Origin of the sequence: Kluyvera sichuanensis, from assembly GCF_040930405.1 — a bacterium.
Classification (GTDB): domain Bacteria; phylum Pseudomonadota; class Gammaproteobacteria; order Enterobacterales; family Enterobacteriaceae; genus Kluyvera; species Kluyvera sichuanensis.
On sequence record NZ_CP162271.1, the window covers coordinates 4,805,932 to 4,863,602 of the forward strand.

Below are 57,671 nucleotides of genomic sequence, written 5' to 3' on the forward strand. Positions count from 1 at the left end.
GCGCTGAAATGGTCGGCGCATTACAGCAGATTGTGGCCCGCAATATCGACCCTGGCACCGCGCCGGTGCTGACCATCGCCACCTTCCAGGCGGGCGATAGCTATAACGTTATCCCCGACAGCGCGCGCCTGGCGGGAACGCTGCGTACCCACAATCAGCAGGTGCGGGAAGCGGTGCCGGGGCTGATGTCGCGCATTGTGAACGGTATTGCGGCGGCGCACGGCGCAGGTTGCGATATCCAGTGGCAGAAGGGCTATGCGGTGGGCAATAACCATGCGGTGACCAACACGATTGCCCGCGAAGCGATTGGCCGCCACTTCCCGGCGGGCACGCTGAAGCTGGAAGAAAAGGCGTTGTTCGGCAGTGAAGATTTCTCCTCATATCAGGAGAAAATTCCGGGGACGTTCCTGTTTATCGGCTGCGGTAATAAAGAGAAAGGGGCGACGTGGAACGTGCATAACCCGCATTTCCGCATTGATGAAGATGCGCTGGCGGTGGGGATTAAGACCCATATTGTGCTGGTGAGTCAGTTGTTGAATCTTGAGTAAATCGGCTTGCCACCCCGGGGTCGGCTAGCGCCTCGCCCGGGCTACCGTTCATGTAGCCCGGCCAAGCGTAGCGCCGCCGGGGGGTTAGGTCAGATGGCTGGATTCACTTCCAGCTCAGGCGCTGGCGAACGCAGCAGCGCCCACAGAATAATCGCACCAATCACGTCAAACGCCGCCAGCACGGCGAACAGCGGGCTGAAGCCTAAGGTGTCGGCCAGTGCGCCAACCACTAAGGCGAACAGCGTGCTCGCCGTCCATGCTGCCATGCCGGTAAAACCGTTGGCGGTGGCCACTTCGCCCGGATCGAACATATCGGAAGAGAGCGTAATCAGCGCGCCGGACAGCGACTGGTGAGCAAAGCCGCCGACGCACAGCAGGGCGATAGCCACAAACGGGCTGCTGAACAGGCCGACCATGCCAGGCAGGATCATCAGCGCTGCGCCCATGGTCACCACCAGTTTGCGGGACACCACGATATTCACGCCAAAGACGCGCTGGAAAATCCCCGGCAGATAGCCGCCGATGATGCAGCCCATATCGGCAAACAGCATCGGGATCCACGCGAACATGGCGATATCTTTCAGGTTAAAGCCGTAGGTGTGCACCATAAACAGCGGGATCCACGCGTTGAACGTCCCCCATGCCGGTTCGGCAAGGAAGCGCGGCAGGGCGATACCCCAGAATTTACGCTGGCGCAGCAGCTGACCGATATGCACCTTATCCACCACCTTGCGCTCCGGCTGGCCATCGGTGATGTAGTCGAACTCCTCTTTGCTCAGGCTTTTGCACTGCCCTGGGCGGTTATAAACCAGATACCAGCCCAGCGCCCAGACCATGCTGGCAATCCCGACGATGATAAATGCCAGACGCCAGCTGTGAATGAAGATGGCCCATGCGACCAGCGGCGGCGCAATAATCGCCCCCATGGAGGAGCCGACGTTGAAATAGCCGACGGCGACGGAACGCTCGTTATCCGGGAACCATTCGGTAACGGACTTCAGACCGGCGGGGATCATCGCACTCTCGGCGAAGCCGCCCAGGCCGCGGCACAGCGCCAGACCCTGCCAGCTGTTGGTGAAGGCCGCGCCAATGCAGAAGATGGCCCACATGCCGCCGAACAGGGTGTAGCCAACTTTGGTACCAAGGGTATCCAGCACATAACCTGCGATAGGCTGTGCGATGGTGTAACAAGCGGAGAAGGTGGCCACAATCCAGGAATATTGCTGGGTCGTGATGTGCAGATCGCTTTGCAGCGTTGGTGCTGCGGCCGAAATAGTATTGCGGGTTAAATAACACAGAATCGTGCCAAGCGTGACAAGAGCCACCATAAACCAGCGCGTATGACCAGTGGTGCGCATAAAACTTTCCTTTACTTCTTAGAATGTGAAACGGCCTGTGTTGGGTGGACAGGCACAACTACGGTCATACAGAGAGAAGATAATTTGCCGGGCCAAAAAGAGGCTGGAGCAACGCACTGCGGTCCATTTATGAGATTTAGTGAATCCGTGTCACATTTTTTCCGAATACTAAACCCATGTTTCAGAAATTTTTGTGATCTAATTCAAAATTATTAAGATGACGTACCACCTAAGTGTATCAAGGTAAGTAACGGCGTAATGAGGCGTGAAGAGAGCGGGATGCTGCCTGATTTACATCAATAAACAGGCAGATTTTGGAAACTATTTTTGCAGGGAGATGAACTCGTGCAGCAGGGCGGTGAGCTGCTTCATTTTTTCAGGCGTGAACTGTTTTTCAATCTGCTGATAGGCCTCTTCCACTTTCGCCTGTGCGCGTTCGTAAAGCGCGTACCCCTCTTTGGTTAGCGACACATAAAGCTTGCGCTGATCGTTCACCGGCTTTAAGCGCAGCACCAGGCCATCGCGCTCCATACGCGTGAGGATCCCGGTCAGACTGGGGCGCAAAATACAGGTAGCGGCGGCCAGGTCGTGGAAATCCATCGATGGGTTATCGACCAGCACGCGGACAATGCGCCACTGCTGCTCCGTCAGATTGTGCTGCTTTACGATCGGCCGAAAATAGGTCATCGCCACTTCCCGCGCCTGCATCAGGGCGATGGTTAAAGAATCGTGCATTCTGCCACTCCAGCCTTCTCATCATTAATATATGAACAATATAGCAATGTTGCTTTTATCGACAGCTGATTTTTACCGAAACCTGGCGTTAACGCAATGTTGTTTTTATAACTTATTGATAAATATCTATATGATTTATTTTATGTGAAATTATTGTTAATCAAGTCACAAAAAATTGACTTGTGTTTGCTAAATGAGCGGCGGAAGCATAAAACACATCATTAACATATTAATGAATTGTTCGTCGTCTCTGAGGAGCTGTAAATGAAAGGTACCGTTTTCGCCGTGGCGCTCAACCACCGCAGCCAGCTTGATGCCTGGCGCGACGCGTTCGAGCAGGCGCCCTACAAGGCACCGCCTAAAACCGCCGTCTGGTTTATCAAACCGCACAATACCGTTACCGAAGGCGGTCAGCCGATCCCGTTCCCACAGGGTGAAACGGTATTAAGCGGCGCGACGGTGGCGCTGGTGGTGGGCAAAACGGCCCGTAAAGTCCGCGTAGAGGAAGCCGCAGACTATATCGCCGGTTACGCGCTGGCGAACGAAGTCAGCCTGCCTGAAGAGAGCTTCTACCGCCCGGCGATTAAAGCCAAATGCCGCGACGGCTTCTGCCCGTTGGGTGACGTGGTGAGCGTTGATAACGTTGACAACCTGACCATCATTACCGAAATCAACGGTCGTCATGCTGACCAGTGGAGCACCGCTGACCTTAAGCGCAGCGCCGCCGAGCTGCTGAGCGCCCTGAGCGATTTCGCCACCCTGAACCCAGGCGATGCCATTCTGATAGGTACCCCGCACAGCCGCGTTGCGCTGCGTCCCGGTGACCAGGTACGCGTGTTGGCGGAAGGCTTCCCGCCGCTGGAAAACCCGGTGGTTGCCGAAGCGGACGCTCGCCCGGTGCCGCGCCCGCACGACCATGGCACGCTGTTCGCGTTGGGGCTGAACTACGCTGACCACGCCAGCGAGCTGGACTTTAAGCCGCCGGAAGAGCCGCTGGTGTTTATCAAAGCGCCTAACACTTTCAATGGTGACAACCAGACTTCGGTACGCCCGGACAACGTCGAGTACATGCACTACGAGTCTGAGCTGGTGGTGGTGATGGGCAAAACCGCGCACAAGGTGAGCGAAGCCGACGCCATGGACTACGTCGCGGGCTACACGGTCTGCAATGACTACGCCATCCGCGACTACCTGGAAAACTACTACCGCCCGAACCTGCGGGTAAAAAGCCGCGATGGGCTGACGCCGATCTCCCCCAACGTGGTGCCTAAAGCGGCGATTCCCGACCCGCATAACCTCACCCTGCGCACCTATGTTAACGGCGAGCTGCGTCAGGAAGGCACCACCGCGGATCTGATCTTCAGCGTGCCGTTCCTGGTCTCGTACCTCAGCGAATTTATGACGTTGCAACCGGGCGACATGATCGCCACCGGCACGCCGAAAGGGCTGTCCGACGTGGTGCCGGGCGATGAAGTGGTGGTGGAAGTTGAGGGCGTGGGTCGCCTGGTGAACCGGATTGTCAGCGAGGAGTCTGCAAAATGAAAAAGATTAACCATTGGATCAACGGCAAAAACGTCGCCGGTCAGGACTATTTCCACACCACCAACCCGGCAACCGGCGAGGTGCTGGCAGAAGTTGCCTCCGGCGGTGACGCGGAAGTGAACCAGGCGGTCGCGGCGGCGAAAGAGGCTTTCCCGAAGTGGGCTAACCTGCCGATGAAAGAGCGCGCGCGTCTGATGCGCCGTCTGGGTGACCTGATTGACCAGAACGTGCCGGAAATTGCGGCGATGGAAACTGCCGACACCGGCCTGCCGATCCACCAGACCAAAAACGTGCTGATCCCACGCGCGTCGCACAACTTCGAGTTCTTCGCCGAAGTGTGCCAGCAGATGAACGGCAAAACCTACCCGGTTGACGACAAGATGCTCAACTACACCCTCGTGCAGCCGGTGGGGGTGTGTGCGCTGGTATCGCCGTGGAACGTGCCGTTTATGACCGCCACCTGGAAGGTCGCGCCGTGCCTGGCGCTGGGCAACACCGCGGTGCTGAAAATGTCCGAACTGTCGCCGCTGACCGCCGACCGTCTGGGCGAGCTGGCGCTGGAAGCCGGTATTCCGGCGGGCGTGCTGAACGTGGTTCAGGGCTACGGCGCCAGCGCCGGTGATGCGCTGGTACGCCATCATGACGTACGCGCCGTCTCCTTTACCGGCGGCACCGCCACCGGGCGCAACATCATGAAAAACGCCGGGCTGAAGAAGTATTCCATGGAGCTCGGCGGCAAATCGCCGGTGCTGATTTTTGAAGACGCCGATATTGAACGGGCGCTGGACGCCGCGCTGTTCACCATCTTCTCCATCAACGGTGAACGCTGCACCGCCGGTTCGCGCATTTTTATCCAGCAGAGCATCTACCCGGAGTTCGTCAAACGCTTTGCCGAACGTGCCAACCGTCTGCGCGTCGGTGACCCGAACGACCCGAATACTCAGGTCGGCGCGCTGATTAGCCAGCAGCATTGGGAAAAAGTCTCCGGCTATATCCGCCTCGGCATCGAAGAGGGGGCAACCCTGCTGGCCGGTGGCCCGGAAAAACCGACCGACCTGCCTGCGCATCTTAAGAACGGCAACTTCCTGCGCCCAACGGTGCTGGCGGACGTCGACAACCGTATGCGTGTGGCCCAGGAAGAGATTTTTGGCCCAGTAGCCTGCCTGCTGCCGTTCAAAGACGAGGCGGAAGGTCTGCGCCTGGCGAACGATATTGAGTACGGCCTGGCTTCTTATATCTGGACCCAGGACATCAGCAAAGTGCTGCGTCTGGCGCGCGGTATCGAAGCCGGGATGGTGTTCGTCAACACCCAGAACGTGCGCGACCTGCGCCAGCCGTTCGGCGGCGTGAAGGCCTCCGGAACCGGTCGCGAGGGCGGCGAGTACAGCTTCGAAGTGTTCGCGGAGATGAAAAACGTCTGCATCTCTATGGGCGACCATCCCATCCCGAAATGGGGAGTTTGACATGGGTAAGTTAGCGTTAGCAGCAAAAATCACGCACGTGCCGTCGATGTATCTTTCTGAAATTCCGGGGAAAAACTTCGGCTGCCGTCAGGCAGCGATTGACGGGCATAAAGAGATTGGCAAGCGCTGCCGCGAGATGGGCGTCGACACCATTATCGTGTTCGATACCCACTGGCTGGTGAACAGCGCCTACCACATCAACTGCGCGGAGAGCTTTAAGGGCATCTATACCAGCAACGAGCTGCCGCACTTTATCCGCGACATGACCTACGACTATGAAGGCAACCCGGCGCTGGGTCAACTGATTGCCGATGAAGCGGTGGCGTTGGGTGTGCGCGCCAAGGCGCACAACATTCCGAGCCTGAAGCTGGAGTACGGCACGCTGGTGCCGATGCGCTATATGAACGCCGATAAGCACTTCAAAGTGGTCTCTATTTCGGCGTTCTGTACCGTGCACGACTTTGCCGATAGCCGCAGGCTGGGCGAAGCAATCCTGAAAGCCATCGAGAAATACGACGGCACGGTGGCGGTGTTTGCCAGCGGCTCGCTGTCGCACCGCTTTATCGACGACCAGCGCGCGGAAGAGGGAATGAACAGCTACACCCGCGAGTTCGATCATCAGATGGACGAGCGCGTGGTCAAGCTGTGGCGCGAAGGCAAGTTCAAAGAGTTTTGCACCATGCTGCCGGAGTACGCCGATTACTGCTACGGCGAAGGCAATATGCACGACACCGTGATGCTGCTGGGGATGCTGGGCTGGGATAAGTACGACGGCAAGGTGGAGTTTATCACCGACCTGTTCGCCAGCTCCGGTACCGGGCAGGTGAACGCCGTATTCCCGCTGCCCGCGTGAGGAACAACCATGCCGCACTTTATTGCTGAATGCACCACCAACATCCGTGAACAGGCTGATTTACCAGGCCTGTTTGGCAAGGTGAACGAGGCGCTGGCCGCCACCGGGATTTTCCCGATCGGTGGTATCCGCAGCCGCGCCCACTGGCTGGATACGTGGCAGATGGCCGACGGTAAGCACGATTACGCGTTTGTGCACATGACGCTGAAAATCGGCACCGGGCGCAGCCTGGAGAGCCGTCAGGAGGTGGGGGAGATGCTGTTTGGGTTGATTAAAGCCCACTTCGCCACGCTGATGGACAGCCGCTATCTGGCGCTGTCGTTTGAGATGGACGAGCTGCACCCGACGCTGAATTACAAACAGAACAACGTGCACGCGTTATTTAAATAAGACATGTGCTCGGTCGGTCCCCTCGCCCCTTTGGGGAGAGGGTTAGGGTGAGGGGGCACCTCAGCGGCCTGATGCCCTCACCCCGGCCCTCTCCCACAGGGAGAGGGAGAAAACACAGCCACAGGAATCACTATGCTCGATAAACAAACCCGTACCCTGATTGCCCAGCGGCTGAATCAGGCTGAAAAACAGCGTGAGCAGATCCGTGCCGTCTCGCTGGATTACCCGGACATTACCATCGAAGACGCCTATGCCGTGCAGCGCGAATGGGTTGAGATGAAGATTGCTGAAGGGCGCACGCTCAAAGGCCACAAAATCGGCCTGACCTCAAAAGCGATGCAGGCCAGCTCGCAGATTAGCGAACCGGACTACGGCGCGCTGCTCGACGACATGTTCTTCCACGACGGCAGCGATATTCCGACCGACCGCTTTATCGTGCCGCGTATTGAAGTTGAACTGGCGTTCGTGCTGGCAAAACCGCTGCGCGGACCGAACTGCACGCTGTTCGATGTTTATAACGCCACCGACTACGTGATCCCGGCGCTGGAGCTGATTGACGCCCGCAGCCACAACGTGGACCCGGTAACCCAGCGACCGCGTAAGGTGTTCGACACCATCTCCGACAACGCCGCCAATGCGGGGGTGATCCTCGGCGGCCGTCCGATTAAGCCCGACGAACTGGATCTGCGCTGGATCTCCGCGCTGCTCTATCGCAACGGCGTGATTGAAGAGACCGGCGTCGCCGCTGGCGTGCTCAATCATCCGGCCAACGGCGTGGCGTGGCTGGCAAACAAGCTGGCGCCGTACGACGTTCAGCTGGAAGCGGGGCAGATTATCCTCGGCGGCTCGTTCACCCGCCCGGTACCGGCGCGTAAGGGCGACACTTTCCACGTCGACTACGGCAATATGGGCGCGATCACCTGCCGGTTCGTATAAAAGGAAATGACGATGATGAAGAACAGTTTTAAAGACGCGCTGAAAGCCGGCCAGCCGCAGATTGGCCTGTGGCTGGGGCTCTCCAGTAGCTACAGCGCTGAACTGCTGGCGGGGGCGGGCTTCGACTGGCTGCTGATTGACGGCGAACATGCGCCGAACAACGTCCAGACCGTGCTGACCCAACTGCAGGCGATTGCGCCATACCCAAGCCAGCCGGTGGTGCGCCCGTCGTGGAACGACGCGGTGCAGATTAAACAGCTGCTCGACGTAGGTGCCCAGACCCTGCTGGTGCCGATGGTGCAGAACGCCGATGAAGCGCGGGCGGCGGTTGCCGCGACCCGCTACCCGCCGCAGGGCATTCGTGGTGTGGGCAGTGCGCTGGCGCGTGCATCGCGCTGGAACCGCATGCCGGATTATATCCACCAGGCTAACGACGCAATGTGCGTGCTGGTGCAGATTGAAACCCGCGAAGCGGTCAGCAACCTGGCGCAGATCCTCGACGTCGACGGCGTAGACGGCGTGTTTATCGGCCCGGCGGATCTCAGCGCTGATATGGGCTATGCCGGTAATCCGCAGCACCCGGAAGTGCAGGCGACGATTGAAAAGGCCATTGTGCAGATTCGTGCGGCGGGGAAAGCGCCGGGCATTCTGATGGCCAACGAACCGCTGGCGAAGCGCTATCTGGAGCTGGGGGCGCTGTTTGTCGCCGTCGGCGTCGATACCACGCTGCTGGCCCGCGGCGCAGAAGCGCTGGCGGCGCGCTTTGGCGCGGAGAAAACCTCGCTGGGTTCGTCCGGCGTGTATTAACCCCTGCCGAACGGCGCTGCGCTTATCCGGCCTATCCGTAGGCCCGACAAGCGCAGCGCCCCTGGCAAAACCTGCTTCACCCTACGCAAATTCCCATCAGAGGAAAGGATAATGAGCGACACATCACCTGCAATCCCGGAGCAACTCAACCCGGCTGACCAGCACAAGCAGCTGACGGCGGGCCAACAATCGGTTATCAACAAACTGTTTCGTCGTCTGGTTCTGTTTTTGTTTGTGCTGTTTATCTTCTCATTCTTAGACCGTATTAATATCGGCTTTGCCGGGCTGACGATGGGGGCGGATCTCGGCCTCAACGCCACCATGTTCGGCCTTGCCACCACGCTGTTCTACGCCACCTACGTGATATTCGGTATTCCCAGCAACATTATGCTGAGCATCGTCGGCGCGCGGCGCTGGATTGCCACCATTATGGTGCTGTGGGGCATCGCCTCCACCGCCACCATGTTCGCCGTCGGGCCGAAAAGTCTCTACGTGCTGCGCATGCTGGTGGGTATCACCGAAGCCGGGTTCCTGCCCGGCATTCTGCTGTACTTAACCTACTGGTTCCCGGCGTTTTTCCGCGCCCGTGCCAACGCCCTGTTTATGATAGCCATGCCGGTGACCACCGCGCTGGGTTCGATTGTCTCGGGCTATATTCTGTCGATGGATGGTCTGCTGAACATGCACGGCTGGCAGTGGCTGTTCCTGCTGGAAGGCTTCCCGGCAGTGCTGCTTGGCGTGATGGTCTGGTACTGGCTTGATGACTCCCCGGCGAAGGCTAAATGGCTGACCGACGAGGATAAAAAGTGCCTGCAGGAGATGATGGATAAAGACCATCTGACCCTGGTGCAGCCTGAGGGCGCGATTAGCCACAGCGCCATGCAGCAGCGCAGCCTGTGGCGCGAGGTATTTACGCCGATCGTCCTGATGTACACGCTGGCCTATTTCTGCCTGACCAACACCCTGAGCGCCATCAGCATCTGGACGCCGCAGATCCTCAAGAGCTTTAACGAGGGCAGCAGCAACATCACCATCGGCCTGATGGCGGCGATCCCGCAGGTGTGCACTATTCTCGGCATGATTTACTGGAGCCGCCATTCGGATAAGTACCAGGAGCGTAAGCACCACACGGCGCTGCCGTTCCTGTTTGCCGCCGCCGGCTGGCTGCTGGCCTCGGCCACCAACCATAGCCTGATCCAGCTGTTGGGGATCGTGATGGCTTCGACCGGCTCCTTTAGCGCGATGGCGATCTTCTGGACCACGCCGGATCAGTCCATCAGCCTGCGGGCGAGGGCGATCGGCATTGCGGTGATCAACGCCACCGGCAACATCGGATCGGCATTGAGTCCGTTTATGATCGGCTGGTTGAAAGATGTGACCGGCAGCTTTAACAGCGGATTGTGGTTTGTCGCCGCGCTGCTGGTGCTGGGGTCGGTGATTATCTGGGCGATCCCGATGAAATCCTCGCGCCCACGCGCCACGCCGTAAGGAGCCGCCGCTATGTGCCAGCGTGCGATTACCAATATCGACATCAGCACCGAGTATGAGGAGAGTCTCGGCAGCAAGGATGTGCACTATCAGTCGTTCGCCCGCATGGCGGCGTTTTTTGGCCGTGATATGCAGGCGCATCGACACGATCAGTTTTTCCAGATGCACTTTCTTGATACCGGGCAGATTGAGCTGCAGCTCGACGATCATCGCTATTCGGTGCAGGCACCGCTGTTCGTGCTGACGCCGCCGTCGGTACCGCACGCGTTTATCACCGAGTCGGATAGCGACGGCCACGTGCTGACGGTTCGCGAAGATTTGGTCTGGCCGCTGCTGGAGGTGCTGTATCCCGGCACCCGGGAGGCGTTCGGCCTGCCGGGGATGTGCCTGTCGCTGGCGGACAAGCCTGAAGAGCTGGCGGCGCTGGCGCACTACTGGCGGCTGATTCAGCGCGAGTCGACGTCCGACTTGCCAGGACGCGAGCACACGCTGGTGCTGCTGGCGCAGGCGGTGTTCACGCTGCTGCTGCGCAACGCACCGCTGGACGACCACGCGGCCAGCGGCGTACGCGGCGAGCTGAAGCTGTTCCAGCGCTTTAACCAGATGATTGATACCCACTACCACCGTCACTGGACGGTACCGGACTACGCCAACGAGCTGCATCTGACCGAATCCCGGCTGACGGATATCTGCCGCCGCTTCGCCAACCGCCCGCCGAAGAGATTGATATTCGACAGGCAACTGCGTGAGGCCAAGCGGCTGCTGCTGTTTTCCGACAGCGCGGTGAGCGAGATTGCCTGGCAGCTTGGGTTTAAGGACCCGGCCTATTTTGCCCGCTTTTTTAACCGCTTAGTGGGGTGTTCACCGAGCGCGTTTCGCGCACAGAAAGTACCGGTGTCGTGATTTTTCCCCGGCGGCGCTTCGCTTGGCCGGGCTACATATGCGTGTAGCCCGGCCAAGCGAAGCGCCGCCGGGAACCGCACCAAACCCTACCCAGATCACAGAACCACCCCTCGCCCGAAAAGTACCAGCCGTTGACCCAAAAGTCTCTTCACCGTCTGCCCTTTAAACGCTTCAATTACGAAACAAGAACAAAACATAAATTTAACAAATCCGATGAATACTGGAGTGTACCCGAATGAAACCTGAAGATTTCCGCGCAGACACCAAACGCCCGTTAACCGGTGAAGAGTACCTGAAAAGCCTGCAGGATGGCCGTGAGATCTACATCTACGGCGAACGCGTCAAGGATGTCACCACCCACCCTGCGTTCCGCAACGCGGCGGCCTCGGTGGGCCAGCTGTACGATGCGCTGCACAAACCGGAAATGCAGGACAAGCTGTGCTGGAACACCGATACCGGCAGCGGCGGCTACACTCACAAATTCTTCCGCGTGGCGAAAAGTGCCGACGACCTGCGGCAGCAGCGCGACGCCATCGCCGAGTGGTCACGTCTCTCCTACGGCTGGATGGGGCGCACCCCGGACTACAAAGCGGCCTTCGGCAGCGCGCTGGGCGCGAACCCGGCGTTCTACGGCCAGTTCGAGCAGAATGCCCGCCACTGGTACTCGCGCATTCAGGAAACCGGCCTGTACTTCAACCACGCGATCGTCAACCCGCCAATCGACCGTCACAAGCCAGCGGATGAAGTGAAAGACGTTTACATCAAGCTGGAAAAAGAGACCGATGCCGGGATTATCGTCAGCGGCGCGAAGGTGGTGGCGACCAACTCGGCGCTAACCCACTACAACATGATTGGCTTCGGCTCCGCGCAGGTGATGGGCGAAAACCCAGACTTCGCGCTGATGTTCGTCGCGCCGATGGATGCCGAAGGCGTGAAGCTGATTTCCCGCGCTTCCTACGAGCTGGTGGCGGGCGCAACTGGTTCACCGTACGACTATCCGCTCTCCAGCCGCTTTGACGAGAACGACGCGATCCTGGTGATGGATAAAGTACTGATCCCGTGGGAAAACGTGCTGATCTACCGCGATTTCGATCGCTGCCGTCGCTGGACGATGGAAGGCGGTTTTGCCCGTATGTATCCGTTGCAGGCGTGCGTACGTCTGGCGGTGAAGCTCGACTTCATTACCGGCCTGCTGAAGAAATCGCTGGAGTGTACCGGCACTTCTGAGTTCCGCGGCGTGCAGGCGGATCTTGGTGAAGTGGTGGCATGGCGCAACATGTTCTGGGCGCTGAGCGACTCCATGTGCTCTGAAGCGACCCCGTGGGTTAACGGCGCGTACCTGCCGGACCACGCGGCGCTGCAAACCTACCGCGTGATGGCCCCGATGGCCTACGCCAAGATCAAAAACATCATTGAACGTAACGTCACCAGTGGGCTTATCTACCTGCCGTCGAGCGCCCGTGACCTGAACAACCCGCAGATCGACCAGTACCTGGCGAAGTACGTGCGCGGCTCCAACGGGATGGATCACGTCGAGCGTATCAAGATCTTAAAACTGATGTGGGATGCGATCGGCAGCGAGTTCGGCGGCCGCCACGAGCTGTATGAAATTAACTACTCCGGTAGCCAGGATGAGATCCGCCTGCAGTGTCTGCGTCAGGCGCAAACCTCCGGCAACATGGACAAAATGATGGCGATGGTCGATCGCTGCCTGTCTGAATACGATCAGAACGGCTGGACGGTGCCACACCTGCACAACAACGCTGATATTAATCTGCTGGATAAGCTGCTGAAGTAATTCGCAGCGGGAGGTCACAATGCAATTAGATGAACAACGTCTGCGTTTTCGCGATGCCATGGCCAGCCTGTCGGCCGCCGTTAACGTCGTTACCACCGAAGGGGAAGCGGGCCGCTGCGGCATCACCGCCACCGCTGTCTGCTCGGTAACGGATTCACCGCCGTCGGTGATGGTCTGTATCAACGCTAACAGCGCGATGAACCCGGTATTCCAGGGTAACGGCAAGCTATGCATCAACGTGCTCAACCACGAGCAGGAGATCATGGCCCGTCACTTCGCCGGGATGACCGGTATGGCGATGGACGAGCGCTTCGGGCTCTCCGGCTGGCAGCGCGGCGTGCTGGAACAACCGGTGCTGAAAGGGTCGCTGGCAAGCCTGGAAGGTGAAATTCGTCAGGTGCAGACCATCGGTAGCCATCTGGTCTATCTGGTGGAGATTCAGAACATTGCATTGGGGGAAGCGGAGAGCCACGGGCTTATCTATTTCAAACGCCGTTTTCATCCGGTGATGATGGAAGCGGAAGCCCTGGCTTAAGGGGGCCGTCGATTCTCCGGCGTCGGCGCTCATGCGCCTTGGCCGGGCTACGATTTGAAAGTAGCCCGGCCGAACGCCGTTACGGTTTAAAGCCGAGGCTTTCGGAAAGCGCAGCCGCCTGCTGGCGAAGCAGGGCAAGGGTAGGGCTGTCGGCATCGAGGTTCAGTATCTGCGTCTCATCAAACAGCGTCAGCGCAAAATAGATAGCGCCGCTCAGTTCAAATACCGGTGCGCTGACCGAGCTAATGCCCGGCACCGGTACGTCATGCTGCATATCCAGGCCGGACGCGCGGATCTGCGGAAACTCTTCACGTTTCGCCTTACTCAGCGCCTGACCGGTCGCGCTTTTATAGGCATTAGCGATGATATCGTCAGGCATCCAGGCGCAGAAGGTGCGCCCGATGGACGACGACGCTAGCGACATCACTGACCCAAGACGAATTTCGCTATACAGCGTATGGCGCGGCTCGGTAAAGCTAATCACCGTCGGGCCGTGGTTGCCCCACACGCTTAAGGCCACGCCGTGCCCGGTGCTTTCAGCAAGCAGTCGGGTAACGCGTTCCCCTTCGCGCTGCGGATTCAGATAGTGCAGCCCTAAAATCCCTAGCTCCTGCGACAGCGAACCTGCGCTGTACAGGCCGCTCTGCTCGTCTTTGCTCACCAGACCCGCGCGCACCAGGCTAATCAGGTAGGGGAAGACTTTGGCCGAGCTCATCTGTGCGGTGCTGGCAATCTCTTTGAGGCTTTTGTGAGTACCGCTGGCGATAAGCGATTCCAGAATATCGGCGGCAACTTCCACTGACTGTACCCGACGCTGTGATTTTTCGCTCATTGGGCGTCTCCGCTTAGGGCAAGGGCTTCCGCTTTTAACAGGTTGCCGATGGTCACGAGTTTCTGTTCATCCAGCTGATGCGAGGCCGAGAAGGCGCTGATTGCCAGCTGTAGGTTGCCGTTACCGTCCAGCACCGGGACTGAGAGCGCCGAGACGGAGGGGGTGGGGACGCTGCGGGAAATCGACAGGCCCTGCTCGCGGATATGGGCCAGCGCCTGCTGGAAGTCGTCGCGGCTAAACAACTGGCGGTCATCGCGGGTGAAGGTTTGTGCCCGGATAATCTCGTCACATGCAGCTTCAGGCATCAGGGCGGCAAACAGCTTGCCGGTGGCGGTGCGGGTTAGCGACAGGGCCGAGCCCTGCTTAAAGCCGAGGTTCATCACCATGCCGTATTCGCGGTAGAAAATGACCACCGGGCCAAAGCGCGTCCAGACGGCGACAAACACATTCAGCTGGTGCTGCTGGCCCAGACGTTCGACGGCGGCAATTGCTGCTTTCACTTTTGGCGCGGCGTACAGCGCGTTGATCCCCAGACGCAGCGACAGCGAACCGGGCTCGTACTTTTGCGTCACCGGGTCGCGCTTGAGCATGCCGGTGCGTTCCAGACTCACCAGATAGCTGAAAATCTGGGCGGGGGCGGAGTCGACCCGTTCGGCGATTTCGGTCAGGCTCATCGGCGCGGACTGTTCGACCATCATCCGCAGAATGTGCCCGGCGACCTCAACGCTCTGAATCCCTCGTTGTTCCGACTTCATGATGACGCTGCGCTCCAGATTGGCTTCTGAAAGAAGAGGATAGGTACTCTAGCATAGTCATCGGAGAGGAGGGAGTTTCCCGGCGTCGCGTCGCTCGGCCGAGCAACGCGACGCCGGGAGGGCACGTTAGCTGACCAGATAGCCTCCATCCACCGGCAGCACCACGCCGGTCACATAGCTTGCGGCGTTGGAAGCAAGGAAAGTCACCGGCCCCACCAGTTCCTGCGGCGACGCCACGCGCCGCAGCGGGATGTGGGTTAAATAGCTTTCAAGCGTGCTTTTATTTTCCCGCGTGGTGGTGGTCATATCGGTATTCACTACCCCCGGCGCGATGGCGTTTACACGAATGCCGTGCCCGGCCAACTCCGCCGCCAGCGTACGGGTCAACTGCGCCAGGCCGCCTTTGGAAACGGCGTAAGAAAATGCGGTAGGGGCCGCCACGAAGGATTGGATCGAGGCGACGTTGATAATATTGCCTTTACTGGCAATCAGCGACGATAAGAACGCCTTGCACATATTAAACGGCCCCAGCACGTTCACCGACAGCGTCAGGTGTAGTGCTTCGTGGGCATCGTCAGAATCAAATGGAATGCGCTTTAAAATTCCGGCGTTATTCACCAGCACGTCGAGGTGACCAATATTGGCCGTCACCTCTTCAGCCAGCGCTTCGCAGCTCTCAATATCGCTGACGTCCACACCAAAGCTCCAGACCTTCGCGCCCTGATGACGCAGTGCCGCCGCCGTCTCTTCGACCGCCGCGCTGTCCACGTCGACCAGCACCACGCGCGCGCCGGCCTTCGCCATTCCTTCCGCCATCGCCGCACCGTTGCCGCGCGCCGCGCCGGTAATTAACACCAATTTATCGTTCAGGCTAAACTCGTTATTCATCGCTTCTGCTCCTGGGCTATGACGCTTTTTTGATGACAGGCTCTGCACCGGCAACCGTCTGCCCGGCAATGTACTGCGCGACGGCATAGCCAAAGGTTAAGGCCGGGCCGAGGGTTATCCCTGCGCCGGGATAGTTGCCGCCCATAATGCTGGTGGCGTCGTTGCCGATGGCATACAGCCCGGCAATAGGCGTACCGTCTTCGGCCAGCGCCCGGCAGTGTTCGTCAACCGGAATCCCGTTGTAGGTGCCGATATCCCCCGGATGAATTTTCACCGCATAGAACGGCCCCCGTTCGATTGCCTTCAGGCACGGGTTCGGCTGGTGCAGGGCATCGCCCTGATAGCGGTTGTAGGCTTTCGAGCCTTTACCGAACGCTGGGTCATGACCGCCGATCGCGCCCTGATTAAAGGCGGCGACCGTTTTGGCTAGCCCCTGCGCGTCAATACCGGCCTGGCTTGCCAGCGCTTCCAGCGTCGCTCCTTTCAGCAAATAACCTGATTTCAGATGGCGGCCTATCGGCAGCGGGAAGGGGGCGACGCTGCCTAAACCGTAGCGGCGCAGGGTAGGGTGATCGCAGATAAGCCACGAGCAGGTTTCGCTTTCCCCTTCACAGGCTTTGATCATCGCCTGTACGTAGTCGTGGTAGGAGTTGGCCTCATTGGTAAAACGCTGACCCTTGGCGGTGACCGCAATCACGCCGGGCTTGGCGCGGTCAATAAAATGCGGCATCACGCCCTGGCTGCCGTCGGCGCGTGTTGTCAGCGAGACCGGAGACCACGCGGCGGCATTCGCCAGATGGCTATCAATTTTGCCGCCGAGCGCCTCAAACAGCCTGAAGGTGTCGCCGGTGTTGGACTCCACCGTTGGGCTCCAGTGCTCTTTACCGGTAGGCGCGTGGCGATAGTTGGCTTTACGGCGCTCGACGTCATGCGAGAACCCACCGGCGGCCAGCACCACCCCTTTATTCGCGTAGACAGTAATGATTTCATTATCTTTTTTAACCTTCGCCCCGACTACGCGTCCGTTTTCATAGAGCAGCGCCTGAATCGGTGAGTTGCGCCAGATAGGAATGTTTTTATCCAATGCGGATTTTGCCAGACGGCCCATCAGCGCATTGCCGTTGGTCAGCAGCATCCCGCGTCCTAACGTCAGGGTTTCCCAGAAATGCTTCGATAGGCGCTTCGCGGCGTAGGCCGCTGACTGCAGCGAGCGAGTCGCGTTCATCAGATGGCGAATATCTTTGCCAGAGCCAATCATCATGCCGAATACCGTCAGCTCAGGCAGCGCGGGCTCCAGGTGTTTGAGGTTGTCGCCCAGTTCACGGGCATCGAACGGTTTTGCCACCATCGAGCGCCCGCCCTGCATCGCCCCCGGTGCTTCTGCGTGATAGTCGGGGAAGGTCAGCGGCATTTCAAAATCGACCGCCGTGTTTTGCAAGAAGAAGTCCACCGCCTGCGGGCCGTGCTGCAAGAAGGCCGAGACGCGCGCTTCGTTGTAGCTCGATCCGCCTTCATGGCGCAGATAGGTTTTCACCGCCTCCGGTGAATCATCGTGGCCGTAGGCTTGTGCCAGCTTCGTGCAGGGGATCCATAACCATCCGCCTGACCGCGCTGCGGTGCCGCCGAAGCGGTCACGTTTTTCAATCATCAGTACATCGAGCCCCTGATGTGCTGCGGTTACGGCGGCAGACATCCCCGCCGCGCCCGTACCGACTACCAATAGATCACAGTGAAATTCTTTAGCATTTGACATGACGTTCTCCGTTTACCACCGACGGCCATTTTCTGGTCAGTTGCTATGCAAGCTAGCAATGAGTTTGATAATGATCAATTATTTTGCATTTGTATAATTTAGAAATGCGATCGCGGATCGGATTTTGTGGGATCGGAGGGGGAGACGACCTTCGATGTTGACCGTGGTTGGGCTGATAATGTGGGGTGATGGAATGAACGGCGGGCAGGGGGACGTTTTTTAAATATTGAATGGATTAATAATCAGAAGTTATTCGAATTTATTTTGTATTAGTCTGACGTTATTTATTGCAATGGATAATTAATTGGTACCATTAATCAGTCTAAGCTCGTATGGCAATGTTATTGCGAGGTATGCTTTTTTAATCGTGATATGGCTACATTTAGGGCATGATTATTTAATAGCCACTCATTATATATTGGTTGATGGAGAGGTTGTTTTTTGACCGTGTAATAAAGCAAGCGGGGCGCTAACGGAAAAGGACGGGAAAGCAATGGATAAGCAATTCGCGCAGGGGAGTATGAGCGAAGCCGATAAGCTCGCGGATCTTCTCAACCACAACACGGATTGGATCTGGGAAGTTGACGCGCAGGGGCGCTACGTGTGGGTGTCCAACGTGGTGAATAACCTGCTGGGGTACGCACCTGAAGAGGTGCTTGGTCGTGCGCCGTTTGATTTTATGGAACCGGCAGAATCGGAGCGGGTGCAGAAATTCTTTGGCGATGTTCTGGCTTCCCGGCAGCCCTTCAACGGCATGATTAACCGCAACCGTCGGGCAGATGGCAGCGCGGTAATCATCGAAACCAGCGGTATTCCGCTGTTCGATGCCGAGGGTCAGTTGACCGGCTATCGCGGCACCGACCGCGATATCTCCCAGCTGGGTGAACGGGTATTGCAACTGGAGTCTATCTACCAGAACACACCGCTGGCGCTGTGTGTGATTAACCGTTTTGGACAGCTCACCAAAGCGAATAAAGCGATGGGCGAGCTGCTCGGGCAGCCGGAAGATGCGCTGATCGGCCAGTGCCTGCGGGATATCATGCCGGAATGGAATCTGTTGTTTCAGCAGGATTTTATTCGACTTGATGCCGGAGAGAAAATCACCAGCAAAGAAGTATTCCTCTACGGACGCTACTTCTATATTAAGCCAATGCCGGTGTATGACGCGGGCGGAAACGTGGCGGGGATCTCCTCCGCGTGGATGGACATTACCGACCGCAAATTGGCGGAGCAGCAGCTCGCCAGCGCTAACCAGGTACTGCTGCAGTACGCCGAGCGGGACCATCTGACCGGATTATTTAACCGCCGCTACATGGACGAACGGCTGAACTATGAAATCACCCGCGCCCAGCGTGAGGGGGCATCACTCTCACTGTGCATGGCCGACCTCGACTTTTTCAAACGCTATAACGATACCTACGGCCATCAGGCGGGCGACCGCGTGCTGAAGGCGGTGGCAGACGCGCTGAGGGGAGGGCTGAGGCCTGACGATAGCGTCAGCCGCTACGGCGGCGAAGAGTTTTTAATCATGCTGCCGGATACCGGTGCAGAAGGGGCGCGAGCGGTGGCCGAGCGTCTGCGCGAACGGGTGATGGATCTGAATATCGAACATGAAACCAGCCCGCTTGGCGGCGTGTTGACCATCAGCCTTGGCGTGATGACCTGGGATGCGCCGCTGTACGTTTGCAGCATCCAGAGCCCGGCGGATATTGGTGCCGAGCTTATCCACAGCAGCGATGCGGCGCTTTATCGCGCCAAACAGCAGGGGCGTAACCGCGTCGTCGCGGTGTAAGCAGAAGGCTCGGCAATTGATTCACCACATTGATTCACCACAAAGAGGCCCGCAGCGGGCCTCTTTATAATCGGGCCTACTCCTCTACTGTGATGGTAAAGAAACATGGCTTATCAACTGAACCTCAACTGGCCGGAATTTTTAGAAAAATACTGGCAGAAGCAACCGGTCGTCCTGAAGAACGCGTTCCCGAACTTCGTTGACCCGATTACCCCGGATGAACTGGCCGGTCTGGCAATGGAGATGGAAGTCGATAGCCGTCTGGTCAGCCACGCTGACGGCAAATGGCAGGCCAGTAACGGCCCGTTTGAAGATTTTGACCATCTGGGTGAGGAAAACTGGTCGCTGCTGGCGCAGGCGGTGAACCACTGGCATGAACCTTCCGCCGAACTGGTGCGTCCGTTCCGCGTGCTGCCGGACTGGCGACTGGACGATCTGATGATCTCCTTCTCGGTGCCGGGCGGCGGCGTGGGGCCGCACATTGACCCGTACGACGTATTTATTATCCAGGGCATGGGTCGCCGTCGCTGGCGCGTGGGCGATGCACTGCCGTTAAAACAGCACTGCCCGCACCCGGCGTTGCTGCATGTCGAACCCTTTACGCCAATTATCGAAGTGGAAATGGAACCGGGCGATATTCTCTATATTCCGCCTGGATTCCCGCACGATGGTTATACCTTTGAAGCGACGCTGAACTACTCCGTTGGCTTCCGTGGGCCGAACGGTCGCGATCTGATCAGCAGCTTTGCGGACTACGCGTTGGAAAACGATCTGGGCGAGAAGTACTACACCGATCCAGATCTGACCTGCCGCGAACACGCGGGGAAAGTGGAAGATCATGAGCTGGAGCGTCTGCGCACCATGATGATCGATATGATCCGCCAGCCGGATGACTTTAAGCAGTGGTTCGGCAGCTTTATCAGCACGCCGCGTCATGAGCTGGATCTGGCACCAGCCGAGCCGCCGTACGAACCGGAAGAGGTTGCTGCTGCGCTGGAAGACGGTGAAACCCTGCGTCGTCTGAACGGCCTGCGGGTGCTGAATATCGGCGGCTGCTTCTTTATTAACAGTGAGCGGGTGGAAACCTGCGCGCCACAGGCGATGGACGCGCTGAGCCGCTATACCGAAGTGAATGGCACGTTGCTCGGCGAGGCGCTGCATAATCCTGCGTTTGTGGTGGAGCTGACGGCGTTGATTAATCAGGGGTACTGGTTCTTCGACGAGTAGGCGGTGAGGGTGCGCGTTGTACCCTCACCCCGGCCCTCTCCCTGGAAGGGAGAGGGCGAAAAGCGGTCCCCTCGCCCCTACGGGGAGAGGGTTAGGGTGAGGGGAAAACCCCGCACCCTCCCTCATTTCTGGTGATCCCCCCGTTTTGCAATTGCTTACCAATCGTTGTATAACCTCTTTCTGATTTGGATGTTTAGATGTCCATACGTTTAGAAGGTAATAATGCAAAACACAACACAACAACAAGGTGGGCAGTTAAAGCGCACCATGAAAACCCGCCACCTGATTATGCTGTCGCTGGGTGGCGTTATTGGCACAGGGCTGTTTTTCAATACCGGCTATATCATCTCCACCACCGGCGCGGCGGGTACGCTGCTGGCCTATCTGATTGGCGCGCTGGTCGTCTGGCTGGTGATGCAGTGTCTTGGCGAACTGTCGGTGGCGATGCCGGAAACCGGCGCGTTTCACCTTTACGCCTCACGCTACCTCGGCCCGGCCACCGGTTACACCGTGGCGTGGCTCTACTGGCTCACCTGGACGGTGGCGCTCGGTTCGAGCTTTACTGCCGCCGGGTTCTGTATGCAGTACTGGTTCCCGCAGGTGCCGGTGTGGATCTGGTGTCTGCTATTTTGCGTGCTCATTTTCGGCCTTAACGTCATTTCGACTCGCTTCTTTGCCGAAGGCGAGTTCTGGTTCTCGCTGGTAAAGGTCATCACCATCGTGGCATTTATCATCCTTGGCGGCGCGGCTATCTTTGGCTTTATTCCCATGCAGGACGGCTCACCCGCACCGGGGCTGTCGAACATTACCGCTGAGGGCTGGTTCCCACACGGCGGGCTGCCTATCCTGATGACTATGGTGGCGGTGAACTTTGCTTTCTCGGGCACCGAGCTGATTGGTATTGCCGCAGGGGAAACCGAGAACCCGCACAAGGTGATTCCGGTTGCCATCCGTACCACCATCGCGCGGCTGATTATCTTCTTTATCGGTACCGTGTTTGTGCTAGCGGCGCTGATCCCGATGCAGCAGGCGGGCGTGGAAAAGAGTCCGTTTGTGCTGGTCTTTGAGAAGGTCGGGATTCCGTACGCGGCGGACATTTTTAACTTCGTGATTCTGACGGCGATTCTGTCGGCGGCGAACTCCGGGCTGTATGCCTCAGGCCGCATGCTGTGGTCGCTCTCCAATGAACGCACGCTACCGCGCTGCTTCTCGCAACTGACCAAAAACGGCGTGCCGCTGGTGGCGCTGTCGGTCAGTATGCTCGGCGGGCTGCTGGCGCTGTTCTCAAGCATCGTTGCGCCGGATACCGTGTTTGTCGCGCTGTCGGCGATTTCTGGCTTTGCGGTGGTGGCGGTGTGGATTAGCATCTGCGCCTCGCACTTTATGTTCCGCCGTCGCCATCTGCAGCAGGGGAAAGCGCTGAGCGAACTGCACTACCGCGCGCCGTGGTATCCAGTGGTGCCGGTGCTGGGCTTTGTACTCTGCGTGGTGGCCTGTCTTGGCCTGGCTTTTGACCCCTCGCAGCGGATTGCGCTGTGGTGCGGGATCCCGTTTGTGGCGCTGTGTTATGGTGCCTACTATCTCACACGTTCACGCCCGACCGAGGAGGCGCCGCAGCATGCCGCAGAATAATCCCTTAACCTCAATTCTGACCGACCATCCCTTTGTACTGCTCGACGGCGCGATGGCGACCGAGCTGGAGGCGCGCGGCTGCGACCTGGCCGACAGCCTGTGGTCGGCGAAAGTGCTGATGGAAAACCCGCAGCTGATTTATGACGTCCATCTCGACTACTTCCGTGCGGGGGCGCAGGTAGCGATTACTGCCAGCTATCAGGCGACGCCGGACGGCTTTGCCGCGCGTGGGCTCAATGAAGCGCAGGCCCGCTCGCTGATCGCCAAAAGCGTGGAGCTGGCGAAGCAGGCTCGCGACTCGTACCGTGCGGAAAACCCGGCGGCGAAGGGGCTGCTGATTGCCGGTTCCGTGGGGCCGTATGGGGCTTACCTGGCGGACGGTTCGGAGTATCGCGGCGACTACCAGCGCAGTGCGCAGGTGTTCCAGGATTTCCATCGCCCGCGCGTTGAAGCCTTGCTGGAGGCGGGCGTTGACCTGCTGGCCTGTGAAACCCTGCCGTCGTTTGATGAAATTCGCGCGCTGGCGCAACTGCTGGAAGCGTACCCGGTAGCGCAGGCATGGTTCTCGTTTACCTTGCGCGATGCTCAGCACCTGAGTGACGGCACGCCGCTGCGCGACGTGCTGGCGCTACTGGCGGACTATCCGCAGATTCTGGCGGTGGGCATTAACTGTATCGCGCTGGAAAATACCGTTGAGGCGCTGGAATATCTGCACAGCCTGACGCCGCTGCCGCTGGTGGTCTATCCCAACTCCGGCGAGCACTACGATGCGGTAAGTAAAACCTGGCATCACCACGGCGAAGCCTGCGCCACGCTGGAAGGCTATCTGCCGCAGTGGCTGGCGGCCGGGGCGAAGCTGATTGGCGGCTGCTGCCGGACCACGCCGAAGGATATTGCGGCGCTGAAGGCGCACTGCTGAACCTGAGTTTTCCCGGCGTCACTGCGTTCGGCCGGGCTACGAAATATAGGTAGCCCGGGCAAGCGCCAGCGACCCTGGGGAAATCCCACCCTCCAACTATCTTTTGCCACTTTTCTTCTAAAAACGAATTGGAATTAACAAGCATTTTTAATTCCTTTATCAATTACCCCGCGCCGGAAATACTGCCTCCATAACAAGACATGGGAGCAGGACATTATGGCAATCGCATCGCGTTTCACCCTTATCGCCGCTACGCTGGCACTGTTGGCATTCCAGGCGCAGGCCGTGGACGTCACTATCGCCTATCAAACCTCCGCCGAGCCCGCCAAAGTGGCGCAGGCGGATAAAACCTTCGAAAAACTGAGCGGTGCAAAACCGGACTGGCGCAAGTTTGACAGCGGCGCGAGCATCGTGCGCGCGCTGGCTTCCGGCGACGTTCAGATTGGCAACCTCGGCTCAAGCCCGCTGGCCGTTGCCGCCAGCCAACAGGTGCCGATTGAGGTTTTCCTGCTGGCCTCACAGCTCGGCAACTCTGAAGCGTTGGTGGTGAAAAAAGCCATCACCAAGCCTGAAGACCTGATTGGCAAACGCATTGCCGTACCGTTTATCTCTACCACCCACTACAGCCTGCTGGCGGCGCTCAAACATTGGGGTATCAAGCCGGGTCAGGTACAGATCCTGAACCTGCAGCCACCGGCGATTATTGCCGCCTGGCAGCGTGGTGATATTGACGGTGCCTACGTGTGGGCACCGGCGGTGAACGAGCTGGAAAAAGACGGCACCGTGCTGACTGACTCCGCCAAAGTCGGTGAGTGGGGCGCGCCAACGCTCGATGTCTGGGTCGTGCGCAAAGACTTTGCCGACAAACATCCAGACGTGGTGAAAGCCTTCGCCAAAAGCGCAATTGAGGCCCAGCGCGGCTATATCGACAACCCGGATAAATGGCTGGCCCAGCCGGAGAACATCAGCAAGCTGGCGCGCCTGAGCGGCGTTCCTGAAGCGGACGTTCCGGGGCTGGTGAAGGGCAACACCTATCTCACCGCCGAACAGCAGGCGCAGGCGCTGAACGGCCCGGTGAATAAGGCGATTGTCGATACCGCGCAGTTCCTCAAAGAGCAGGGCAAAGTCCCGGCGGTGGCGACCGACTACAGCCAGTACGTTACCGACCGTTTTGTGAAGTAAGGAGGTCATGATGCTGCAAATCTCGCATCTTTCTGCCGACTACGGCGGTAAACCGGCGCTGGCAGATATCAATCTCACGCTGGACAGCGGTGAACTGCTGGTGGTGCTGGGGCCCTCTGGCTGCGGTAAAACCACGCTGCTGAACCTGATTGCCGGATTCGTGCCGTATCAGCACGGCAGCATCATCCTTGATGGAAAACACGTTGATGGTCCGGGGGCCGAGCGTGGCGTGGTCTTTCAGAATGAAGGGCTACTGCCGTGGCGCAATGTGCAGGATAACGTCGCGCTGGGGCTGCAGTTGGCTGGAGTGAACAAAACCGAGCGTCGGGAGATTGCCGCGCTGATGCTGAAAAAGGTTGGGCTGGAGGGGGCTGAAAAGCGCTTTATCTGGCAACTCTCCGGCGGCCAGCGCCAGCGAGTGGGCATTGCCCGCGCGCTGGCGGCGAACCCGCAGTTGCTGCTGCTGGATGAGCCGTTCGGCGCGCTTGATGCCTTTACCCGCGAGCAGATGCAAACCCTGTTGCTCAAGCTGTGGCATGAAACCGGTAAAAAGGTGCTGTTGATTACCCATGACATCGAAGAAGCGGTGTTTATGGCGACCGAACTGGTGCTGCTGTCGCCGGGGCCGGGCCGCGTGCTGGAGCGTTTATCCCTCGATTTTGCCCGCCGGTTTGTCGCCGGGGAATCGTGCCGCAGCATTAAGTCTGACCCGCAGTTTATTGCTCAGCGTGAATACGTGCTGAGCCGAGTGTTTGAGCAACGGGAGGCGTTCTCATGAGCGTGGTGATTAACGATAAACCGCGGACGCGCGTGCTGAAGCTGCGCTGGCCGCTCTCGCGCCACCTGACGCTGAGCCTCGCTACGCTGTTGGTGCTGTTGGTTATCTGGTGGGCGGTCGCAGCGGCGCATTGGGTTAGCCCGCTGTTTTTACCGGCACCAGGGCAGGTGCTGAATAAGCTGCTGACCATCGCCAGCCCACAGGGGTTTATGGATGCCACGCTGTGGCAGCATCTGGCGGCGAGCCTTGGACGTATCGTCGTGGCGCTGTTGGCGGCGACGATCATCGGCATTCCGGTGGGGATCGCCATGGGCCTGAGCCCAACGGTGCGTGGGATGCTCGACCCGTTGATTGAGCTTTACCGCCCGGTGCCGCCGCTGGCCTATCTGCCGCTAATGGTTATCTGGTTTGGGATCGGTGAAACCTCCAAGATCTTGTTGATCTACCTGGCGATTTTCGCCCCGGTGGCGATGTCGGCACTGGCGGGGGTGAAAAGCGCGCAGCAGGTACGTATTCGTGCCGCGCAATCTCTCGGTGCCAGCCGCGCTCAGGTATTGTGGCTGGTGATTTTACCCGGCGCGCTGCCGGAGATTCTGACCGGACTGCGCATTGGGTTAGGCGTGGGCTGGTCGACGCTGGTGGCCGCCGAGCTTATCGCAGCGACCCGCGGGTTAGGTTTTATGGTGCAGTCCGCCGGGGAGTTTTTAGCCACCGACGTGGTGCTGGCCGGCATCGCGGTGATCGCGATTATCGCTTTTAGTCTGGAACTCGGGCTGCGTGCGCTTCAGCGCCGTCTGACCCCCTGGCATGGAGAAATACAATGAGTGAACGTCTGGCAATTACCCCACTGGGGCCGTATATCGGTGCACAGATTTCCGGCGCGGACCTGACCCGTCCGCTGAGCGATAACCAGTTTGAACAGCTGTATCACGCGGTGCTTCGTCATCAGGTCGTTTTCCTGCGCGAACAGTTGATCACCCCGGAGCAGCAGCGTGAACTGGCGCTGCGCTTTGGCGACCTGCACATCCACCCGGTTTATCCACATGCGCCGGGCGTGGACGAGATTATCGTGCTGGATACTCACGACAATAATCCGCCGGATAACGACAACTGGCATACCGATGTCACCTTTATTGAGACGCCGCCTGCCGGGGCCATTCTGGCGGCGAAAGAGTTGCCGTCTACCGGCGGTGACACGCTGTGGACCAGCGGCATTGCGGCCTATGATGCGCTCTCCGATCCGTTTAAGGCGCTGTTAAGCGGCATGCGTGCCGAGCACGATTTCCGTAAATCGTTCCAGGAGTATAAGTACCGCAAAACCGAAGAGGAGCACCAGTGCTGGCAGGAGGCGGTCGCCAAAAATCCACCGTTGCTGCACCCGGTGGTGCGTACTCATCCGGTGACCGGTAAGCAGGCGCTGTTCGTCAACGAAGGGTTTACCACGCGCATTGTCGACGTGACGGAAAAAGAGAGTGAGGCGCTGCTGAGCTTCCTGTTTACTCACGTCACCAAGCCGGAGTTTCAGGTGCGCTGGCGCTGGCAGCCGAACGATGTGGCGATTTGGGATAACCGAGTGACACAGCACTATGCGAATGCGGATTATCTGCCGCAGCGGCGGATTATGCATCGGGCGACGATTTTGGGGGATAAGCCGTTTTATCGCGCGCCGTAAAAGAACATTGCGCCGGACTGTTCCCTCTCCCCTTTGGGGAGAGGGTTAGGGTGAGGGGGCACTACTGACCCAAATGCGCCCCGATATACCGCTGATACCGATTCGCCTTCAGATAGGTCAAATCCACTAACACCAGCCCATCCACGCAGTTGTTAAACTCCGGGTCGCTGCCAAAGTCGATAAACTGCACGCCGCCGGGTTCGCACACTTCCGAATACTGCTTATAAAGAGGCGGAATACCGCAGCCGAGGTTGCCGAGCAGCGACTTCAGCCGCGTCAGATCTTCGCTGTAATCCTCGCCGCCAAACTGCGCCAGCACGTCGGGAAGCGAAGCGGGATATGGTCTGCGTGACTCCGCCAGCGGATGCGTGGCCGGGAACCACAGGCGATAAAAAGCGACCAGCAGATCCCTTGCCGACGGTGGCAGCCCGCCTGAAATAGAGACTGGGCCAAACAGATAGCGATAGTGCGGATAACGCGCCAGATAGGCACCGATACCGGACCACAAATAATCCAGCCCGCGACGACCCCAGTAGCGCGGCTGAATAAAGCTGCGCCCCAGCTCAATCCCGTGTTGCAGAATGTCGTCCATTCGTGCGTCGTAGTGGAACAGGCTGTAGCTGTAAATGCCGTCCAGCCCGCGCTTTTCTAACTGCATGGCGGTAGGCATAAAGCGATAGGCGCCGACGATTTCCAGATCCTCTTCATCCCACAGAATCAGATGCAGATAGTCATCATCATAGCCATCGACATCGCGGCGCTTACCGCTCCCTTCACCCACCGCCCGGAAGGCAATTTCACGCAGGCGTCCCAGCTCGCGCAGCAGCGGCGCGTCCTCCTGGCCCTTACGTTGCCACAGGTAAATCACTTTGCCATCTGCCGTGCGTCCCAGACACTCCGCCTGGCTCAGTTCGCGCTTCAGTAAGGCGCGGGCTTCCGGGCGTGCGATGGCGCTTTCGGTTTTAAATATCCCCGGCAGTCCTTTACCTAACAGATGAACGTGGCGATAGCATTTCTCGGTCATTTCGCGCGACGTGGCCTGTGGGTTAAACCACGCGGACCAGGCGATCTGCTCGCCAATCGTCACCGGCAGGCTGCCGTTACGGCGGCGGAACATTTGCTGCATCAACAGCAGCAGCGGCAGATGTTGTGATATCAACGTGCTGGCGTAAAACAGGGCGCTATTACGACCGTCGATCCATGCCGGTAGCAGCGGCGCGCGGTATTTGGCCGCGAGCTTAATAAAGCCGGAATGCCATTTTTTATCGCGGATACCCCGGCGCGTGAGTCGTGACACTTCGCCTGCCGGGAAGAAAATCAGTACACCGCCGTTTTGCAGCTGCGCATCCATCTGCTGGAGCGCCGCTTTTGAGGTGCGACCGTTGATGTTATCAACCGGAATAAACAGCGAGCTGAGCGGTTCAAGGTGGGTAAGCATACGGTTGGTGACGACTTTCACATCGCGACGCACGCGGGAGACAGCGTAGAGCAGGGCCAGACCATCGAGCGTGCCGGTAGGGTGGTTGGCGACGATGACCAGTGGGCCATTTTCAGGGATTTGTTCCAGGCAGCGAACCGGAACCGCGCAGTCAATATTGAGATGTTCCAGCACCTGTTCGACGGTATCTAACCCTTTCAGGTGGCGGTGGCGTGCGGCAAACTGTTGAAATTCTTCTTCATGCAGCAATTTCTTCAGAACTTTTTTCTGCCAGGGGGCGGGCCTCGCCTGAGGCCACAGGTCATCGAGTACGTTGTCGAGACTAAACATGGTGGCTCCTCCTCCGTCATGCTGTGACAGTAGAAGGGAGATATGTCGGTTGTATGGCGGTTTGGTGACGTTTTGAGGGGCATTGAAATGTAGCGCAGCGCCGCCGGGAAAACCCGGAGTCGGCGTAAACGCCTCGTCCGGGCTACCTGCACTAGCCTAGCCCGGCCAAGCGTAGCGCCGCCGGGAACTCCAGCGCGTGATTAACGCAAGATTTTCTTCTCGGCTAAGTCGAGCGCGAAGTAGCTAAAGATAAGGTCCGCACCTGCGCGTTTGATGGCGCCCAGGCTTTCCAGCACCACTTTCTCTTCATCAATTGCCCCGGCCTGCGCAGCGAATTTAATCATCGCGTATTCACCGCTCACCTGGTAGGCGCCAATCGGCAGCTCGGTGCGCTCGCGGATATCGCGCAGGATATCGAGGTACGCGCCCGCCGGTTTCACCATCAGGCAGTCGGCGCCCTGAGCTTCGTCCAGCAACGACTCACGAATCGCCTCGCGGCGGTTCATCGGGTTCATCTGATAGGTTTTGCGATCGCCCTTCAGCGCGGTGCCAGCTGCTTCACGGAACGGGCCGTAGAAGGAGGAGGCGAATTTGGTGGAGTAGGACATGATGGCGGTATCGGTGAAGCCTGCCGCATCAAGCGCCTGGCGAATGGCCTGCACCTGGCCATCCATCGCCGCAGAAGGGGCGATAAAGTCTGCGCCTGCTGCCGCGGCAACGACGGCCTGCTTGCCGAGGTTGGCAAGGGTCAGATCGTTATCGACGCCGTGGTCGCACAGCACGCCGCAGTGACCATGAGAGGTATATTCGCAGAAACAGGTATCGGACATGACGATCATCTCCGGTACGGTCTGTTTGCTGATGCGCGACATGCGCGCCACCAGGCCGTCTTCTTTCCAGGCATCGCTGCCGGTATCGTCGGTGTGGTGTGAGATCCCAAAGGTCATCACCGAGCGAATACCGGCGTTAGCAATGCGTTCAATCTCGCGCGCCAGATGCTTTTCTGGAATGCGCATCACGCCCGGCATCGCTTCGATAGCTTTGTAATCGTTGATTTCTTCTTCAACAAAAATCGGCAACACCAGGTCATTTAAGCTCAGTGTTGTCTCTTCAAACATAGCGCGCAGCGCAGGAGATTTGCGCAGGCGACGGGGGCGATGGAGTAAGTCTGTCATGGTATGCCTGATGTTTGTGAAACAAGGAACGCTATTGTAACTGAATCAGGGCGAAGATGTTTTACCAAAGTGGTGCTTATGCGGTTGGTGGTGACTAGGGGCTCAGTGAATGTAAGACTTAGCTTAATAATAATCAGGATAGATAATATAACATTCTTATTATCCCTTTAAGGTATATATAATTTGTGTGGTTTCATTCTATTTATAGATGCAATTTTTAAGTATTTCATTGTGTATGATTTTTAGTTTTTATTTTTTATTCGTTTGTTGAATTTAAAATGCTTTATTCATTTATTAAAATATTCGATATTTTTCTTTAATTCATTGATTTTTATCATTTTTGTTTTTTTATTTGTTTGCCATGTAAGCGGTTTTATTTATTCATTGTGTCCGGATTCGAACTATGTATAAACTATAATTGAACCATTTGTCATGAGCGTCGCATAATTCTCTCCGCATACATAGAAATGTTTTATTGCAATTGTTAATTGATGGACCAACATATATATCCCTGAGGAGGGATGACAAATGCACTCCTGGAAAAAGAAACTTGTAGTATCACAATTAGCATTGGCCTGCACTTTGGCGCTCGCTTCTCAGGCAAATGCTTCTACCGATATCTCTGGCACCACCTACACCACCTTTAACCACTATAACGACTCAACTTATTCTGACGGCGTTTACTATAATGGTTATGCAGGCTGGAACAACTACGCGACCGATAGCGTTTATAACGGCAATATCTATCCGGTAATCAATAACGCTACCGTTAACGGCGTGATTTCTACCTATTATCTGGATGATGGTCTTTCTACCAACACCAATACCAACAGCCTGACCATTAAAAACAGCACCATCCACGGCATGATCACCTCTGAGTGCATGACCACTGATTGCGTGGATCGTGACGCAACAGGTTATGTTTACGACCGTCTGGCGCTGACCGTTGATAACTCCACCATTGATGATAACTACGAACATTATACTTATAATGGCACGTATACTGATAACACTGCAGATACTCACGTCGTTAATGTATATGACATGGGCACTGCGATCACGCTGGACCAGGAAGTTGATCTGGTTATCAAAAATAACTCCCATGTTGCGGGTATTACCCTGACTCAGGGTTATGAGTGGAGTGACGTTGACGATAATACCGTTAGCACCGGCGTAAACAGCAGCGAAGTGTTCACCAACACTATCAATGTAACTGATTCTACCGTGACCTCTGGTTCATGGTCTGATGAAGGCACCTCCGGCTGGTTCGGTAATAACGGCAACGCAAGCGATTATAACGGCTCCAGCTTCAACGCTGATGATGTAGCGATTTCTGCTATTGCTAACCCGTATGCAGATAACGCGATGCAGACCACCGTTAACCTCGATAACTCGACTCTGAACGGCGACATCCTTTTCTCCAGCAACTTTGACGAGAACTTCTTCCCTAACGGCGCTGACAGCTATCGCGATACCGATTCCACCGTTGACACAAACGGCTGGGACGGTACAGACCGTATGGATGTTACCCTGGATAACGGCAGCAAGTGGGTCGGCGCGGCAATCTCTGCGCACCAGGTTGACACTGACGGTGATGGCGTTTACGACAGCTATGCGGCAGGTACTGAAGCCACTGCTACGCTGATTGACGTTGCGGCTAACAGCCTGTGGCCGTGGTCAACCTATGGGATTGATAACAGCAATACCGCTTATGATGAAGACGGTCACGTTGTTGGCAAAAACGTCTACCAGAGTGGCCTGTTCAATGTGACCCTGAACAATGGCTCACAGTGGGATACGACTAAAACCTCTCTGATCGACACCCTGAGCATTAACAGCGGTTCTGTCGTTAACGTTGCTGATTCTACGCTGATTTCCGACACCATCTCTCTGACCGGTGGTTCCGCGCTTAATATCAACGAAGATGGCCATGTTGCGACTGATGAACTGACCATCAACAACAGTACCGTCACTATTGCTGATGATGTTGCTGCCGGTTGGGGCGTAGGCGATGCCGCGCTGTATGCTAACACCATCAACGTCACCAACAGCGGCGTTCTGGATGTGGGTAACAGCACCGCGTATGCACTGCAAACCGACACGCTGAATCTGACCAGCACCACAAACGCTAACGGTAAAGTGAAGGCTGGCGTATTCGATATTCATAGCAACAACTTCGTGCTGAATGCCGATCTGACCAACGACCGTACCAACGACACCACCAAGTCTAACTATGGTTACGGTGTTATCGCCATGAACTCTGACGGTCACCTGACCATCAACGGTAACGGTGATTCAGATACCTCTTCCGATCTGTCTGAAGTGGATAACTCTGGCGATAGCGTTGCAGCAGCGAGCGGTAACTATAAAGTTCGTATCGATAACGCAACAGGTAAAGGTTCCATTGCTGATTACAAAGGCAATGAGCTTATCTACGTTAACGATCAGAACAGCACCGCTACCTTCTCTGCGGCAAACAAAGCCGATCTGGGTGCTTATACCTATCAGGCTAAGCAGGTTGGCAACACGGTAGTGATGGAACAGACTCGCCTGACCGACTACGCGAATATGGCGCTGAGCATCCCATCTGCTAACACCAACATCTGGAATCTGCAGCAGGATGCCCTGAGCACCCGTCTGAACACGGCTCGTCACGGCTTCACCGACAACGGTGGCGCATGGGTCAGCTACTTCGGCGGTAGCTTCAGTGGCGACAACGATGCCATCAACTACGACCAGGATGTCAACGGCATCATGGTGGGTGTGGACTCTAAGATCGACGGCAATAATGCACAGTGGATCGTCGGTGCAGCTGCTGGCTTCGCGAAAGGCGACATGAATGAACGTACTGGTCAGGTTGACCAGGACAGCCAGTCTGCCTACATCTACTCCAGCGCTCGTTTCGCAAACAACATCTTTGTTGATGGCAACCTGAACTACAGCCGCTTCAACAACGATCTGACTGCAAACATGAGCGACGGCACCTATGTTGATGGTAACTCCACTGCAAATGCATGGGGCTTCGGTCTGAAAATGGGCTACGACTGGAAAATCAACGACGCGGGTTACGTGACTCCGTACGGTGCAATTTCTGGTCTGTTCCAGTCTGGCGATCACTATCGTCTGAGCAACGATATGAAAGTTCAGGGCCAGGACTACGACAGCATGCGCTATGAACTCGGTTTCGATGCCGGTTACAGCTTCAACTTCGGCGACCAGGCGGTATCTCCGTACTTCAAACTGGCTTACGTGTATGACGATTCCAGCAACGATGCCACCGTTAATGGCGACAGCATCGACAACGGCGTGAAAGGTTCAGCGGTTCGCGTTGGTCTGGGTAGCCAGGTTAGCTTCACCAAGAACTTCAGCGCTTACACCGGTGTGAACTACCTCGGCGGCGGCGATGTTGATCAGGATTGGGCGGCTAACGCCGGTGTGAAATACACCTGGTAATCCTCATAACACCGGGAAGGAGACTTTCCGGTGTTTTACGCTTTATTCCACGCCCGTCATGATGACGGGCTTTTTTGCAGGGATTGCATAACATGCCTTCTTCAAGCAAGCCGCTCAATGAATTCATGGCTCTTGATAAAAAACTGTCTCAAATCGGGACGCGCTTCCAGATTGCTGCTGGGGAGATGCTTCTTCCTGCCAATTGCACCATGAATGATGTCACGGTTGTCGTTCAGCAGGGCGCGGTGTCGCTGCACCGCAGTGAGGGGCATATTCTGTACGGCATCGTACACAGTCCGTCGATTTTTGGTCTGGCGGCTGCTGCTAATACCATCCGTAATGAATACCAGTTGGTCGCAGAGAGCAACTGCCGTGGTTACTATCTTCCGTCACGGGAAACGCTCAAGTGCCTGGAGCGCTATCAGCTATGGCGAGAAGCATTTTACTGGATGACATGGCAAATCCGGATGCTGGAAATGCGTGACAGGCAGCTCATTGGCACCAACCATTACCACCAGATCCGCTCGACGCTGCTGACGATGATCGACTGGGATGAAGATATCCGTTCGCGAATGGGGGTGCTGAGCTATATTCAGCAGCGCACGCGAATCTCACGTTCAGTCATAGCCGAAGTGCTCTCCGCGTTACGCAAAGGGGAGTATATCGAGATGGAGAAAGGCAAACTCGTTAGCATCACGCGCTTGCCTACTCACTATTAAGACGCCGGAATGACGGCAGCTTTGTTGCCGCTCAGTTCGGTTACCAACTCGTTGATACCGTCGCTCATATTCACAAAGCGGGTAAGCGGAGAACGCGTGACCACCACAAATGCGCCCACGTTAGCCTGAGGTATCATCGCCATATAGGTGATAAAACCGCCGCCACCGCCGGTTTTCTGGATAATACCCGGTCGGCCATTTTTCGGCGCCATATAGACCCAGCCTAACCCTAACGCATCAGCATGACCCGGAACGTCCATACCCACCACGCGAGTGAGTTGATTACGCTTGTAAACCAGGGTTTGCATGCGATCGGCCTGACTGCTGCGATGATAGAAATCCGATGAAAGATACTGCTGCATCCAGCGCATCATATCGCCCGGCGTGGAATAAACGCCGCCGCTGCCCATTGCCGCGAGGGTGTTATTGCACGGGCTTGCCCCTTTTTCCGCGACCATCAGACGACTACATTGATCCGGTGAGGGGGTAAAGGTGGTGTCCTTCATGCCCAGCGGACGGGCAATCTGCTCTTCAAACAGCTGCGGATAAGGCTTATGCGTGGCGTTGCCCAGCGCATCGGCCAACAGGTCAAACGCTAGATTCGAATAGCTCGCCTGTGATCCTGGCGCGGCATGCAGTTTTGCCGTGGAGAGATAGCTCCAGCGCTGAGACTGAGTTGGCCAGACGAAGACCGGGCGATTAGCCGCACCGCCTGGCATTTCGCGCGGCAGGCTGCTGGTATGGGTTGCCAGATTGACCAGGGTTATCGGCGTGCCGTTATAGGTTGGAACACGTGCACCCGGCGGGGCATATTTGCTGAGCGGATCGTCAAGCTTCACCACGCCCTGGTCGAGCAGTTTTACCAGCATCTCGCTGGTCATTAGCTTACTCAGTGAGGCAATACGGATAACGGAATCGAGCTGGGGATGCACGTTGTTGCCTGGGCGCGTCTCGCCAAAGCTTCTGAACACCCGCTGGTTACCATCGATAACCACCAGTGCCATACCGGTTGCACCGCTGCCGTAATAAATATGATTGGCGTAGCGGTCAACAATATCGGACGCAAACGCGGGGGTGGTAAGAGGCTGAGCGGCCTGCACCGAGGTCAATGACGCCACGCAGAGCGCGGCAGAAAAAAGCAGACTACGTTTCAACGGATGCATCCATAAATAGAAATGGGGAAGTAATGCGTATTTATACTAAAAATACAATGAATCGGCATCTGGCACAGCGCCATTAAACGGTATGATAGCGGGAAAAACGTAACCGAGCGTAAATGCAGAGATTATTCATTGAGGTGGATACGCACTTTTGTGATCCGGCGCGTATGATACATACGATGCCGTCTGGCGAACTCTATCGCCATTTTCAGGTCTGATTGCACAGTTACATCGCCTAATACCTCTTTACGGTAAAAATGATCCGTAGCGGTATTCTGTTGTCACAGCACAAAGCAGAATCATAAGAAGTTAGCAGGAGAGCACTATGTTTAAGTCTTTTTTCCCTAAGCCGGGTCCATTTTTTCTCTCGGCATTTATTTGGGCAATGGTAGCGGTCATTTTCTGGCAGGTGGGCGGCGGCAGCTACTTACTTCGCCTGACGGGCGCGAGTAACGATGTTCCGATCAGCGCCGCGCGCTTCTGGTCGATGAACTACCTGATCTTTTATGCTTACTATCTGGTGTGCGTTGGCTTGTTTGCTGGCTATTGGTTTATTCGCAGCCCGCATCGCTGGCAGTACTGGTCCATACTGGGCACCGCGCTCATCATCTTCGTGACATGGTTTATGGTGGAAGTCGGCGTGGCGATTAACGCCTGGTATGCACCGTTCTACGACCTCATCCAGACCGCATTGGCAACGCCGAACAAAGTCTCGATTAACCAGTTTTACCAGGAGATCGGTATCTTCCTGGGGATTGCGCTTATCGCCGTGGTGATTGGGGTACTGAATAACTTCTTTGTCAGCCATTATGTCTTCCGCTGGCGTACGGCGATGAACGAACACTATATGACACACTGGCAGCATCTGCGTCATATCGAAGGTGCCGCGCAGCGTGTGCAGGAAGATACGATGCGCTTTGCCTCGACGCTGGAAGATATGGGCACCAGCTTTATCAATGCCATTATGACACTGATTGCCTTCCTGCCGGTGCTGGTAACGCTCTCGGCGCACGTTCCTGACCTGCCGATTATTGGCCATGTTCCTTATGGGCTGGTGATTGCGGCTATCGTCTGGTCGCTGATGGGGACTGGGATGCTGGCTGTGGTGGGGATCAAACTGCCGGGGCTGAACTTTAAGAATCAGCGTGTCGAAGCGGCTTATCGTAAAGAACTGGTGTACGGTGAAGATGATGCGAGCCGCGCGACGCCGCCAACCGTGCGAGAACTGTTTAGCGCGGTACGTCAGAACTACTTCCGCCTTTACTTCCATTACATGTACTTCAATATCGCCCGCATTTTGTATCTGCAGGTGGATAACGTTTTCGGGTTGTTCCTGCTGTTTCCGTCAATTGTTGCCGGTACGATTACGCTCGGCCTGATGACGCAGATTACCAACGTTTTCGGCCAGGTACGTGGGTCATTCCAGTACCTGATTAGCTCCTGGACCACGCTGGTGGAACTGATGTCCATCTACAAACGTCTGCGCAGCTTTGAGCGAGAACTGGATAATAAAGACATACCGGATGAGATTGCTCAGCCGCAGGCTTAATAAAAACGCTTTAATTTTATAAGGATATCTTATGGCGATTGCCGCATCGCGCTACCTTGCGCTCCCTGTGCCTTTCCTGGCGGTACTGCTTAGCGCCTGTACCAGCCAGCAGGCACCCACGATGAAGGCGGGAGAAAAACCGGTAGATGTGGCAAGCGTCGTGCGGCAAAAAATGCCGGCCAGCGTGAAGGATCGCGATGCCTGGGCGCAGGCGCTGGCGAAAACGTTTGAAAGCCAGAAGCTTGCACCAACCGAGGAAAATATCTGTTCGGTGCTGGCGGTGGCGCAGCAGGAGTCTAACTACCAGGCAGATCCGGCGGTGCCGGAGTTAAGCAAAATTGCCTGGCAGGAGATCGATCGTCGTGCCGAGAAAATGCATATCCCCGTCTTCCTGGTGCATACGGCGCTGAAGATTAACTCTCCTACCGGTAAGAGCTACAGTGAACGGCTGGATACGGTCAAAACGGAAAAACAGCTCAGCGCTATTTTTGATGACTTTATCGGTATGGTGCCGATGGGGCAGAAGCTGTTCGGCTCGTTGAATCCGGTACACACCGGAGGGCCGATGCAGGTAAGCATCGCCTTTGCCGAGCAGCACCAGAACGGCTATCCATGGAAGATGGACGGTACCGTGCGTCAGGAGGTCTTTACCCTGCGCGGCGGCCTGTGGTTTGGTACTTATCATCTGCTGAATTATCCGGCTAGCTACACGGCGCCGATTTATCGTTTTGCTGATTTTAACGCTGGCTGGTATGCCAGCCGTAATGCGGCATTCCAGTACGCGGTGAGCAAGGCCACCGGAGTGAAACTGGCGCTCGACGGTGATGTGATTCTCTACGGTAGCGATGAGCCGGGCAGCACGGAAATGGCGGTCAGAAAGCTTGCCAGCAAGCTTTCGCTCAGCAATAGCGACATCCATCGTCAGTTGCAAAAAGGCGATAGCCAGGCGTTTGAAACTACGGCGCTCTATCAAGGGGTTTATAAAATTGCGGAGCAGAAGGCGGGTAAATCGCTGGCAAAAGAGATGTTGCCGGGGATTCAGCTTGAAAGCCCGAAGATCACCCGTAAATTAACCACGGCGTGGTTTGCAAAACGGGTGGATGAGCGTCGGGCCAAATGTATGGCCATCAATTAATCGTGATGACGCAGGCGGCGTACGAGGGAGACCACGCCCAGAATAGCGCAGCCTGCCAGGAACGGCACCACGCCAAATAGCGTACTCACGCCAAGGCCAATTTCAACGCGCGGGCGACCACTGTCCTGCATTTGCATCAGATGTTCATAGACACCGGGTGCGTGAACCACCAGAGTCAACAGCTGCGCGCCGACCGAAAAGCAGAGCAGAACGAAAAGCGCGTAGGCCAGATTGCCTGAGGCGGAGGAGTCCCTCTTTTTCCCACTGAACATGAGTTTTGACAACGTGAAATCTGTCATTGAGACCTCCAGGATAACGTAAATGCCGATCGTTTCGTGATACTGGGGTGAGTGTGGCAGCAGAAAGGGATTGTCAATATCGGATTTATGGTAAATTTTGAGCAGGAATAGTCCTGGATTATCATTCAGGCTTATTGATTGTCCGTTTCCGGCTTGACGTTAATTGATTTAACATCTGCGAATTGTTGTTTACACCACAGACGCTGACGCGGGTTTATGGCATCATCGTTTTTTTATGCTGGAGTCGCTATGAACCTGCCTGCAAAAATTCGCCGTGACTGGCATTACTATGCCTTTGCCATTGGTCTTATCTTTATTCTGAACGGGATTGTCGGGCTGCTTGGGTTCGAGGCTAAAGGCTGGCAAACCTATGCCGTGGGGATGGTGACCTGGGTGATTAGCTTCTGGCTGGCCGGTTTTATCATTCGCCGTCGGGAAGAATAATTCATTCTACAAATGCATTTTCGGCGTCGCTGCACGACCGGTAGCCCGGCCGAGCGCAGCGACGCCGGGGAAAATCCTACCCGTTCATCGATGTTTTCAGCGCCTTATCGGCCTGATGACGTTCCAGCGCCAGCTCAATCAAACGCGTAATCAGCGAGGTGTAATCCAGACCGCTGGCCTGCCACAGTTTTGGATACATGCTGATATTGGTGAAGCCCGGTAGGGTGTTGATTTCGTTAATTACCACGTCGTTATTTTCGGTCAGGAACACGTCAACGCGCGCCATCCCGCTGCAGCCTAAGGTCTGGTAGGCTTCAATCGCAACATGACGAATCTTGTCGTTCACTTCGGCGGAGATCGCCGCTGGAACCACCACTTTTGCGCCGTTATCGTCAATATACTTGGTGTCGTAGGCGTAGAATTCGCTGTTCAGAACGATTTCGCCACAGGTGCTGGCCTGCGGGTCATCATTGCCGAGCACCGCGCACTCAATTTCACGCCCGTTAATGCCCTGTTCAACCACCACTTTGTGGTCAAATTCAAACGCCAGCGCCACGGCCTGTTGATACTGTTCGGCACTGTTCACCTTGCTGACGCCGACGGATGACCCCTGGTTTGCCGGTTTAACGAACAGCGGCAGACCGAGCTTCGCTTTAATCTCATCGAACGAGAAGCTGTCACGGGTGCGACGGGTTAACGTCACAAACGGCGCGATAGAAAGCCCGGCGTCGCGCAGCAGACGCTTGGTGACGTCTTTATCCATACAGGCGGCGGAACCCAGAACGTCAGAGCCGACGAACGGCAGGTTTGCCATACGCAGCATGCCCTGCAGGGAACCGTCTTCACCCAGGGTGCCGTGAACAATAGGGAAAATCACATCGATGGCATCCAGCGGTTGGCCGCTTGCAGCATTGATCATCTGCTGATGCGCTTTGCCAGGGATATGGGCCAGCGTGATATCGGAAGGGCGTAGCGCGATATGGGCAGGATCGTGGGCGTTTAACAGGTAGTTTTGCGCATCGCTGATGTGCCACTGCCCCTGCTTATCGATCCCCAGCAGAACGACCTCAAAACGCGTCTTATCAATCGCTTCTACGATATTTTTAGCAGACTGTAGGGAGACTTCGTGCTCCGCTGATTTGCCGCCAAAAACAATCCCAACCCGCAACTTTGCCATCTCAAATTCCATCCATTCCAAACGCAAAGCACATAACATACCACGGGTGCGGGGAGGCATCTGCCTTTTCCATATCAAAGTGCGTAAATCGCAGGCAGAGCTTAAGAATAAGTGACTGCATAATAGCGCCTGAAGCGTGATATTTATCACACAAAAGCGCTGAGTGGCTGATATTGTTCTGAAATAATGCATTAAGCATCTCTGACAATACGGCGCAAAGCGCAACTTGCTAACCTGTTTACTTGTCCTCACAAAAAGAACGAATACGTGTAGTTATGGAATCCTGGAAGGTTAACCTTATTTCAGTTTGGCTCGGTTGTTTTTTCACCGGGTTGGCTATCAGCCAGATCTTACCGTTTTTGCCGCTTTACGTGGCGCAGTTGGGCGTCACCTCCCATGAATCTCTCTCCATGTGGTCCGGGTTAACCTTCAGCGTCACCTTCCTGGTTTCTGCCATTGTTTCGCCAATGTGGGGCAGCCTGGCCGACCGCAAAGGCCGTAAGCTTATGCTGCTACGTGCCTCGTTGGGGATGGCGATTGCTATCCTGCTGCAGGCTTTTGCAACCAACGTCTGGCAGCTCTTTTTCCTGCGTGCGGTAATGGGCTTAACCTCAGGTTATATTCCTAACGCGATGGCGCTGGTGGCCTCCCAGGTGCCGCGTGAGCGCAGCGGCTGGGCGCTCAGCACGCTGTCCACGGCGCAAATCACCGGCGTTATCGGTGGGCCGTTGCTTGGCGGCTTCCTGGCCGACCACGTTGGCCTGAGAATGGTCTTTTACATTACCGCGTTCCTGCTGCTGGTGAGCTTCCTGGTGACGTTGTTCCTGATTAAAGAGGGCCCGCGCCCGCAGTTCAATAAAGGGGAAAAGCTCAGCGGGAAAGCGGTATTTGCGACGCTGCCTTATCCGGGGCTGGTGATTAGCCTGTTCGTCACCACCATGGTTATTCAGTTATGTAACGGGTCTATCAGCCCGATTCTGGCGCTGTTTATTAAATCGATGTCGCCAGATAGCAGTAATATCGCCTTCTTGAGCGGCATGATTGCCGCCGTCCCCGGCGTGTCGGCGCTTATTTCGGCTCCGAGGCTGGGTAAGCTTGGCGATCGTATCGGCACGGGCCGCATACTTTTGGGTACGCTGACGTTTGCAGTGGTGCTGTTCTTTGCTATGTCGTTTGTCACCACGCCGTTCCAGCTGGGCGTGCTGCGCTTTATTCTTGGCTTTGCCGATGGCGCGATGCTGCCTGCGGTACAAACGCTGCTGCTGAAGTATATTAGCGAGCGCGTCACCGGGCGTATTTTTGGTTATAACCAGTCCTTTATGTACCTGGGTAACGTGGCCGGCCCGTTAATAGGTGCCTCCATTTCGGCGATGGCCGGTTTCCGCTGGGTATTTATTGTCACCGCGGTGATTGTGCTGATTAACCTCTGGCAATTAGCGGTAATGCTGCGTCGGGCGCAACCCGTACGTCAGTAATACCGGCATTGAGAGGGGAATAAACGCGGCGGCGTTTATTCCCTGATTACCGCACTACACTCTTCATATTCCCTCTTCGCGCCTTGCATTATTTAATGAGAAAAACGTTTCGCTGGCGATACCGGTAAGTAATTCCATGATATTGATGAGGATTATATTTTTGCCGAGGACTATTGCAGAATACGTAATATATTGTAATTCTATTCGATGTTGCTGAAGGGGGAATAGCGCCGTAAGGTTTTGCGGTCTATTTATTTTTTCAGGGCTTGAGTCCTGCCCACGCCGTCATACAAGGAAAACGCGCGATGAAAAATTTCATTGCAGAACTGCTGGTCAAACTGGCCGAAAAGGAAGATGAAGCAAACGCGTTACGTATTCAGGTCGATGCACTTGAAGTGGTGGTGACCACGCTTTTACAGCATGTACAGCAAGGTTCTGGCCCGGTACTGGAGGATGAAATAGCCGCGACGTTGAATAAACTCGCCCCTGCAGAACACGCCAGCGACCATAATAGCGAACTCTTATATAACCATGTTAAACGGTTATTTCTGCATCCCTAAAATTAGTAGGTAATGACATCATTTTGGGTGTCATTAAAATGTCACGCACTTTTCTTACAGTCTCCATGTTTCATTTTTTAAGTATTTGTACATGGAGAAACTAACGTGAAATACAGTGCTATTTTTGCCGCATTATTACCTCTGCTGGGTTTATCTGCCGCACACGCGGACACATCAATTGCCGTTCTGGATAACCGTGCCGCGCAAGGGGATATTACCCAGCCGGGCGGTGCTCGCCGTTTATCTGCCGATCAAACCGAAGCCATTCGCGCCTCTTTGAATAATAAGCAGGCCAAAAACGTTATTCTGCTGATTGGCGATGGGATGGGCGATTCTGAAATTACCGCTGCGCGTAACTATGCTGAAGGGGCGGGCGGTTATTTCAAAGGTATTGATGCGCTGCCGCTAACCGGGCAGTACACGCACTACGCGCTGAATAAAAAAACCGGTAAGCCGGATTATGTCACCGATTCTGCGGCGTCCGCGACGGCCTGGAGTACCGGGGTGAAAACCTATAACGGTGCGCTGGGCGTGGACATCCACGAAAAAGATCACCAGACCATTCTCGAGCTGGCAAAAGCAGCTGGCCTGGCAACAGGGAACGTTTCTACCGCCGAACTGCAGGACGCCACTCCTGCTGCGCTGGTATCGCATGTGACCTCACGTAAATGCTATGGCCCAAGCGTGACCAGCGAAAAATGCCCAACCAATGCGCTGGAGAAAGGCGGCAAGGGCTCCATCACCGAACAGCTGCTGAATGCGCGTGCGGACGTGACGCTGGGCGGCGGTGCGAAGACCTTTGCTGAAACCGCAACGGCGGGGGAATGGCAGGGGAAAACGCTGCGTGAACAGGCGCAGGCGCGGGGTTATCAGCTCGTTGATAATGCCACAACGCTGGCGGCGATTACCCAGGCAAACCAGGATAAGCCGCTGCTGGGCCTGTTCTCAGACGGCAACATGCCGGTACGCTGGGAAGGACCGAAAGCCTCCTTTCACGGTAATCTCGATAAACCGGTCGTGACCTGCGCCCCAAACCCGAAACGCGATGCCAGCGTACCGACCCTCGCGCAGATGACCGATAAAGCTATCTCTCTGCTGAGCACCAGCGAAAAAGGGTTCTTCCTGCAGGTAGAGGGCGCGTCGATTGATAAACAGGACCACGCGGCAAACCCGTGTGGCCAGATTGGCGAAACGGTCGATCTGGATGAAGCGGTACAGAAGGCGCTGGAATTTGCCAAAAAAGACGGCAATACGCTGGTGATCGTCACCGCTGACCATGCCCACGCCAGCCAGATTATCCCACCGGAAACGAAGGCACCTGGCCTGACGCAGGCGCTGAACACCAAAGATGGTTCGGTGATGGTAATGAGCTACGGCAACTCGGAAGAGGAGTCGATGGAGCATACCGGCACCCAGTTGCGCATTGCGGCCTACGGCCCGCACGCGGCGAACGTGGTTGGCCTGACCGACCAGACGGACCTCTACTACACCATGAAAGCGGCGCTGGGGCTTTAAGCCCTGACACTCGCCCGACGGCAAAATTTTGTCGTCGGGTTGGTAATATTCCTTCCAGCGACCAGACTTACAGAGTTCTACTCACAAAAGGATGGTGCAATGAAAACAACATTACTGGTTACCCTACTGTGTGGTCTGTTTACGGCGGGCGCCGTGTCTGCGGCAACGACGGCGGCAGCGCCGGAGAAAACCCTGACGCCGCAGCAGCAGCGCATGAGCACGTGTAATCATGAAGCCGCGTCAAAAACCCTGAAAGGTGATGAGCGTAAAACCTTTATGAGCAGCTGTCTGAAGGGGGAAAGTGCGGCCGCTGATGGCAAAAAACTGACCCCGCAGCAGCAAAAAATGAAGGACTGTAACGCGCAGGCAGCCACCAAAACCTTAAAGGGCGACGAACGTAAAACCTTTATGAGTACCTGTCTGAAAAACAAATAACTAACGGCGCCGTGGGCGCTTTTTTTATGGCAAGAAAATCAGGCCCGGCGCGATGCCGGGCCTGCGACTTATGATTTACTCATCTTCTCTGATTTTTCCATGCATTTGGCCATCGCTTCGATGACCGCAGAGCGGAAGCCTTTCTCTTCCAGCACGCGCACGGCTTCAATGGTGGTGCCGCCAGGGGAGCAGACCATATCCTTCAGCTCACCCGGATGCTTACCGGTTTCCAGCACCATCTTCGCTGAGCCCATGACCGCCTGTGCGGCAAACTTATAGGCCTGAGCGCGTGGCATACCGCCCAGCACGGCGGCATCGGCCATCGCTTCGATAAACATAAAGACGTAGGCTGGCGCCGAGCCGCTGACGCCTACCACCGGGTGGATCATCGCTTCAGCGATCTCTTCAGCCGCACCAAAGCAGCGGAAAATATTCAGCACATCGGCGATATCTTCCGGTGTCACCAGCGCGTTCGGGGTAACGGAGGTCATCCCGGCATTCACCAGCGATGGAGTATTAGGCATGGCGCGTACGATTTTACGATCGTGGCCCAGCGCGCGCGCCAGCTGCTCCAGGGTTACGCCCGCGGCGATGGACACCACCAGTGAGTCTTTATTCAGGCTCGAGGCGATATCACTCAACACTTTAACCATGATGCCCGGCTTCACGGCACCAAAGACGATGTCGGCAACCTGAGCCACTTCCTGCGGGCTTTGCGCCGCGTTAATGCCGAATTCGTCGCGCAGCGCGGCCACTTTATCCGGTGACGGCGTGTAGACCCAAATCTGCCCAGGAAGTACCTGGCCGCTGGCAATCAGGCCACCAAGAATGGCTTTCCCCATGTTGCCGCAGCCAATGAAGCCAATCTTCTTCTCCATTTCACTCTCCCTCTGTCTGTTTTTTTCGTAGTTTACTGTTATAGGCGATTCCCGGCGATGGGTAACCTACTTTTATCATTCAGCTGGCAATTATTACGTACGCGTCCCGGCTCTCTGTATAATCACGCTTTGCGATAATATTCACTCTGGAGTATCGATGACCATTTGGGTTGATGCGGACGCTTGTCCGAACGTGATTAAAGAGGTGCTGTTTCGCGCCGCAGACCGCACGCAGATTGAGCTGGTACTGGTCGCTAACCAGTATCTGCGCGTGCCGCCGTCGCGTTTTATCCGCGCAATGGTGGTGCCAAAAGGGTTCGACGTGGCCGATAACGAAATCGTTCGCCTCTGCGAGCCCGGCGATCTGGTGATCACTGCCGATATCCCGCTGGCGGCTGAGGTGTTAGAAAAGGGCGGCGCGGCGCTGAATCCTCGCGGTGAACGCTACAGCGAGGCGACCATCAAAGAGCGCTTAACCCTGCGTGATTTTATGGACACCATGCGCTCCAGCGGTATTCAGACCGGCGGGCCTGCGGCGCTCTCCCAACGCGATCGCCAACAGTTTGCCGCTGAGCTGGATAAATGGCTGCTGGCGGTCAAACGCGGCTGACGTGATTTCTGTCACATAAATGTGCTACCTTTTGCCGCGATGTCCGGCTTGTCAAAGTCAGGTACTTTCATGTACTGTTAGCGACACGCTTTGTGGCATGTTTTTTTTACGCTTAATTTGCGCATTATAGCAGCGTGTAGCGGTAAAATAGGTCTCCAGCCATATCAGAATGTAATATAAAGTTTACACTTACTTGTGTACTAGTTTGGTGATATCATTGGCGCATCATCTACACATCCCGCATTTACGCGTCATCAGGGGGAATTCCAGGTCATGACACAGCCGATTTTTCTTATCGGAGCCCGAGGCTGCGGAAAAACGACGATAGGTCAAGCGCTTACCCATGCCTGCCATTTTCACTTTGTTGATACTGACCTGGCGTTACAGCAGCAGTCCGGCATGAGTGTGGCGGAGATTGTTGACCTCGAAGGCTGGGCGGGATTTCGCGCACGCGAGACCCAGACGCTGATGTCGGTCACCCAACCGAGCACGGTGGTGGCAACGGGCGGCGGTATTATTCTTGCACCCGTTAACCGCGAATTTATGCGCCAGAACGGTGTGGTTATCTATTTGAACGCCCCGGTACCGGTTCTGGCGCGTCGTCTGGAAGCCTTTCCAGAAGAGTCCCAGCGCCCGACGCTGACCGGTAAACCGATTAGCGAAGAAGTGGCGGAAGTACTGGCGCAGCGAGATGCGCTGTACCGTGAAACCGCTCATTACGTTGTTGATGCCTCTGCGGCACCAGAACGTGTTGTCACGCTGATTCTTGATGCTCTGCACCTGGCCACGGCCAGCTAGCAGGGCACGTCCGCTCTCCCTCTTTATTCTGCGTTTTCTCCTCCTCAGGTTTTACCTCTGACTGCCGATATAACCATTTTTTATTTGTGGCTATATTGCGCGTAAGTCACATTTTTGGCTTATCATTAATGTTATAGAAACGTTAAAATCAAAATTTATCAGGAGAGTACTGGAAATAACGGGAATCTTTACATTCTGCCCGGCGGATGAACTGCTACGCTTTTGAGCGGTATTTTTCATCCATCCAGGTGGCTATGTGTAAAGCGAGCATAAGAGAAGCAGAAGGTAGATAACATGAGTGCAACGATGGCGATTCTTACGATAGGGGTCGTGCCCGTGAGTGAAGTATTGCCGCTATTGACCGAGCACATCAGGGAAGATCAAATCACCCACATTAGCCTGTTAGGCAAAATGAGCCGTGTGGAAGTCATGGAAGAGTATGCACCAGAACCCGGTGAAGAACGTTTGCTGGTTCTGTTAAATGATAACCAGTTTGCTGAAGTTTCCCGCCTGAAAGTCGAGCACAGCCTGCAGGCCGTGATTGAGGTGCTGGACAATCAATCCTACGACGTCATTCTGCTACTGAATACGTTTAAATTACGCAGTATGGTGGCGCGCAATGCGATTCTGCTGGAGCCCCAGCGTATTATTCCACCGTTGGTCGCCTCTATCGTTGAGGGACATCAGGTCGGGGTGTTGGTCCCCGTGGAAGCCATTCTCGATGCCCAACAGGAGAAGTGGCGGATGCTGTCCAATTTGCCTTACTACGCGCTGGCTAACCCGCTTCGCGATACCGACCAGCACCTGATTTCAGCCGGCAACTCGCTGCTGGATCAAGGCGCTGATGTGCTGGTGCTAGACTCACTGAGTTATCACCAGCGTCACCGTGACCTGCTACAAAAGGCGCTGGATGTGCCGGTTCTCTTGTCGAATGTGCTGGTGGCCAGACTGGCGGCAGAATTATTGTGTTAAGCGTATGATTTCGCGTGACAGGTTTCTGTTCGCAACCCTATATTGGTCTTTTGACGACGAGATAATAAGGGCCTGTTTATGCTTCAGAGCAACGAATACTTTGACGGAAAAGTGAAATCCATTGGCTTTACCAGCAGCAGCACGGGTCGTGCCAGCGTGGGCGTGATGGCGGAAGGCGAATACACCTTCGGTACCGCGCAGCCGGAAGAGATGACGGTGATTAGCGGCGCGCTGAACGTGCTGTTACCGGGTGAAATCGAATGGAAAGTCTATTCCGCAGGGGAAGTGTTCAACGTGCCGGGCCACAGCGAGTTTAACCTGCAGGTTGCAGAGCCAACCTCTTATCTGTGCCGCTATCTGTAATCCATCCCCTTCCTGCTGAGGCAGGAAGGGAATTTCCCACTTAACGCTGGGCTTCGCCGCCTAAACCTTCTACCAGGCTTTTAATCATTGCAGCCAGTTCGCCGGTCATCAGAATAAAGTCCGCGTCGAAACGCTGAGCATAATCATCTCGGTCGATATCTTCGTTCTGATCGCGCAGTTCGTCACAGAACTTCAGACGCTTGATGGAACCGTCATCGCACATCACAAATTGAATGCGCTGCTGCCAGTCGAGCGCCAGCTTGGTCACCAGCTTACCGGCTTCGATATGACAGGCTATCTCATCGCACACCAGATCTTGTTTCTTCGCGCGGATCACGCCGCCGTCTTCGAGGATCGCTTTCAGCTCGGCTTCATCCAGAATCTGGAAACTTTGCGCCGCCGATCCGGAACGCACCCATTCGGTCAGGGTCAGTTCGATTGGATTTTCCAGCGTCAGCGGCACCACTGGCAGCGAGCCGAGGCTTTTACGCAGCAGCGCCAGCGTATCTTCCGCCTTTTTGGCGCTGGCGCAGTCGACCATAATCAGATCGTTAACGGTGTCGATCCACATCATCGTCTGGCTGAAACGGCTGAAAGCGCGCGGCAGCAGAGAGTGCAGGACTTCATCCTTCAGCGAATCTTTTTCGGTTTTCTTGAGCTTGCGGCCTTGATCGGCTTCGAGCTTTTGGATCTTCGCTTCCAGCGCTTGTTTAATCACCGGAGAGGGCAGGATCTTCTCTTCTTTGCGGGCGCAAATGATGATCTGACCATTTACTGTGTGCGTCAGCGCATCGCTGTGTGAGCCCATCGGCGGTACCCAGCCGGTTTTTGCCATATCCTGGCTGCCGCATGGGGTGAAGGTCATCTCAGCGAGCTGTTTCTCCATCTCTTCCGCGCGCAGGGAGATGTCGCGGCTGAGACGATAAACCATTAAATTTTTGAACCACAGCATGATAATTTCCACGGTGTTGTCGTTAAATCAGCGGGCAATGATAACGAATTGTCCTCGCCCTTGCATTGTTTTAAACAGGAGTTATGAATGCGAATTGGTATCGATCTGGGTGGAACGAAAACCGAAGTCATCGCGCTAAGCGACCAGGGTGAGCAGCTTTATCGCCACCGTTTGCCGACGCCACGTGATTATCAGCAAACCATTGAGAACATTGCGCATCTTGTTGCTCTCGCCGAAGAGGCAACCGGGCAAACGGGCACGGTTGGCATGGGCATTCCTGGCTCAATTTCCCCCTATACCGGGGTGGTGAAAAACGCCAACTCGACCTGGCTCAATGGCCAGCCGTTTGATAAAGACCTCAGTCGCCGCCTGAATCGTGAAGTGCGGTTGGCGAACGATGCTAACTGCCTGGCGGTATCTGAAGCGGTGGACGGTGCGGCAGCAGGGGCGCAGACGGTGTTCGCGGTGATCATCGGTACCGGCTGCGGCGCGGGCGTGGCGTTGGGAGGCCGTGCGCACATCGGCGGTAACGGTACGGCGGGCGAGTGGGGACATAATCCGTTGCCGTGGATGAACGACGACGAGCTGCGCTTCCGGGCAGAAGTCCCGTGTTATTGCGGTAAGCAAGGCTGTATTGAAACCTTTATTTCCGGCACCGGCTTTGCTACGGATTATCACCGCCTGAGCGGTAATCCACTAAAAGGCAGTGAGATTATACAGCTAGTGAGCGAAGGCGACGCGCTGGCCGAGCAGGCGCTGAGTCGTTACGAGCAGCGGCTGGCGAAATCGCTGGCGCACGTGGTGAATATTCTCGACCCTGACGTGATTGTGCTGGGCGGTGGGATGAGCAACGTTGAGCGTTTGTATCAGACGGTACCGCAGCTGGTGAAAGCGTGGGTATTCGGCGGTGAGTGTGAAACACCGATTCGCAAGGCGCTGCACGGGGACTCCAGTGGGGTACGTGGGGCGGCGTGGTTGTGGCCAGCGTGATGTTGCCCTCACCCTAACCCTCTCCCAAAGGGAGAGGGAACCGTTCGGTATCGCTTTTCTCCCTCTCCCTCCGGGAGAGGGCCGGGGTGAGGGGAAACCTCACTCCACGCTAAACATTTTATCCAACCGGCTATATCCCAACCCGTTAATCTTCTTCACCTTAATCTGTACCGGAATCCGCTCTTTCATCGCCTCAACGTGGCTAATCACGCCGATGATTTTACCGCTGGCGTTGAGCGTATCCAGCGCGTCCAGCGCCGTGTCCAGCGTTTCGCTATCCAGCGTGCCGAAGCCTTCATCAAGGAACAGCGAATCGATGCGCGTTTTATGGCTCACCAGGTCGGAGAGCGCCAGCGCCAGCGAAAGGCTGACGAGGAAGCTTTCGCCGCCGGAGAGGGTGCGGGTATCGCGCACCGCGTCCGCCTGCCAGGTATCGACCACTTCCAGTTCCAGCGCGTCGCTGACCTTGCGCTGAAGCAGATAGCGACCGTGCAGGCGACTGAGCTGTTCGTTGGCGAGCCACACCAGATTATCCAGCGTCAGCCCCTGGGCAAATTTGCGGAACTTATCGCCCTCTTTAGAGCCAATCAGCGCATTCAGATGTGCCCAGTCCTCCAGCGCGGCGCTGGCTTTTTCTATCTCCAGGAACAACGACTGCTGCTGCTGGCGATTCTCTTCATCCTGTTTCAACTGCTGGCGCAGCTCGCCCTGGCGTTCGCTGTTTTCACGCAGTTGGCGGGAAATGTGCTGGAGCTGCGTCTGGACATCTGCCAGCGTTAACGCCTCGCTCAGTGTTTCCGGACGCTGAGTCAGATGACGCTGTATTGCCTCCTGCGCCTGTGCCGCTAACGTCTGGCGCTGCTGATGCTGCGTTTCCAGCGTCTGTTTTAGCTGCTCCAGACGAAGACGTTCCGCGTTGTCCAGCAGGGCGCGAAGGAAGTCCTGGCGATTGCTAAAGTGCGACTCGGCCAGCGCCTGGTCGAAGGCCTGCTCGGCCTGTTGCAGACGTTGTTTCTCCTGCGCTTCTTGCTGCTGGAGCGTGTGCCACTGGCTCTCCAGCGACACGCAATCATGGTGTACCTGCTGCCAGCCGTCGAGCGCCACCGGGTGGGCATCTTCAGGGTTTTGCACCGCAGGAAGGGTGTCGAGCAGCGGTTGGATCAGCACGAGTTGCTGCTGAATCTCCAGACTCTGTTTCTGCTGCTGCTGCCAGCGCTGGGTATCCGCTTCACGGGCAGCCAGCCAGCGGTGCGCTTCGTCGGGCTGCGGAAGGGCAAGGCCGAAGCCAGCGAGCGTCTGGGTAAGCAAAGCGGTACGCTGCGCCAGTTCATCCTGCTGCTGGGTGTACTGGGTACGTAGCTCACGGATTTGCGCGTCGAGCGTCAGGCGCTGGCTGTAGTGATAGCGCTGCTGTTCGGCCTCTTCCTGCGCTGCCAGCCAGCCGTTGATATCGTCAGCAGGCTGTAGCGTGATATCCAACCCCTGAATGACCGTCTGCCACTGTGATGTAAGTGCTTGCTCTCGCTCACAAAGCGTCGCCAGCTCGGCATTTTCCAGCTGCTGCTGTTTTTCCAGCGCGGCCTGCTGACCGCGCAGCGTGGCGCCTTCTTCAGCGAGTCGGGCAACCTCTTTTTCCAGCGCATCGCGGCGGGCTTTGTTGGCATCCAGGGTTAACGCCTGGTACTCCGCCAGCGCCGGGTGGCTGGTTGAGCCGCACAACGGGCAAGGCGCGCCTGGCTGCAAACGCGCGCGCTCAGCCTCGAGGCGTACGATCGTTGCCTCCAGCTCGCAGATGGCATTGACGTCATCGCGCTGCTGCTTTTTCTCTTTATAGACCTGACGGAGTTGGGTGAGCCCGGCGGTCAGCGTCTCCAGCTGTTGCTGGCGCTGCTGCTGTGCGTGTAAAAGCTGCTGGCGGCGCGTTTGCAGCGGGATGAACTGCGAATGCAGTGCGCTTAGCTGCTGGCGCAGCGGGCGGCTGGCCGCGTGCTGGGCAATTTGCCCGGCCACTTCTTCCTGAGTCAGCGTCAACGCCGAAGGCGGCAATTGGGCGAGCTGTTTTTCCAGCTCAGCCAGACGCTGTGTGGCGGTCTCTAGCTGAACGCGTTCACGGGCCTGTTGACTGAAGGCGCTACGCCAGCCGGTCAGTTCCCCCAGCCACTGCTGGATGTGTTCGTTTTCCTGCAGCCACTGCTGAAGCTGGCTTTGGGTCTGCTGGAGCGTGGTGGCCTGCTGCTCAGCGCTCACTCGGATACGGTCGCGAAGGCGGCGGGAGTCATGTAAGCGAGTATTTACTTGCTCTACTAACTGGTGGGTTTTCGCCACCGTGGCGGCCTGTTCCTGTAGCTGCGTCCAGCGCGGGCGTAACGCTTCCGCAGGCTGCGCCCGGTTGAGCGCAGCAAGCTGTGGCTGCGCTTCTTCCAACGCCTGGTGGGCAGTATTAAGCGACTGCTGGTGGGTTTTCCCGTCCTGTTCCAGCTCCTGCTGACGGGTGAGCCACTGCTGATGCAGTGCGGCGACGGTCTGCTGTTGTTGCCACTGCTGCTCGTCAGAAGTAAGCGCCTGCAAACTCTGTGTCAGGGTCTGCTGCTGCTCTTCGCTCAGCAGGACTACGCCGCTGGCCTGCGCCTGAAGCTTCTCCAGTTCGCCACGTGCCTGCTTATGTTTTTCAAAGACCTGTGCGGAGATCTGACCATAAATTTCAGTGCCGGTCAGCTCTTCGAGTAACTCAGCACGTTCTTTTGGCTCGGCGTTGAGGAAGGCGGCAAACTGGCCCTGAGAGAGCATCATCGAGCGGGTAAAACGACCGTAGTCGAGGCCGGTCAGCGAGGCGGTCATCTCCAGTTTGTCTTTAATTTTGTCCGCCAGAATTTGCCCGTCGTCGCAGCGCGCCAACTCGACGCGCGGCGCCTGTAGGTTGCCGTCCGGTTGGTTACGGGCGCGGTTCTGGCTCCAGAAGGCGCGATAGGCCACGCCCTGAACCTCGAACTCGACTTCCGCCAGGCACTCGGCAGTGTCGCGGGTCATCAGGTCATTTTGCGACTGGGAGACGTTACTTAAGCGCGGCGTCTTGTGGTACAGCGCCAGGCAGATGGCATCCAGCAGCGTGGTTTTCCCCGCGCCGGTTGGGCCGGTAATAGCAAACAGACCGTTACTGGCAAACGGCTCCTGGGTGAAGTCGATTTTCCACTCGCCCTTGAGCGAGTTAAGGTTTTTCAGGCGCAGGCTGAGAATTTTCATGGCTGTTCCTCCTCACCAAGACTCTGGAGGGTGTCATTAAACAGCGCGTGCAGGCGCTGTTGCTGCGGCTCCTCCAGCGTTTCCAGCGCCAGACGACGCTGAAACACCTCTTCGACGCTCAATTCGCTCAAGGTTTCGCGCTCAAGGCTTGCCAGAATGCGCTGGCGTTGTTCACGACTGCGGCGCACCAGCAGCACGTCGACCGGCAGGTCATCGGTGATGGCCTGAATTTTACGTTGAATATCATGCAGGTATTCGTCGCTGGTGATTTCAATATCCACCCAGGTGCTCGGCTCTGCGGCGGCATCGCGCCATTCGGCTAGCTGGGCGCTGATAGCGTCAAAATCGCCTTTGATTACCGCCAGCGGCTGAGTCACGGGCACGGTAAGCGGCGTGACGTCGGCAAGCTTGCCGTCGGTGAAGCTCACCAGATTGACGCTTTTGGCTTTGCCGGTTTCATCAAAGCTGAGGGCGATAGGCGAACCGCTGTAGCGAATATGCTCGCTGCCACCGATTTTCTGCGCCCGGTGGATGTGGCCCAGCGCGATATAGTCGGCAGGCGGGAAGTTTTGCGCCGGAAATGCGTCCAGTGTGCCAATATAAATGTCGCGCACCGCATCACTTTTGCTGGCCCCGACGGTAGTCAGATGGCCGCTGGCAATAATCGGCAGCGTGGCATCGCCGCGCAGTTCACAAGCCTGCTGGTATTGCTGCTGGTAATAGTCGGTAATGCTCGCCAGCACCTGCTGGACTTTTTCGCCGCCGGAGAGCCCCGCCTGGCTGGTAATAATGTCACGCGGGCGCAGGAACGGCACCGGGCAGAACACCGCGCCGGGCGTGCCGTCGCGGCGATTCAGAATAAAGGGCTCATGACCGGCACTGGCAATCACCGTGGTATTCAGAAATGAGAGAATATCGCGGGATTCATTCAGCGTTGCCACGGAGTCATGGTTGCCCGCCAGCACCACCAGATGGCAGCCGGTCTGCTGCAAATTGACCACAAATCGGTTGTACAGTTCGCGCGCATAGCTTGGCGGGGAGCCGGTATCGAAGATATCGCCCGCGACAATAATAGCATCCACCTGCTCATGTTCGGCGGTGGTGAGCAGCCAGTTCAGGAACGCGTCATGTTCAGCCGCGCGGCTTTTGCTGTAGAAGTTCTGGCCAAGGTGCCAGTCCGAAGTGTGGATGATGCGCATAGCGGTTCCGTGAGAAGTGGCGTAAAGTTGATTATAAACATCAGCCTACGTTGAGGTCGATGAGCGCGTTTTGAGAGTGTCATAAACGGTAAACCGCGATCATCTAACGGTCATGTTTTTCATAAATCTGTCATAAATCTGACGCATAATGACGCCGTATATAATACTGATGTCTAAAAACAGGGCAAATAATGGCAAGACGTATTCTGGTCGTTGAAGATGAAGCGCCAATCCGCGAGATGGTCTGTTTCGTTCTGGAGCAAAACGGTTTTCAGCCGGTGGAAGCAGAAGATTACGATACCGCTATCAGCAAACTGAATGAACCCTGGCCCGACCTTATTCTGCTCGACTGGATGTTACCGGGCGGTTCGGGACTGCAATTTATTAAGCATATCAAACGTGAAGCGCTGACGCGTGACATTCCGGTGGTGATGCTGACTGCCCGTGGTGAAGAAGAAGACCGCGTGCGGGGCCTCGAAACCGGCGCCGACGATTACATCACCAAACCTTTCTCGCCAAAAGAGCTGGTCGCCCGCATTAAAGCGGTGATGCGCCGTATTTCGCCGATGGCGGTGGAAGAGGTGATTGAGATGCAGGGGCTGAGCCTTGACCCGACCTCTCACCGCGTGATGACCGGTGAAAACCCGCTGGATATGGGGCCAACCGAATTTAAGCTGCTGCATTTCTTTATGACGCACCCGGAGCGCGTGTACAGTCGCGAACAGCTGCTGAACCACGTTTGGGGTACCAACGTTTATGTTGAAGACCGTACCGTCGACGTGCATATTCGTCGTCTGCGTAAGGCGCTGGAACACAGTGGTCATGACCGCATGGTGCAAACCGTTCGCGGCACGGGTTATCGTTTCTCTGCCCGTTTCTAATTTTTGACAGGAGTGTGACGCGTGCTGGAACGGCTGTCATGGAAAAGGCTGGTGCTGGAGCTGCTGTTATGCTGTCTCCCGGCCGCGATACTGGGACTGATTTTTGGTTATCTGCCGTGGTTTTTACTGGCGGCGGTGACCGGGCTGCTCATCTGGCATTTCTGGAATTTACTGCGACTCTCCTGGTGGCTTTGGGTCGACCGAAGTATGACCCCTCCGCCGGGACGCGGCAGCTGGGAGCCCTTGCTCTATGGGCTTAACCAGATGCAGCTGCGTAATAAAAAACGCCGCCGCGAGCTGGGTAATCTGATTAAACGCTTCCGTAGCGGTGCCGAGTCGCTGCCAGATGCGGTGGTGCTCACCACCGAAGAGGGGGCCATTTTCTGGTGTAATGGCCTGGCCCAGCAGTTGCTGGGGCTTCGCTGGCCCGACGATAGCGGGCAGAACATCTTAAACCTGCTGCGTTACCCCGAATTTACCCAACACCTCAAAAAGCGCGATTTCTTAAAGCCGTTGCATCTGGTGCTGAACAGTGGTCGCCATCTGGAAATCCGCGTGATGCCGTACACCGACCGTCAGCTGCTGATGGTGGCGCGCGATGTCACACAGATGCACCAACTGGAAGGGGCGCGGCGAAACTTCTTCGCCAACGTCAGTCATGAGCTGCGCACGCCGCTGACCGTACTGCAGGGCTACCTGGAGATGATGCAGGAGCAGGTGCTGGAAGGGAACGTGCGTGAGAAAGCGCTGCACACCATGCGTGAGCAGACGCAGCGTATGGAAGGGCTGGTTCGACAGCTGCTGACGCTCTCTAAAATCGAGGCTTCACCGACGCTGGCGTTGAACGAAAAGATTGATGTGCCAATGATGCTGAAGGTGGTGGAGCGCGAGGCGCAGACGCTCAGTCAGCATAAGCATCAGTTCCATTTTGAGATTGATGAGACGCTGAAGACACTGGGTAACGAAGAACAACTGCGAAGCGCGATGTCGAACCTGGTCTATAACGCGGTAAACCATACGCCGGAAGGCACGTTGATTACCGTACGCTGGCAGCGTGCGTCGCATGGGGCGTTGTTCAGCGTAGAGGATAATGGCCCGGGCATTGCGCCTGAGCACCTGCCAAGACTGACCGAACGTTTTTATCGCGTTGATAAAGCACGCTCGCGGCAGACCGGCGGTAGCGGTTTGGGGCTGGCAATTGTTAAACATGCGGTTAATCATCACGATAGCCGGCTGGATATTACCAGCACGCTCGGCAAAGGTTCGTGTTTCAGCTTCCTGCTGCCGGAACGTTTAATTGCCAGAAATAGCGAGTAATTTCGCGCTTGTCAGCTTAACTTTCCACAGACCAGCCTCGGCTGGTCTGTTTGCTTTGCAGTCAAGTAAACGCCGCGTTATTTACGAACGTCTGATTATTTTTTGTTCGCATGATTAGCCGGATGTTTTTCTTAAATCCAGTTAATACGTCTGCCTATTTTTTCACTATCAATATAATCATCTGGTTTTGCGATCCCGTGTTGCTTTAAAACGTTATAAGCGTTTAAATTGGCCCCCATGCAGTCGTAAACAGACTGTATATGCGCGGTAAATCAAAAAACTATTCTTCTCTACGCCGCGAAGGGAGCATATCCCGCTGAGTTTATTGTCAGTTTCCTCTGCATCATTCCACAGGCGCTGACACAATAAATTTGTTTTACAACACCACATCCACAGGCTGTAGTTACATATGACCCATCAATTAAAATCGCGTGACATCATCGCTCTGGGCTTTATGACCTTCGCGTTGTTCGTTGGCGCAGGCAACATCATTTTCCCTCCAATGGTTGGTTTGCAGGCCGGTCCTCACGTCTGGACTGCCGCGATCGGCTTCCTGATTACCGCCGTTGGTCTTCCGGTGCTGACCGTGGTCGCGCTGGCAAAAGTGGGCGGTGGCGTGGATAGCCTGAGTACGCCAATTGGTAAAGTGGCGGGCGTGCTGCTCGCTACGGTCTGTTACCTGGCGGTGGGCCCGCTGTTTGCGACCCCGCGTACCGCGACCGTCTCGTTTGAAATCGGTATCGCGCCGCTGACCGGCAGCGGTGAACTGCCACTGTTCATCTACAGCCTGGTTTACTTCGCGCTGGTGATTCTGGTGTCGCTCTATCCGGGCAAACTGCTGGATACCGTGGGTAACTTCCTCGCGCCGCTGAAAATCCTGGCGCTGATTATTCTGTCCGTTGCCGCCGTGATGTGGCCAGCTGGCCCGATTAGCCACGCGATGGAAGCCTATGAAACCGCCGCGTTCTCAAATGGTTTCGTGAACGGCTATCTGACCATGGATACGCTGGGCGCGATGGTGTTTGGTATCGTTATTGTTAACGCCGCGCGTTCCCGTGGTGTGACCGAAGCGCGTCTACTGACTCGCTATACCATCTGGGCTGGCTTGATGGCCGGTGTCGGCCTGACGCTGCTGTACCTGGCGCTGTTCCGTCTGGGTTCCGACAGCGCGACGCTGGTCGATCAGAACGCGAACGGTGCGGCAATCCTGCACGCTTACGTACAGCACACCTTCGGTGGCGCGGGCAGCTTCCTGCTGGCGGCATTGATCTTCATCGCCTGTCTGGTGACCGCGGTGGGCCTGACCTGTGCTTGTGCTGAGTTCTTCGCCCAGTACCTGCCGTTCTCCTACCGTACGCTGGTGTTTATCCTCGGCCTGTTCTCCATGGCGGTGTCGAATCTGGGGCTGAGCCACCTGATTCAAATCTCTATTCCGGTGCTGACCGCGATTTATCCGCCATGTATCGCACTCGTAGTGCTGAGTTTTACCCGCAATTGGTGGCATAATTCGGGCCGCGTTATTGCACCACCGATGTTTATCAGCCTGGTATTTGGTATTCTTGACGGCATCAAAGCCTCTGCCTTTGCAGATGTGCTGCCGGCGTGGACTGCCCGTTTACCGCTGGCCGAGCAAGGCCTTGCATGGCTGATGCCGACGGTTGTGATGGCGGTTCTGGCGATTATCTGGGACCGTACAGCAGGTCGTCAGGTGACATCAAGCGCCCACTAACCGGCGTTTACATCAAGGTGTTTTAACCACGGAACGTGATGTTCCGTGGTTTTTTATTTTGGGTACTTTCACCTAAGTTGTTCGCGTTGCGG

51 protein-coding genes (1 of these 51 running past the window's edge) are annotated in these 57,671 nt (G+C 56.3%); 36 read left to right on the top strand and 15 right to left on the bottom strand.

What is annotated here, in order from left to right:
• A protein-coding gene (locus tag AB2B48_RS22825; RefSeq protein WP_368300341.1) for an amidohydrolase crosses the window boundary here: on the top strand, positions 1–548 show its 3' portion. The gene continues 634 nt to the left of window position 1, outside the view; 548 of the gene's 1,182 nt are visible here — the last part of the coding sequence; its start codon lies beyond the left edge, outside the window; the stop codon is at positions 546–548.
• An 89-nt stretch (positions 549–637) separates the two neighbouring features.
• Here the strand turns inward: AB2B48_RS22825 and AB2B48_RS22830 are convergent, their stop codons facing one another.
• The gene (locus tag AB2B48_RS22830) at positions 638–1,906 is read right to left on the bottom strand and encodes an MFS transporter (protein WP_185667228.1); all 1,269 of its coding nucleotides are present in this window, start codon (positions 1,904–1,906) and stop codon (positions 638–640) included.
• Positions 1,907–2,227: 321 nt separating this feature from the next.
• Positions 2,228–2,641, bottom strand: a complete 414-nt coding sequence (hpaR, locus tag AB2B48_RS22835) for a homoprotocatechuate degradation operon regulator HpaR (RefSeq protein ID WP_185667227.1) — start codon at positions 2,639–2,641, stop codon at positions 2,228–2,230.
• Positions 2,642–2,905: 264 nt separating this feature from the next.
• On the opposite strand from hpaR, the gene hpaG reads away from it, so the two are divergent.
• From hpaG to AB2B48_RS22885, 10 genes are all read left to right on the top strand, one after another.
• Positions 2,906–4,183 (top strand): 4-hydroxyphenylacetate degradation bifunctional isomerase/decarboxylase, encoded by a 1,278-nt coding sequence (gene hpaG / locus AB2B48_RS22840; RefSeq protein ID WP_368300344.1) that lies wholly within the window; start codon positions 2,906–2,908, stop codon positions 4,181–4,183.
• A complete protein-coding gene (gene hpaE, locus AB2B48_RS22845; RefSeq protein WP_368300346.1) occupies positions 4,180–5,646 on the top strand; it encodes a 5-carboxymethyl-2-hydroxymuconate semialdehyde dehydrogenase in 1,467 nt (488 codons plus the stop codon). Before hpaG ends, hpaE begins: the two co-directional genes overlap by 4 nt.
• A gap of 1 nt (position 5,647) precedes the next feature.
• Positions 5,648–6,499: a 3,4-dihydroxyphenylacetate 2,3-dioxygenase gene (gene hpaD, locus AB2B48_RS22850; protein WP_185667224.1), complete on the top strand. Its 852-nt coding sequence runs from the start codon at positions 5,648–5,650 to the stop codon at positions 6,497–6,499.
• Positions 6,500–6,508: 9 nt separating this feature from the next.
• Positions 6,509–6,889, top strand: coding sequence for a 5-carboxymethyl-2-hydroxymuconate Delta-isomerase (locus AB2B48_RS22855; protein ID WP_185667223.1), 381 nt, complete (start codon positions 6,509–6,511; stop codon positions 6,887–6,889).
• A gap of 132 nt (positions 6,890–7,021) precedes the next feature.
• Positions 7,022–7,825 carry a 2-oxo-hept-4-ene-1,7-dioate hydratase gene (gene hpaH, locus AB2B48_RS22860; protein WP_220440524.1) on the top strand — a complete coding sequence of 268 codons (804 nt, stop codon included), beginning with the start codon at positions 7,022–7,024 and terminating at the stop codon, positions 7,823–7,825.
• A gap of 15 nt (positions 7,826–7,840) precedes the next feature.
• The gene (hpaI, locus tag AB2B48_RS22865; protein WP_368301998.1) at positions 7,841–8,632 is read left to right on the top strand and encodes a 4-hydroxy-2-oxoheptanedioate aldolase; all 792 of its coding nucleotides are present in this window, start codon (positions 7,841–7,843) and stop codon (positions 8,630–8,632) included.
• Positions 8,633–8,743: 111 nt separating this feature from the next.
• The gene (gene hpaX, locus AB2B48_RS22870; RefSeq protein WP_368300347.1) at positions 8,744–10,120 is read left to right on the top strand and encodes a 4-hydroxyphenylacetate permease; all 1,377 of its coding nucleotides are present in this window, start codon (positions 8,744–8,746) and stop codon (positions 10,118–10,120) included.
• Positions 10,121–10,132: 12 nt separating this feature from the next.
• The gene (hpaA, locus tag AB2B48_RS22875; protein WP_368300348.1) at positions 10,133–11,023 is read left to right on the top strand and encodes a 4-hydroxyphenylacetate catabolism regulatory protein HpaA; all 891 of its coding nucleotides are present in this window, start codon (positions 10,133–10,135) and stop codon (positions 11,021–11,023) included.
• Between the two features lie 235 nt (positions 11,024–11,258).
• Positions 11,259–12,821: a 4-hydroxyphenylacetate 3-monooxygenase, oxygenase component gene (hpaB, locus tag AB2B48_RS22880; RefSeq protein ID WP_035896538.1), complete on the top strand. Its 1,563-nt coding sequence runs from the start codon at positions 11,259–11,261 to the stop codon at positions 12,819–12,821.
• A 19-nt stretch (positions 12,822–12,840) separates the two neighbouring features.
• A complete protein-coding gene (locus AB2B48_RS22885) occupies positions 12,841–13,356 on the top strand; it encodes a 4-hydroxyphenylacetate 3-monooxygenase reductase subunit (protein WP_333495212.1) in 516 nt (171 codons plus the stop codon).
• A gap of 79 nt (positions 13,357–13,435) precedes the next feature.
• Here AB2B48_RS22885 and AB2B48_RS22890 read toward each other — a convergent pair whose 3' ends face one another.
• From AB2B48_RS22890 to AB2B48_RS22905, 4 genes are all read right to left on the bottom strand, one after another.
• Entirely contained in the window at positions 13,436–14,188 is a 753-nt protein-coding gene (locus AB2B48_RS22890; protein WP_368300349.1) for an IclR family transcriptional regulator, read from the bottom strand.
• Entirely contained in the window at positions 14,185–14,943 is a 759-nt protein-coding gene (locus AB2B48_RS22895; protein WP_368300350.1) for an IclR family transcriptional regulator, read from the bottom strand. The genes AB2B48_RS22890 and AB2B48_RS22895 overlap by 4 nt, the downstream gene beginning before the upstream one ends.
• 126 nt (positions 14,944–15,069) lie before the next feature.
• Positions 15,070–15,831, bottom strand: a complete 762-nt coding sequence (locus AB2B48_RS22900) for an SDR family NAD(P)-dependent oxidoreductase (RefSeq protein WP_368300351.1) — start codon at positions 15,829–15,831, stop codon at positions 15,070–15,072.
• A gap of 16 nt (positions 15,832–15,847) precedes the next feature.
• Positions 15,848–17,584, bottom strand: a complete 1,737-nt coding sequence (locus tag AB2B48_RS22905; RefSeq protein WP_368300352.1) for an FAD-dependent oxidoreductase — start codon at positions 17,582–17,584, stop codon at positions 15,848–15,850.
• A 493-nt stretch (positions 17,585–18,077) separates the two neighbouring features.
• Between AB2B48_RS22905 and AB2B48_RS22910 the strand changes: the two genes are divergently transcribed.
• The 8 genes from AB2B48_RS22910 to tauD all read left to right on the top strand — a co-directional run bounded on the left by AB2B48_RS22910 (position 18,078) and on the right by tauD (position 26,786).
• Positions 18,078–19,376 (top strand): diguanylate cyclase, encoded by a 1,299-nt coding sequence (locus AB2B48_RS22910; protein WP_368300353.1) that lies wholly within the window; start codon positions 18,078–18,080, stop codon positions 19,374–19,376.
• Positions 19,377–19,481: 105 nt separating this feature from the next.
• A complete protein-coding gene (locus AB2B48_RS22915; RefSeq protein WP_368300354.1) occupies positions 19,482–20,603 on the top strand; it encodes a JmjC domain-containing protein in 1,122 nt (373 codons plus the stop codon).
• A 222-nt stretch (positions 20,604–20,825) separates the two neighbouring features.
• Positions 20,826–22,235, top strand: a complete 1,410-nt coding sequence (gene mmuP, locus AB2B48_RS22920) for an S-methylmethionine permease (RefSeq protein ID WP_333495205.1) — start codon at positions 20,826–20,828, stop codon at positions 22,233–22,235.
• Complete coding sequence (mmuM, locus tag AB2B48_RS22925; RefSeq protein WP_185667215.1) at positions 22,222–23,154, top strand: homocysteine S-methyltransferase; 933 nt, start codon at positions 22,222–22,224, stop codon at positions 23,152–23,154. Before mmuP ends, mmuM begins: the two co-directional genes overlap by 14 nt.
• A 216-nt stretch (positions 23,155–23,370) precedes the next feature.
• The gene (gene tauA, locus AB2B48_RS22930) at positions 23,371–24,336 is read left to right on the top strand and encodes a taurine ABC transporter substrate-binding protein (RefSeq protein WP_185667214.1); all 966 of its coding nucleotides are present in this window, start codon (positions 23,371–23,373) and stop codon (positions 24,334–24,336) included.
• Positions 24,337–24,346: 10 nt separating this feature from the next.
• Positions 24,347–25,114, top strand: coding sequence for a taurine ABC transporter ATP-binding subunit (gene tauB / locus AB2B48_RS22935; protein ID WP_185667319.1), 768 nt, complete (start codon positions 24,347–24,349; stop codon positions 25,112–25,114).
• On the top strand, positions 25,111–25,938 hold the full coding sequence (gene tauC / locus AB2B48_RS22940; protein WP_368300355.1) for a taurine ABC transporter permease TauC: 828 nt from the start codon (positions 25,111–25,113) through the stop codon (positions 25,936–25,938). Before tauB ends, tauC begins: the two co-directional genes overlap by 4 nt.
• Complete coding sequence (tauD, locus tag AB2B48_RS22945; protein ID WP_368300356.1) at positions 25,935–26,786, top strand: taurine dioxygenase; 852 nt, start codon at positions 25,935–25,937, stop codon at positions 26,784–26,786. The genes tauC and tauD overlap by 4 nt, the downstream gene beginning before the upstream one ends.
• 61 nt (positions 26,787–26,847) lie before the next feature.
• Here tauD and AB2B48_RS22950 read toward each other — a convergent pair whose 3' ends face one another.
• Positions 26,848–28,554, bottom strand: coding sequence for a lysophospholipid acyltransferase family protein (locus AB2B48_RS22950; RefSeq protein WP_368300357.1), 1,707 nt, complete (start codon positions 28,552–28,554; stop codon positions 26,848–26,850).
• A gap of 200 nt (positions 28,555–28,754) precedes the next feature.
• Complete coding sequence (gene hemB / locus AB2B48_RS22955) at positions 28,755–29,729, bottom strand: porphobilinogen synthase (protein WP_368300358.1); 975 nt, start codon at positions 29,727–29,729, stop codon at positions 28,755–28,757.
• Between the two features lie 528 nt (positions 29,730–30,257).
• Between hemB and ehaB the strand changes: the two genes are divergently transcribed.
• Together ehaB and AB2B48_RS22965 are read left to right on the top strand one after the other, a co-directional pair.
• Positions 30,258–33,182 carry an autotransporter adhesin EhaB gene (gene ehaB, locus AB2B48_RS22960; protein WP_368300359.1) on the top strand — a complete coding sequence of 975 codons (2,925 nt, stop codon included), beginning with the start codon at positions 30,258–30,260 and terminating at the stop codon, positions 33,180–33,182.
• Between the two features lie 92 nt (positions 33,183–33,274).
• A complete protein-coding gene (locus AB2B48_RS22965) occupies positions 33,275–33,901 on the top strand; it encodes a helix-turn-helix domain-containing protein (RefSeq protein ID WP_185667209.1) in 627 nt (208 codons plus the stop codon).
• On the opposite strand, the gene ampH is transcribed toward AB2B48_RS22965, so the two are convergent.
• Positions 33,898–35,055 carry a D-alanyl-D-alanine-carboxypeptidase/endopeptidase AmpH gene (gene ampH, locus AB2B48_RS22970; RefSeq protein WP_368300360.1) on the bottom strand — a complete coding sequence of 386 codons (1,158 nt, stop codon included), beginning with the start codon at positions 35,053–35,055 and terminating at the stop codon, positions 33,898–33,900. The two genes, AB2B48_RS22965 and ampH, sit on opposite strands and share 4 nt — an antisense overlap.
• 331 nt (positions 35,056–35,386) lie before the next feature.
• Here ampH and sbmA point away from each other — a divergent pair, with 331 nt between their 5' ends.
• Both sbmA and AB2B48_RS22980 read left to right on the top strand, forming a co-directional pair.
• Positions 35,387–36,610 carry a peptide antibiotic transporter SbmA gene (gene sbmA / locus AB2B48_RS22975; RefSeq protein WP_220440104.1) on the top strand — a complete coding sequence of 408 codons (1,224 nt, stop codon included), beginning with the start codon at positions 35,387–35,389 and terminating at the stop codon, positions 36,608–36,610.
• A gap of 31 nt (positions 36,611–36,641) precedes the next feature.
• Positions 36,642–37,745 carry a DUF1615 domain-containing protein gene (locus tag AB2B48_RS22980; protein ID WP_368300361.1) on the top strand — a complete coding sequence of 368 codons (1,104 nt, stop codon included), beginning with the start codon at positions 36,642–36,644 and terminating at the stop codon, positions 37,743–37,745.
• Here AB2B48_RS22980 and AB2B48_RS22985 read toward each other — a convergent pair.
• The gene (locus AB2B48_RS22985; RefSeq protein ID WP_185667205.1) at positions 37,742–38,044 is read right to left on the bottom strand and encodes a DUF2755 family protein; all 303 of its coding nucleotides are present in this window, start codon (positions 38,042–38,044) and stop codon (positions 37,742–37,744) included. The genes AB2B48_RS22980 and AB2B48_RS22985 overlap by 4 nt on opposite strands.
• A 249-nt stretch (positions 38,045–38,293) precedes the next feature.
• Here AB2B48_RS22985 and AB2B48_RS22990 point away from each other — a divergent pair, with 249 nt between their 5' ends.
• Positions 38,294–38,488, top strand: coding sequence for a DUF2754 family protein (locus AB2B48_RS22990; RefSeq protein ID WP_185667204.1), 195 nt, complete (start codon positions 38,294–38,296; stop codon positions 38,486–38,488).
• 76 nt (positions 38,489–38,564) lie between these two features.
• On the opposite strand, the gene ddlA is transcribed toward AB2B48_RS22990, so the two are convergent.
• Positions 38,565–39,665, bottom strand: coding sequence for a D-alanine--D-alanine ligase (gene ddlA / locus AB2B48_RS22995; RefSeq protein ID WP_368300362.1), 1,101 nt, complete (start codon positions 39,663–39,665; stop codon positions 38,565–38,567).
• Between the two features lie 275 nt (positions 39,666–39,940).
• On the opposite strand from ddlA, the gene AB2B48_RS23000 reads away from it, so the two are divergent.
• The 4 genes from AB2B48_RS23000 to AB2B48_RS23015 all read left to right on the top strand — a co-directional run bounded on the left by AB2B48_RS23000 (position 39,941) and on the right by AB2B48_RS23015 (position 43,650).
• Positions 39,941–41,140, top strand: a complete 1,200-nt coding sequence (locus tag AB2B48_RS23000; protein ID WP_185667202.1) for a multidrug efflux MFS transporter — start codon at positions 39,941–39,943, stop codon at positions 41,138–41,140.
• Positions 41,141–41,445: 305 nt separating this feature from the next.
• Positions 41,446–41,700, top strand: a complete 255-nt coding sequence (locus AB2B48_RS23005; protein ID WP_368300363.1) for a sigma-S stabilization anti-adapter protein IraP — start codon at positions 41,446–41,448, stop codon at positions 41,698–41,700.
• 105 nt (positions 41,701–41,805) lie between these two features.
• The gene (phoA, locus tag AB2B48_RS23010) at positions 41,806–43,215 is read left to right on the top strand and encodes an alkaline phosphatase (RefSeq protein ID WP_368300364.1); all 1,410 of its coding nucleotides are present in this window, start codon (positions 41,806–41,808) and stop codon (positions 43,213–43,215) included.
• A 99-nt stretch (positions 43,216–43,314) separates the two neighbouring features.
• Positions 43,315–43,650, top strand: a complete 336-nt coding sequence (locus AB2B48_RS23015) for a PsiF family protein (RefSeq protein WP_185667199.1) — start codon at positions 43,315–43,317, stop codon at positions 43,648–43,650.
• 68 nt (positions 43,651–43,718) lie between these two features.
• Here AB2B48_RS23015 and proC read toward each other — a convergent pair whose 3' ends face one another.
• On the bottom strand, positions 43,719–44,528 hold the full coding sequence (proC, locus tag AB2B48_RS23020) for a pyrroline-5-carboxylate reductase (protein ID WP_185667198.1): 810 nt from the start codon (positions 44,526–44,528) through the stop codon (positions 43,719–43,721).
• A gap of 157 nt (positions 44,529–44,685) precedes the next feature.
• Between proC and AB2B48_RS23025 the strand changes: the two genes are divergently transcribed.
• The 4 genes from AB2B48_RS23025 (at position 44,686) to ppnP (ending at position 47,271) form a co-directional block, all read left to right on the top strand.
• The gene (locus AB2B48_RS23025; RefSeq protein WP_220440106.1) at positions 44,686–45,138 is read left to right on the top strand and encodes a YaiI/YqxD family protein; all 453 of its coding nucleotides are present in this window, start codon (positions 44,686–44,688) and stop codon (positions 45,136–45,138) included.
• A 273-nt stretch (positions 45,139–45,411) separates the two neighbouring features.
• A complete protein-coding gene (gene aroL, locus AB2B48_RS23030; RefSeq protein WP_185667196.1) occupies positions 45,412–45,936 on the top strand; it encodes a shikimate kinase AroL in 525 nt (174 codons plus the stop codon).
• 294 nt (positions 45,937–46,230) lie between these two features.
• Positions 46,231–46,908 (top strand): AroM family protein, encoded by a 678-nt coding sequence (locus AB2B48_RS23035; RefSeq protein WP_368300365.1) that lies wholly within the window; start codon positions 46,231–46,233, stop codon positions 46,906–46,908.
• Between the two features lie 78 nt (positions 46,909–46,986).
• Positions 46,987–47,271, top strand: a complete 285-nt coding sequence (ppnP, locus tag AB2B48_RS23040) for a pyrimidine/purine nucleoside phosphorylase (RefSeq protein ID WP_333495188.1) — start codon at positions 46,987–46,989, stop codon at positions 47,269–47,271.
• Positions 47,272–47,311: 40 nt separating this feature from the next.
• On the opposite strand, the gene rdgC is transcribed toward ppnP, so the two are convergent.
• Positions 47,312–48,223 (bottom strand): recombination-associated protein RdgC, encoded by a 912-nt coding sequence (rdgC, locus tag AB2B48_RS23045; RefSeq protein ID WP_123649988.1) that lies wholly within the window; start codon positions 48,221–48,223, stop codon positions 47,312–47,314.
• A gap of 87 nt (positions 48,224–48,310) precedes the next feature.
• Between rdgC and mak the strand changes: the two genes are divergently transcribed.
• On the top strand, positions 48,311–49,213 hold the full coding sequence (gene mak, locus AB2B48_RS23050) for a fructokinase (RefSeq protein WP_368300366.1): 903 nt from the start codon (positions 48,311–48,313) through the stop codon (positions 49,211–49,213).
• Positions 49,214–49,312: 99 nt separating this feature from the next.
• On the opposite strand, the gene sbcC is transcribed toward mak, so the two are convergent.
• Both sbcC and sbcD read right to left on the bottom strand, forming a co-directional pair.
• The gene (gene sbcC / locus AB2B48_RS23055; RefSeq protein WP_368300367.1) at positions 49,313–52,453 is read right to left on the bottom strand and encodes an exonuclease subunit SbcC; all 3,141 of its coding nucleotides are present in this window, start codon (positions 52,451–52,453) and stop codon (positions 49,313–49,315) included.
• Entirely contained in the window at positions 52,450–53,652 is a 1,203-nt protein-coding gene (gene sbcD, locus AB2B48_RS23060) for an exonuclease subunit SbcD (RefSeq protein WP_368300368.1), read from the bottom strand. The genes sbcC and sbcD overlap by 4 nt, the downstream gene beginning before the upstream one ends.
• A 191-nt stretch (positions 53,653–53,843) precedes the next feature.
• Here sbcD and phoB point away from each other — a divergent pair, with 191 nt between their 5' ends.
• The 3 genes from phoB (at position 53,844) to brnQ (ending at position 57,579) form a co-directional block, all read left to right on the top strand.
• Positions 53,844–54,533 carry a phosphate response regulator transcription factor PhoB gene (phoB, locus tag AB2B48_RS23065; RefSeq protein ID WP_185667191.1) on the top strand — a complete coding sequence of 230 codons (690 nt, stop codon included), beginning with the start codon at positions 53,844–53,846 and terminating at the stop codon, positions 54,531–54,533.
• A gap of 21 nt (positions 54,534–54,554) precedes the next feature.
• Complete coding sequence (gene phoR / locus AB2B48_RS23070; RefSeq protein WP_368300369.1) at positions 54,555–55,850, top strand: phosphate regulon sensor histidine kinase PhoR; 1,296 nt, start codon at positions 54,555–54,557, stop codon at positions 55,848–55,850.
• 409 nt (positions 55,851–56,259) lie between these two features.
• The gene (gene brnQ / locus AB2B48_RS23075) at positions 56,260–57,579 is read left to right on the top strand and encodes a branched-chain amino acid transporter carrier protein BrnQ (protein WP_368300370.1); all 1,320 of its coding nucleotides are present in this window, start codon (positions 56,260–56,262) and stop codon (positions 57,577–57,579) included.
• The last annotated feature ends 92 nt before the right edge of the window (positions 57,580–57,671 follow it).

Coding starts and splice junctions, on each gene's coding strand:
- AB2B48_RS22830 (WP_185667228.1), bottom strand. CDS start 1,906: ATGCGCACCACTGGTCATACGCGCTGGTTTATGGTGGCTCTTGTCACG.
- hpaR (WP_185667227.1), bottom strand. CDS start 2,641: ATGCACGATTCTTTAACCATCGCCCTGATGCAGGCGCGGGAAGTGGCG.
- hpaG (WP_368300344.1), top strand. CDS start 2,906: ATGAAAGGTACCGTTTTCGCCGTGGCGCTCAACCACCGCAGCCAGCTT.
- hpaE (WP_368300346.1), top strand. CDS start 4,180: ATGAAAAAGATTAACCATTGGATCAACGGCAAAAACGTCGCCGGTCAG.
- hpaD (WP_185667224.1), top strand. CDS start 5,648: ATGGGTAAGTTAGCGTTAGCAGCAAAAATCACGCACGTGCCGTCGATG.
- AB2B48_RS22855 (WP_185667223.1), top strand. CDS start 6,509: ATGCCGCACTTTATTGCTGAATGCACCACCAACATCCGTGAACAGGCT.
- hpaH (WP_220440524.1), top strand. CDS start 7,022: ATGCTCGATAAACAAACCCGTACCCTGATTGCCCAGCGGCTGAATCAG.
- hpaI (WP_368301998.1), top strand. CDS start 7,841: ATGAAGAACAGTTTTAAAGACGCGCTGAAAGCCGGCCAGCCGCAGATT.
- hpaX (WP_368300347.1), top strand. CDS start 8,744: ATGAGCGACACATCACCTGCAATCCCGGAGCAACTCAACCCGGCTGAC.
- hpaA (WP_368300348.1), top strand. CDS start 10,133: ATGTGCCAGCGTGCGATTACCAATATCGACATCAGCACCGAGTATGAG.
- hpaB (WP_035896538.1), top strand. CDS start 11,259: ATGAAACCTGAAGATTTCCGCGCAGACACCAAACGCCCGTTAACCGGT.
- AB2B48_RS22885 (WP_333495212.1), top strand. CDS start 12,841: ATGCAATTAGATGAACAACGTCTGCGTTTTCGCGATGCCATGGCCAGC.
- AB2B48_RS22890 (WP_368300349.1), bottom strand. CDS start 14,188: ATGAGCGAAAAATCACAGCGTCGGGTACAGTCAGTGGAAGTTGCCGCC.
- AB2B48_RS22895 (WP_368300350.1), bottom strand. CDS start 14,943: ATGAAGTCGGAACAACGAGGGATTCAGAGCGTTGAGGTCGCCGGGCAC.
- AB2B48_RS22900 (WP_368300351.1), bottom strand. CDS start 15,831: ATGAATAACGAGTTTAGCCTGAACGATAAATTGGTGTTAATTACCGGC.
- AB2B48_RS22905 (WP_368300352.1), bottom strand. CDS start 17,584: ATGTCAAATGCTAAAGAATTTCACTGTGATCTATTGGTAGTCGGTACG.
- AB2B48_RS22910 (WP_368300353.1), top strand. CDS start 18,078: ATGGATAAGCAATTCGCGCAGGGGAGTATGAGCGAAGCCGATAAGCTC.
- AB2B48_RS22915 (WP_368300354.1), top strand. CDS start 19,482: ATGGCTTATCAACTGAACCTCAACTGGCCGGAATTTTTAGAAAAATAC.
- mmuP (WP_333495205.1), top strand. CDS start 20,826: ATGCAAAACACAACACAACAACAAGGTGGGCAGTTAAAGCGCACCATG.
- mmuM (WP_185667215.1), top strand. CDS start 22,222: ATGCCGCAGAATAATCCCTTAACCTCAATTCTGACCGACCATCCCTTT.
- tauA (WP_185667214.1), top strand. CDS start 23,371: ATGGCAATCGCATCGCGTTTCACCCTTATCGCCGCTACGCTGGCACTG.
- tauB (WP_185667319.1), top strand. CDS start 24,347: ATGCTGCAAATCTCGCATCTTTCTGCCGACTACGGCGGTAAACCGGCG.
- tauC (WP_368300355.1), top strand. CDS start 25,111: ATGAGCGTGGTGATTAACGATAAACCGCGGACGCGCGTGCTGAAGCTG.
- tauD (WP_368300356.1), top strand. CDS start 25,935: ATGAGTGAACGTCTGGCAATTACCCCACTGGGGCCGTATATCGGTGCA.
- AB2B48_RS22950 (WP_368300357.1), bottom strand. CDS start 28,554: ATGTTTAGTCTCGACAACGTACTCGATGACCTGTGGCCTCAGGCGAGG.
- hemB (WP_368300358.1), bottom strand. CDS start 29,729: ATGACAGACTTACTCCATCGCCCCCGTCGCCTGCGCAAATCTCCTGCG.
- ehaB (WP_368300359.1), top strand. CDS start 30,258: ATGCACTCCTGGAAAAAGAAACTTGTAGTATCACAATTAGCATTGGCC.
- AB2B48_RS22965 (WP_185667209.1), top strand. CDS start 33,275: ATGCCTTCTTCAAGCAAGCCGCTCAATGAATTCATGGCTCTTGATAAA.
- sbmA (WP_220440104.1), top strand. CDS start 35,387: ATGTTTAAGTCTTTTTTCCCTAAGCCGGGTCCATTTTTTCTCTCGGCA.
- AB2B48_RS22980 (WP_368300361.1), top strand. CDS start 36,642: ATGGCGATTGCCGCATCGCGCTACCTTGCGCTCCCTGTGCCTTTCCTG.
- AB2B48_RS22985 (WP_185667205.1), bottom strand. CDS start 38,044: ATGACAGATTTCACGTTGTCAAAACTCATGTTCAGTGGGAAAAAGAGG.
- AB2B48_RS22990 (WP_185667204.1), top strand. CDS start 38,294: ATGAACCTGCCTGCAAAAATTCGCCGTGACTGGCATTACTATGCCTTT.
- ddlA (WP_368300362.1), bottom strand. CDS start 39,665: ATGGCAAAGTTGCGGGTTGGGATTGTTTTTGGCGGCAAATCAGCGGAG.
- AB2B48_RS23000 (WP_185667202.1), top strand. CDS start 39,941: ATGGAATCCTGGAAGGTTAACCTTATTTCAGTTTGGCTCGGTTGTTTT.
- AB2B48_RS23005 (WP_368300363.1), top strand. CDS start 41,446: ATGAAAAATTTCATTGCAGAACTGCTGGTCAAACTGGCCGAAAAGGAA.
- AB2B48_RS23015 (WP_185667199.1), top strand. CDS start 43,315: ATGAAAACAACATTACTGGTTACCCTACTGTGTGGTCTGTTTACGGCG.
- proC (WP_185667198.1), bottom strand. CDS start 44,528: ATGGAGAAGAAGATTGGCTTCATTGGCTGCGGCAACATGGGGAAAGCC.
- AB2B48_RS23025 (WP_220440106.1), top strand. CDS start 44,686: ATGACCATTTGGGTTGATGCGGACGCTTGTCCGAACGTGATTAAAGAG.
- aroL (WP_185667196.1), top strand. CDS start 45,412: ATGACACAGCCGATTTTTCTTATCGGAGCCCGAGGCTGCGGAAAAACG.
- AB2B48_RS23035 (WP_368300365.1), top strand. CDS start 46,231: ATGAGTGCAACGATGGCGATTCTTACGATAGGGGTCGTGCCCGTGAGT.
- ppnP (WP_333495188.1), top strand. CDS start 46,987: ATGCTTCAGAGCAACGAATACTTTGACGGAAAAGTGAAATCCATTGGC.
- rdgC (WP_123649988.1), bottom strand. CDS start 48,223: ATGCTGTGGTTCAAAAATTTAATGGTTTATCGTCTCAGCCGCGACATC.
- mak (WP_368300366.1), top strand. CDS start 48,311: ATGCGAATTGGTATCGATCTGGGTGGAACGAAAACCGAAGTCATCGCG.
- sbcC (WP_368300367.1), bottom strand. CDS start 52,453: ATGAAAATTCTCAGCCTGCGCCTGAAAAACCTTAACTCGCTCAAGGGC.
- sbcD (WP_368300368.1), bottom strand. CDS start 53,652: ATGCGCATCATCCACACTTCGGACTGGCACCTTGGCCAGAACTTCTAC.
- phoB (WP_185667191.1), top strand. CDS start 53,844: ATGGCAAGACGTATTCTGGTCGTTGAAGATGAAGCGCCAATCCGCGAG.
- brnQ (WP_368300370.1), top strand. CDS start 56,260: ATGACCCATCAATTAAAATCGCGTGACATCATCGCTCTGGGCTTTATG.